The sequence below is a fragment of the Erythrobacter sp. genome (assembly GCF_035194505.1).
GTDB lineage: Bacteria > Pseudomonadota > Alphaproteobacteria > Sphingomonadales > Sphingomonadaceae > Erythrobacter.
This window is the reverse complement of record NZ_CP136573.1, coordinates 2,483,202-2,540,237: the sequence shown is the minus strand read 5'-3', so window position 1 is coordinate 2,540,237 and position 57,036 is coordinate 2,483,202. Positions and strand designations below refer to the sequence as shown.

Genomic DNA, 57,036 nt, shown 5'->3' with positions numbered 1-57,036 from the left:
CGCGTCGCCCAGCAGGCGCGAATAGCCGCCGACGCCGAACACGCTCCACCCGCCGTCGAGCGCATTGCCGCTGAGGTCGTAGTTGAGGATCGCCAGCGTGCCGATGCGGTTCAATCCGCCCTCGGCGGTGAAGGTGGGCAGGCCGCTCGCCAGCCGCTGCGCGGGCGTGACCGAGAAATAGTAATCAGCAAAGCTGTCATCGACGAATTCGATGCCGGTCTGCACCTGCAACACGAAGGCCTTGCCGAGCGGGCTGGCGTAGCTGATCTGCGGCTCGATCACCGTGCCCTCATGCGCGCCCAGCACGTCGCGGCGGGCCTGGATGCCGATGCTGAGCGTATCGAGCGGCTTGAACACGCCGGGGAAGGACACCGCGGCATTGAGCCCGACTTCGAGCGCTGCATCGAGCTTGCCCGCGGCCTCGACCACATTGTCGCCGACGTCGAGATTGCGGTCATTGCGGAAGCGGACAGTGGGGCCAAAGGCGAGACGGGTCTTGCGCTTGCCGAGCGTGGGCTTGGCCGAGAGCACGTCGAGCGTGATGCCGGCGCCATTGGGCCGGATGCCGACCCCGCCGACGCGCCCCACCACCAGCGGCAGGGGGAAGGCGATATAATTGTCCGAACCCGCATAGCTCGGCACCAGCCCGGCGCCGAGGCCGATGGTCGCCCAGGTCTCGTCATAGACCGGCTTGGTGAAGGCCAGCGAAACCGGCGCGGCGGGCGGCGGCGCGGGCTGTTCGGCAGCGGCTTCGGTATCGGTGCCAGCGTCCGCTTCGCTCGTATTCGCGTGGGCGGGGACGACAGCCAGCGTCAGCAGAGCCAGCGGGCCGAGCGAGGCAAGGGGGGCGGAGAGAGGCTTCATCGGGCAATCCTTTCGGGGGGTCAGGATTCGGGAGAGGACGGATGGGGGGCATCCGACAGCGCCCTCTATTGGCTTCGCGTGATGTTGCAACATCCTTCAAACCTGCGAAGATTGGCCGCACCGCCCTCCGCCGCTCCCCTTTGCCCCTGCCCTTTGCCCATGCCCTTTGGATTGCCCATTTTGCACGCCTGCCCTAGGGCAGAAACAGATGGCTGATTCCCCGCAAGATAACCCCGCGCAAGGTTCCGCACCGCATGACGTCATCATCGTCGGCGGCGGGCTGGCGGGCGGGCTGATCGCGCTGGCGCTGCACCGCCATGCGCCGGGCTGCCGTTTCCTCGTGATCGAGGCCGGGCGCACGCTTGGGGGGCATCACCGCTGGAGCTGGTTCGAAACCGATATCGCCGCCTCTGCGCGCCCGCTGATGGCGGGCTTCGCCCTCAATGGCTGGGACGCGGGCTATGACATCGCCTTTCCCGGCCTCGCCCGCACCCTGCCGACCGCCTATCGCTCGCTCGCCAGCGCCGAATTCCACCGCGCGCTGACGGAGGAACTGCCGCCCGAAAGCGTGATGCTGGAGGCCAAGGCGGCCCACCTCGATGCCGGCGGCGTCACGCTGGCTGACGGCACGCGGATTGCGGCCAAACGCGTGATCGACTGCCGCCCGTTCCGCTCGTCAAAGCATCTGGGCGGCGGCTGGCAGGTGTTCCTCGGCCAGCATTTCCGCTGCGAACAGCCCCATGGCCTGACCCGCCCGGTCATCATGGATGCCAGCGTCGATCAGATCGCGCCCTATGGCAACGAGCCGGCCTACCGCTTCGTCTATGTCCTGCCGCTCTCGCCCACAGAGGTCTTCGTCGAGGACACCTACTACGCCGATCAGCCCAAGATGGACGCCGATGTGCTGAAGGGCCGCGTCGCCGAATATGCCCATCGCAACGGCTGGAAGGGCGAAGTGATCGATCAGGAGGCGGGGATCCTGCCCGTGATCTCGGGCGGGGATTTTGGCGCGGCGCTGAGCGAAATCGCCATTCCCGGCGTCGCGCTGGCGGGCGCACGCGGGGGCTTTTCGCACCCGCTCACCAGCTACACCCTGCCCTTCGCCGCCGAAAACGCGCTGGCGATTGCCCGCCTCATCGCCACCCGTCCCGATTGTTCGGGGGCAGAACTCGCTGCCTTCTGCAATCGCCGCGCCAAGCGGCACTGGCGCGCCACGGCCTATTACCGGATGCTCAGCCGGATGCTGTTCGAGGCTGCCGAACCGGGCAAGCGGGTGGTGGTGTTCGAGCATTTCTACGCCTTGAAGGGCCAGCTGGTGGAGCGCTTCTACGCGGGCCGCTCCACCTGGCCCGATCGCCTGCGCATCCTTACCGGCAAGCCGCCCGTAGCTATCCCGCGCGCCATCCGGGCGCTGTTTTCCTCCGGGAAGCCATTCGACACCAAGCCTTTGAACATGGAGACCCCGGCATGAACGCCGATGCGAAGCTCAACCTTACGCCTGCCAAGGGCGTCGACCCTGCACTGGCGCAGCGCTATGAAGGCCGCACCGCCTGCGTGATCGGATCGGGCTTCGGCGGCATGGCGCTTGCCATCCGGCTGCAATCCGCCGGGATCGCCACCACCGTGATCGAAAGCCGCGACAAGCCGGGCGGGCGCGCCTATTTCTGGGAGAAGGACGGCTTCACCTTCGACGCAGGGCCGACGGTGATCACCGATCCGCCGTGCCTTGAAGAGCTCTGGGCGCTCACCGGCCACGACATTTCCGAAGATGTCGAGTTGATGAAGGTCATGCCCTTCTACCGCCTCAACTGGCCCGACGGCACCAACTTCGACTATTCGAACGACGAAGAGCAGCTCAACGCCGAGATCGCCAAACTGAACCCCGCCGACGTCGCGGGCTATGCACGCTTCCTCGAGTATTCGCAGCGCGTCTACGAGGAAGGCTATCTCAAGCTCGGCACTGTGCCCTTCCTCGATTTCAAGTCGATGCTGAAGGCCGCCCCGGCCCTGATCAAGGAACAGGCGTGGCGGAGCGTATACGGGATGGTCTCCAGCTATGTGCAGTCCGAAAAGCTGCGCGAGGCGCTGTCGTTCCACACGCTGCTGGTCGGCGGCAATCCGATGAACACCTCCTCGATCTATGCCCTGATCCACAAGCTGGAGAAGGACGGCGGCGTGTGGTGGGCGCGCGGCGGCACCAACCGCTTGATCGCGGGCATGGTGCGCCATTTCGAGCGGCTGGGCGGCACGATGCGCGTCGGTGATCCGGTGGTGCAGGTACACACGCTGGGCACCAAGGCGACCGAGGTCGAGACCAAGAGCGGCTTCCGCCAGCGCTATGATGCGGTCGCTTCCAACGCCGACATCATGCATTCCTACAAGGATCTGCTGTCGGGCAGCGAGCGCGGCAAGCAGATGGCAAAGTCGCTGAACCGCAAGAGCTATTCGCCCTCGCTCTTCGTGGTGCATTTCGGGCTGGAGGGCACCTGGCCGGGCATCCCGCACCACATGATCCTGTTCGCCAAGCGCTACAAGGGCCTGCTCGACGACATCTACAAGAACGGCGTGGTGCCGGAAGATTTCGCGATCTACCTCCACCACCCGACTGTCACCGATCCGGACATGGCGCCCGAAGGCAAGAGCACCTTCTACGCGCTTGTTCCGGTGAGCCACATGGGCAAGATGCCGCTCGACTGGGACGAGGTCGGCCCCCGCCTCGAAAAGATGATCCTCGACGAGCTGGAACGCCGCCTGATCCCCGACATCCACAGCCGGATCGTCACCAAGTTCAGCTATGCGCCCAAGGACTTCAAGGCCGATCTCAACGCCCACATGGGCAGCGCCTTCAGCCTCGAACCCGTGCTGTGGCAGAGCGCCTGGCTGCGCGGCCACAACCGCGATGACGTGATCGACAACTACTACCTCGTCGGCGCCGGCACCCACCCGGGCGCAGGCATCCCCGGCGTGGTCGGCAGCGCCAAGGCAACCGCCGGGCTGATGCTGGAGGATCTGGCGAAGGTGGGGACACAGTGATCGGGTCGCTGCTGCTGCTGCTTGCTGGCGGGGCGCTGGAGCTCGGCCCCTCGCCGCTCGCCGCGCCCGGGCATGCCCACCGCTGGGCCAAGGCTCACGAAGACCCGAATATCATCGGCTGGATCGACGAGGCGTGGCGTTCGGAAACCGAGATTGGCGGCAAGCGCTTCAAGCAGGTGCTGCTGCGCACCGAAGTCAAGCTGGAAGCCCCGATGGTGTTCGATACAATCGCTGTCGTCGATTGCGCCAGCAAGGAGATCGGGATGGAACAGGTGGTGACGCTCCAGCCAAGCGGCGAACCCGGGACGACGTTCGATGAAATCGAGCTGCGGGCCGCCGAGCTCGAAACCGATAATGGCGATCGCCGCATCATCGCGTTCGCCTGCGGCGCTGGAGACACGCGCCGATGAAACGTCTCGCCGTCTATTGCGGATCGGCCTCGCCCGAGGACCCGCGCTATCTCAGCCTCGCCCATGATGTCGGCGCGGAACTGGCCGCGCGCGGCATCGGCCTCGTCTATGGCGGGGGCAAGCTCGGGCTGATGGGCGCGGTTGCCAAGGGCGCGAAGGACGCGGGCGGCGAGGTGATCGGGATCATCCCCGAACATCTGGTGAAGGCCGAGGTCGCCAACCATGATTGCGATGAACTCGTCACCGTCAGCGGGATGCACGAGAGGAAGCAGCGCTTCACCGACCTCTCCGACGGCTTCGTCACCATCCCCGGAGGGGTCGGCACGATGGACGAGTTGTGGGAGGCGATGAGCTGGTCGCAGCTGGGCTATCACTCCAAGCCCGTCGGCCTGCTCAATGCTTTCGGCTTCTACGATCACCTGCTCGCCTTCAACGCGACCATGGCCGAAGTCGGCTTCGTACGGCCCGCGCACCAGAACATTCTGATCGCGGCGGAAAGCATCGCCGATCTGCTCGAAAAGATGGCGGCCTATGAGCCCCACACTCCGATCTTCCGCATGAAGGCCGAGGAGCTGTAGGCTCGCGCGATGGCGGTGGATCCGGCAACCCGCGCCGCACTGGTCGAGCATGCACGGCTGTCGATCAAGAAGGGCTCGCAGAGCTTTTCCGCCGCCGCACGCCTGTTCGACCGCGAAACCCGCGAGCGGGCGTGGCTGCTCTATGCCTGGTGCCGCCGGGCGGATGACATTGCCGATAATCAGGAGATGGGCGGCGAGCTGGGCGACCAGTCGGACCTCGCCGAGCGCCTCGCGCACATCCGCCGCCTGACCGCGCTGGCCTTCGCAGGCGAGCCGACCGGCGATCCGGCCTTTGATGCACTCGGCGTGGTCGCCAGCGAAGTGGGCCTCACCCCGCAGATGGCCGAGGATGTGATCGAAGGCTTCCAGCTGGACGCTGAGGACTGGCGCCCGCGCACCGAGGCCGACATGCTTCGCTATTGCTACCATGTGGCCGGCGCGGTGGGCGTGATGATGGCGGTGGTGATGGGGGTCGATCCCAAGGATCAGGAAACGCTCGACCGCGCCAATGATCTGGGCCTTGCCTTCCAGCTTTCCAACATCGCGCGCGACATCGTGGAGGATGACGGGGCGGGGCGCTGCTACCTGCCGCAGGAATGGCTGGCGGAAGAGGATATCGAGCCCGGCCAGCACACCAAGCCGCACCACCGCAAGGAGCTCGCCGAAATGGCTGCGCGGCTGGTGGCCCTGGTCGAAAAGCACGAGGCGGCAGCGCGTGTGGGCGCCGCCCGCCTGCCCTTCCGCAGCCGCTGGGCGGTGCTCTCTGCCGCGCGCATCTATGGCGCGATCGGACGCAAGGTGAGGAAGCGCGGACCCGAGGCGTGGAACAGCCGCACCTATGTGCCCCGCAGCGAGAAGGCGCTCTACGGCGTGCGGGCATTCCTCTCGGCGGTCATCAACCGCGAGAAGGTGCCCCAAGGCGGCATCCACTGGGGGATCGCGGATTACCGGCCACGGTGAACCAAATCCGTTCGCCTCGAGCGCAGTCGAGAGGCCGCGCGAGGTGTCTCGACTGCGCTCGACACGAACGGAGGGCGGGGCTAATCCGGCAGGCATGAAAGCCATTTCCGCACTTGCCGCGCTGCTTGCCGCGGCGCCTGTCGCTGCCAAAACTGCGCCCGAGCGCACGCCCGTCGCGGCAGAGGCCATCGCTGCCGCCGACGCCTTCTTCGCCGCGCTGCGCAGCGACGACAAGACCGCGCTCGCCCGCCAGATGGATGGTGCGGGGATGATCACCATCCATGACCGGATGGAACCGGCGGCGCCCGAAGTGGTGTTCGTGCCGGTCGCCAAGCATCTCGAAAACTGGCTCAAGTCACCGCCGGGCCTCGATGAGCGGATGATCTACACCGCCGTGCTGGTCGATGGCGACATGGCGCAGGTGTGGGGGCCGTATCGCTTCATGGCGGGCGGCAAGACCACCCATTGCGGGATCAACTCGCTGAGCCTTGTAAAAACCGAAAGCGGATGGAAGGTCGCCAACACCAGCTTCACGATGGAACTGCCCGAACGCTGCACTGCCCTCGGCGCGCCGGAGGCACCCGCGCAATGATCACCAAGCTCCTGATCGCCAATCGCGGCGAGATCGCCTGCCGCATCATGCGCACGGCGCGCGCCATGGGGATTGCCACGGTCGCGGTCTATTCCGATGCCGATGCCAAGGCGCTGCATGTGCGCAGCGCCGACGAGAGCGTGCATATCGGCCCCTCCCCCGCTGCCGAAAGCTATCTGGTCGGCGCAAAGATCATCGCGGCCGCCCAGCAGACCGGCGCGGATGCGATCCATCCGGGTTATGGCTTCCTCTCGGAGAACGCCGACTTCGCGCAGGCGGTGCTGGACGCGGGCATCATCTGGGTAGGCCCCAAGCCTGCAAGCATCCGCGCGATGGGGCTGAAGGACGCGGCCAAGGCGCGGATGATCGAGGCGGGCGTTCCCGTCACCCCCGGCTATCTCGGCGCGGACCAGTCTCTCGAGCGGCTCACCACGGAGGCCGAGGCCATTGGCTACCCCGTCCTCATCAAGGCGGTCGCGGGCGGCGGCGGCAAGGGGATGCGCAAGGTCGACGCCCCCGCCGATTTCGCCTCAGCGCTGGAATCCTGCCGCCGCGAGGCCAAGGCCAGTTTCGGCAATGACGAGGTTCTGCTCGAAAAGTGGATCACCTCGCCCCGCCATATCGAGGTGCAGGTGTTCGGCGATGCCCAAGGCAACGTCGTCCACCTGTTCGAGCGCGACTGTTCCTTGCAGCGCCGCCACCAGAAGGTGATCGAGGAAGCCCCCGCCCCCGGCATGGACGCCGCCACCCGCGAAGCCATCTGCGCCGCCGCCGTGCGCGCCGCGAAAGCGGTCGATTACGAGGGCGCAGGCACGATCGAATTCATCGCCGATGCCAGCGAAGGCCTGCGCGCCGACCGCATCTTCTTCATGGAGATGAACACCCGCCTGCAAGTCGAACACCCCGTCACCGAGGAGATCACCGGGGTCGATCTGGTCGAATGGCAATTGCGCGTCGCAAGCGGCGAACCGCTGCCCAAGCGGCAGGACGAGCTGTCGATCAACGGCCATGCGATTGAGGCGCGGCTCTATGCGGAGGATCCGGCGAAGGGGTTTTTGCCGAGCACGGGCAAGATCGAGTTGATGAACCTTGGGCGTTTTTCGTCTTTCTACGAGGACGAAAACCTGCGCATCGACACCGGCGTGGAACCTAAGGACGTCGTCCATCCTTATTATGATCCGATGATCGCAAAGGTCATCGCGATTGGGGCAGACCGTGACGAGGCGATCGAGCGTCTTTCCAATGCCATGGCGCATTCGCTGGTGTGGCCAGTCAAGACCAACGCGGCGTTCATCGTCAAGGCGCTCGATCATGACGCTTTCAGGGACGGGAACATCACCACAGGTTTCATCGAACGCTATGCCGAGGACCTTGCCCCCGAAGCCAAACCGCACCCCGATTTGGTCGCGCTCGCGGCTCGCAAGCTGCGGGACGAGATTCCATTGGGCGCCGCCCACACCAAAGGCTTCATCGGGCTGTGGGACGTGCCCTCAGGTATTCGCCTGAATGCGGCTGAAGTTCAGAAGATTGCCATCAGCGCAGACGGCGAGCGCTACGAGGTTGAATTATCGCTCTTGCCGAAGGGCGAGGATTTCGAGTTCCAACAGGAGTTTTTGCACACGCTCGAAGGCCTGTTTACGGTCGAAGAAGGAAGGACGTGGCGGTTTGCACTCTATCGCAATGACGGCACCGGCCAAGCCTCCGCCGCAGACGGCGCGATCATCGCACCCATGCCGGGCAAGGTCATCGCGGTCGATGTCAGCGAGGGCCAAGCCGTCACTGCCGGGCAGCGGCTGCTGGTGCTCGAGGCGATGAAGATGGAACACGCCCTCACCGCGCCCTTCGACGGGGTGGTCGAGGGGTTGACTGTGAGCGCAGGCGCGCAGGTGCAGGTTGATGCGGTGTTGGCGAAGGTGGTGCCAGCGGCTTCGGAATAATTCCTCCCCGTTCGCCCTGAGCTTGTCGAAGCCCTGCACTTTCTTCTAGCGTTAGCCCCAAAGAAGAAGGACAGCCCTTCGACAAGCTCAGGGCGAACGGGGAGTGGGTTGTGAGCTGGCAAAAGGAACTCGAAGAACTGCGCGCCCGCGAGGCTCTCGCCGAGCAGATGGGCGGCGCGGACAAGGTTGCCCGCCAGCACGGGCGCGGGAAGATGGACGCCCGCGCGCGGCTGGCGGCGCTCTGCGACGAGGGCTCCTTCCGCGAGATCGGCAAGATTGCAGGTTCCGCGAAATATGATGCCAATGGCGACCTCGCCAGCGTAACCCCCGCCCCCTTCCTCTTCGGCAAGGCGCTGATCAACGGCCGCCCCGTGGTCGCCACAGCCGACGATTTCACCATCCGCGGCGGCGCGGCGGATGCGGGGATTGCGCGAAAAATGGTGCAGGCCGAGATGATGGCGCACCAGTTGAAGATGCCGATCATCCGCATGATCGACGGCACCGGCGGTGGCGGTTCGGTCAAGACGCTCGAACAGATCGGCGCGACCTATATCCCGGCGGTGCCCGGCTGGGGCGATGTGGTGACCAACCTCGACACCGTGCCAGTGGTGGCGCTGGCGCTGGGGCCGACGGCGGGCCTCGGCGCGGCGCGCACGGTCGCCAGCCACTATTCGATCATGGTCAAAGGCCTCTCGCAGATCTTCGCCGCCGGCCCTGCCGTGGTCGACGGGCTGGGCGAGGCCTACAAGGGCGGCGCGGCCAATCACGAAGAAGCCAAGGAAGCGCTCGGCGGATCGGCGATCCACACCCGCAACGGGGTGGTGGATGACGAGGTGGCGAGCGAGGCCGAGGCCTTCGCCCGCGCGCGGCATTTCCTCAGCTTCATGCCCGAATATGTCGGCCAGCCTGCCCGCCGCGCCGAGTGCCACGACCCCGCCGACCGGCGCGAGGAAGCATTGCTATCCCTCGTTCCGCATGATGCGAAACAGGTCTATGCGATGCGCCGCTGCATGGAGATGCTGTTCGATACCGGCACGGTGTTCGAAATCGGCAAGCACTGGGGCCGCGCCGCGATCACCGCCTTTGCGCGGCTCGATGGCTGGCCGGTCTGCGTCGTGGCGAGCGATCCCTCCTATCTCGGCGGGTCATGGGAAGCCAAGACCTCCGAGAAGGTCGAACGCTTCGTGCGCCTCGCCGACCAGTTCCGCCTGCCCATCGTCCATCTCGTTGACAACCCCGGCTTCATGATCGGTCGCGAGGCAGAGATGGCAGGGACGATCCGCTACGGGGTGAACGCGATGAACGCGATCTACCGCGCCACCGTGCCGCTGGCGAGCATCGTGCTGCGCCGCGCCTATGGGATTGCGGGCAGCGCGATGAGCAATGCCGAGCGGTATCAATACCGCTATTGCTGGCCGAGCGGCGACTGGGGGAGCCTGCCGATCGCGGGGGGCCTTGAGGTCGCCTACAAGTCGGAGCTGGAGGCCGCCGAGGACCCGCAAGCCTTGCTGGAGGAGATCCGCGCAAGGCTCGCCAAGGTCACCTCGCCCTTCCGCTCGGCCGAGCGCTTCAACGTCGAGGACATCATCGACCCGCGCGACACGCGGCCGCTGCTTTGCGAGTTTGCGGGGCTGGCTTGGCGACGGTTGGGGGCATCTTGATGTTCCGCACCCCATCCGGGGTGCGAAATCCTCGCTCATGCGACCTGAAGGTCGCGTCGCCGCGGGCGGCCAGTCGGCCTTGCGGTCGCTAACGCGACCGATATCAGCGCGAAAGTTCCGCGTCGCTCGGCCCGAACAGCTTGCCCTTCTCGCTCCACAGCACCAGCACCAGGCAGACAAGTCCGCTCGCCAGCAGGGCCAGCGCGAGGGGCCGCGCCGTGCCGTCAAAGGCATAACCGATCGCCCCGCCAAGCAGCGCCGCGGTGGTCATGCGCACGAAGCCGTGGGCAGAGCTCGCCGCGCCTGCGATGGCAAAGAAGGGGTTCATCGCGATCGCGCCGAAATTGCTGCCGATGAAGCCGAGCAAGGCCATGTTGATCGCCATCAGCGGGACGAAGTGCCACAGGTGCTCCTCTGGCTGGAAGGCGAACATCACCTGACAGGCGCTGACGATGATGAAGCCGAACAGCGCCGCGTGGCTCACCCGCCTTGCGCCGAACCGCTCGACAATCCGCGAGTTCGACCAGCTCGCCAGCGCCATCGACCCGGCGCAGATCGCGAAGACCAGCGGGAAGATGTCGCCCGCGCCGAAGGTCTCGGTGATCAGCTGCTGCGAGGAATTGATGAAGCCGAACAGCGCGCCGAACACCAGCGCCGAGCCGATAACGTAGCCCGCCACGCTCGGCAGCACGAGCGCGCGGCCCATGTTGGCGAGAATGATACGCGGCATGATCGGCTGGCGGTTTTCGTCCGAAAGGCTTTCCGGCAGACGCAGATGCACCCACAGACCCACCGCCACGCCCAGCACCGCCATGAAGCCGAAGATCGCCCGCCAGCTGCCCACTTGCAGGATCGCCTCGCCCACGGTCGGCGCGACGGCGGGCACCATCAGGAAGATCACGAAGATGAGGCTCATCATGCGCGCCATCTTGTCGCCGCCCACCCGGTCGCGGATGATCGCGGGCGGCAGGGCGACGATCCCTGCGGCAAAGAAGCCCTGGCACCCGCGCACCGCGATCAGCGCGTCATAGGTCGGCGCCAGCGCGCTCATCACCGAGAGCACGATATAGACCGCGATCGAACCCAGCAGGATCGGCCGCCGTCCGAAACGGTCGGCCAGCGCGCCGGGCACCAGCGCGCCCATGCCAGCGGTGAGGAGATAGACCCCGATCACGAATTGCCGGTCATTCCCGCTCACCGACAGATCGGCTGCCAGCGCATCGAGGGCGGGCAGGATCGCGTCGATCCCGAAGGCGTTCAGCGCCATCAGCAGCGCCATCATCCACATCAGCTCACGCTCGCCCAAGGCCTTGCGGGCGGGCGATGCAGCAGGGGAAGAAGGGGCAAGCTGGGTGGCCATCGGGCGGCCATTGCCAAGGGGTTCGCCCGAAGACCACTGTTCTTTTCGCATGTGCACAAAATGGCACGGCAGGTGATTGGTTCCAGCAACAGTTCCTTCGCGCGCGCCAAGGTTCTATTTGTGTGCGCATGGCAAGCGAAGCGCCTTCCCGCGACGATGACGGGGCCGCAGCTCCCGCAGGGGAATTGGGGCTGAGGAAGATCATCCATGTCGACATGGATGCCTTCTTCGCCAGCGTCGAACAGCGCGACAATCCCGAGCTTCGGGGCAAACCGGTGGCGGTTGGCGGCGCGGGTGGACGCGGGGTGGTGGCCGCCGCCAGCTACGAGGCGCGAAAGTTCGGGGTGAGAAGCGCCATGCCCTCGGTCACTGCGCAGCGGCTGTGCCCCGATCTCGTCTTCGTGCGCCCGCGCTTTGACGCTTACAAGGAAGCCAGCCGCCAGATCCGCCGGGTGTTCGAGCATTACACCCCCATCATCGAGCCGCTGAGCCTCGACGAGGCCTACCTCGACGTTACCGATGACCGGCTCGGCATCGGCAGCGCCACACGCATCGCCACGCTGATCCGGCAGGAGATCCGCGCCAAGACGAAGCTCACCGCAAGCGCGGGGGTGAGCTACAACAAGTTCCTCGCCAAGCTTGCGAGCGATCAGAACAAGCCCGATGGCATGTGCATCATCCGCCCGGGTGAAGGCGCGCAGTTCGTGGCGGGGCTGCCGATCCGGCGGTTCCACGGGGTCGGCCCGAAGGCGGAAGCGAAGATGCAGAAGCTCGGCATCGCGACGGGCGCAGACCTCGCGGCCAAGGACATCGCCTTCCTGCGTGCGCATTTCGGCAGCATGGCGGACTATCTGTTCCGCGCCGCAAGGGGCATCGATCTGCGCCCCGTGGCGGCGCATCGGATCCGCAAGTCGGTCGGCGGGGAGCGGACCTTCTCGGAGGACATCGGCAGCGGCGCGGCTTTGCGCGAGACGCTCGCCAATATCATCGACATCGTGTGGGAGCGGATCGAGGCCTCGGGCGCCAAGGGCCGCACGGTGACGCTCAAGATGAAGTTCACCGATTTCCAGATCATGACCCGCGCCGCATCGGTGCCGCACTGGGTCAGCGGGAAGGAAGAATTCGCCAGCCTTGCAAGCGGGTTGCTGGAGGCGGAATTGCCCCTGCGCGGGCCGATCCGGCTGATGGGGCTGACGCTCTCGGGGCTGGAAGGGGCGGAGGACGAGAAACCACCAAGGGACGAGGCGCAGTTGCGGTTACTCTAAATCACCCAGTCTCCCGCGCCCGCCAGGCCGCGATCCTTGCGCGGGTGGTCTCGCCCAGTGGTTCGGGCAGGGAGTGGGTCGGGAAGAAGCGCGCCTCGATCACCTCGCGGCCATCGGGGCGAGGGTGAGCGTCGCAGATCCCGGCAAAGACATGGGCCGTGTGGGGCGAGCCCGAGAGCACCTCTTCCAGCGTCGCGATCGCGGTGATGCGGGACAGGGTGAGGCCGAGCTCCTCGCGCACCTCGCGCCTTGCGGCCGCCTCGGGATCCTCGCCGCGCGCCAGGCCGCCGCCCGGCAGCGCCCAGACCGCAGGGCCGTAGGAATGCTTCAGCAGCAGCACATCGCCCGCGATATTGGTGATGACGATGCTCACCCCCGCAATCGGCACCTTGCGCCAGCGCCGCCAGCGGTGCCGCACGATATGCGCCAGCGGCAGAAGGGCGCGGTGCAGCGGTGCGGGCAGGAATGCGGGCATCAGGTGAAGACTGTCACCGGAATGCCGCGCGCACCAGCCGCCTTGAGCAGGCGTGCGACGGGCAGATCATGGTCCCCCCGCATCGCCGCCTCGAACACCGCGCGCTTGTCCTCGCCCCGGATCACGAACATCAGTTCGGAGGTATCAAGCAGGCTCGGCAGCGTCAGGGTGATGCGGTCAAACGGCGCGTGGGGCGGCAGCGGATCGGGGGTGAGACGGCGCACCGCCTGAGGATCGTCCACCTGCGGATCGGTGTTGGGAAACAGCGAGGCGATATGCCCGTCCTCGCCCATGCCGAGCCACACGAGGTCGAAATGCGGCACGCCCATGTCCTCGGAGAGCGCCACGACATGCGCGCCCGCAGGCGCAAACAGCGCGCGGATCTTGCCGGTGTTCGAAGCGTCATGATCCTCGGGCACGATGCGATCATCATTGGGCCATGCGATCAGGCGGGCAAAATCGAGCGCGCGGGTGAGAAGCTCGGCGAAGATCGGGAACGGCGTCGATCCGCCGGGAACCGAGATCACCACGGCGCGGTGACGCGGGTCCTTGTCGGTCAGCGCCTCCCGGGCAAGCGCGACGGAAAGCGTGCGTTCGAGCCAGTCGGCAATGGCGGCATTGTCTGCGCCTTCGATGATGGTGATGTTCTGCATTTCCGGCAGGATAGCAAACCCCCGCCCTCCGGCAATGGCTTGCACATGTGGATAGCTATGCGCCGTAACGCGCGCCCAGGCCGGTGATGATCGCCGCGACCAGCAGGCCAGCGGCGAGCACGCGGCGGATGATCGGCAGCGGCCAGCGCGCCAGCCCCTCGCCTCCTAGCGTCCAGCCGAGCGCAATCGCACCCGCACCGCCCAGCGCCCCACCCAGCGCCGCGGTGGCCGGAAGGCTCGCCTGCGCTGCAAGAGCAAACACCGCAAAGCGCGCCGCATCGCCCACCTGCCGCGCCGCCAGCACAATCGCGAAGGCCCCCAGCGAGCGGGTCGGCTCCTGCGGCGCGGCGCTCTTTACCGGCCACGTGAGTTCCGCCGCCGCCAGCGCCAGCGCGAAGGCGACCAGCATCTGCGCGGCGCGCGCGGGCAATTGCGCGGCAAAGCCTGCTCCCACCCACGCCATCACCCCTGCCAGCAGCGCAGCCGAGGCCATGGCCGTCAGCAGCAGCGGAAGGCTTTGCCCCAGCGCATCGGAGAAACGCGCCACCAGCCACTGGTCGCGCCCGCCCAGCGAGGCTGCGAAGACCAGCAGCAGCGCGAAAAGGAAGCTCGCCATACGCGCGCCGTCAGTGCCGTCGGCGCGTCAGGCCACCCACGGCCCGGTGATCGCCACGGTCGCGGTCGGCGCGTAGATATTGACGAACAGCACCTTGCCATCGGGCGAGAAGCACCCGCCGGCGAGTTCCGTCTGCGCCTTGAGCCGCGCCACATCATAGGCGCGGCCTTCAGGGGTGATCCCGCGGATGTGGTTGTCGACCACATCGGTATACTGGTCCTCGCACACGATCAGGTGGCCGGAGGGGGCAACGGTGAGGTTGTCGCCATAATTGAACTGCGCGGTGCTCTCGCTTTCGAAGAACAGCTCGACCATGTCAGGCTTGCCCGCATTGCCGGGGGTGAGCTTCAGGATCTGGCCCAATTGCTTGGCCCCGCCGCTGGTGCAGCAGGCGAAGACCTCGGCCTTGCCGCGCTTCACGCCCATGTGCAGCCCCTCGCCCCGCGCCACCAGCGCCGCGCCCTTGGCCACGGCCCGCTGGCGCAGATCGTCCTTGGGCGCTTCGACATCGTCAAGATCGACCCATGATACGCGGAAAGGCTTGCCCACCGGCATGGCGGGGGAATTCCAGTTGCGGGTATCGGCCAGCCCCTCGATCACCATCGCCTGAAGGCGGCCACCCTCGGCCATCTTGCCGGGCACCTTGGGGATGAAACGATAGAGCACCGAATCGTCGCGGTCCTCGGTCTGGTAGACGATGCCCGTAGCCGGATCGACGCAGGCGGCTTCGTGATTGAAGCGCCCCATCGCTGTCAGCGGCACGGGATCAACCAGCCCGCGCGCGCTGGCAGGCACTTCGAACACCCAGCCGTGGTTCTTCTCGAGCCCGTCGCCATAGCGCTGGCCGGGGCCGGTGGGGGCTTCCTCGCAGGTCAGCCAGGTGCCCCACGGCGTAACCCCGCCCGAACAATTGCGGATCGTCCCGCCAAGGCTGCGGAACTGGCGCTTGACCTTGAGGCTGGCGGCATCGAGCACGATGGTGGTGGTGCCGCCCGGCACGAACACGCCATTGCGCTTGCCAAAGCCCTTGGCGATCGGCCCGCCCGCGCCATGCGTGGGCTGCAATTCATGATTGCGCACCAGCGCGATTTCCCCGTTCCCGAGATCGAAGCAGCCCATCCCGTCGGCGCGGTCAGGCACGGTGCCGCCATCGTCCATCGCATCGCCAAGGCGCGAGAGGACGCGGTAGGAAAAGCCCTCAGGCAGATCGAGCAGCCCCGCCGGATCGGGCTTCAGAGCGCCATAGCCCGCAAAGCTGCCCCTCGTGGCTCCGCGCGCGGCGGGGCTGCCCCCGTTGGTCATGCAGCCACTTGCGGCAAGCGCGGCAAAGGCGGTGGCGGTGGCGCCGAGGAAGCGGCGGCGGTCCTGCGTGATCATGGTCATGGCTCTCTGGTTACCGCCCCGCGCTGAGTGCAGCAAGGATATCGTCCCAGCGCGCATATTTGAAATTCTGCGCCTGCGGAGCGTTCATCCCGTCCTGCGCGATGAACAGGCCTCCCGGAAAATCCGGCCCGAAGTCGCGGTTGTCGAGTTCGATCCCGTCGGTTTCCTCGACGCTGCCGAAGGTGCCTGCCGCGATGCGGAAACGGCCAGCGGGCGTCATGTCGGGCAGGCGGAACACGGCATAGGCATTGTCGCCTTGGCTGGAGGCTACGAGATAGCCGCCGTCCTCCCCCTCGGGCGCAATGGCGAGGCCCTCGACATCGGCGACCAGCACCTTGTTGTCGATCGGGGCAACCAGCCTGCGGTTTTCCGCCCCACCTTCGAACCGCCCATACATCGCCCAGATCCCGACATCCTCCTCGCCGATATAGAGCATGCCGGAGCGGCGATCGTAGATGCAGCCTTCGGTCTGGGTCGGCACCTTGTTCAAAAGCTCGGTCTGGTCGGCCAGCGTTCCGCCGATGAATTGGAGCCCGGTGCGGTAGATCGCCCCGCTCTTGAAGGCGCTGTAGACCGTGAACGAGCCATCATCCTCGACCGTCCCGCCGCACACGCCGTAACCCTCGCCCGCGCCCACGGCGACGCGGGTGACAAAGGCGAGTGTGCCGGTCGCGGTGTCGAGCCGGGCGATGAATAGCTGACCGGTGGCAAGGTTGCTGCGGTCGCTGGCGATGGCCAGCACCGTGCCGTCCGGCAGTTCGACCAGATCGACATTGTTGAGCCCCGGCGCCGGCAAAAAGCTCTTCTGCGCGCCCTTCAGATCATAGACGTAAAGCCCGCCCTTCTTATCCGTGCCGACCACGAGGCTGGCGGCGGGATTGGCGGGGTCGCGCCAGATCGCCGGATCGTCCGCCGCATCCTCGCGCGCCGTGCCGACCGGCGGGGTCTGGGCGGCGGCGGTGACGGTGACTGCCGGATCGCCCATGATCGCAGGCGGGACGGTGGCGCAGGCGCTCGCCAGACCCGACGCGAGCAGGGCAAAAGCGGCGAAGGGGCGGATCGTCATGGCAGGTCTTTCTGTAATTCTATCCTCGCCTGCGCCTAGGCTTGCGGAATGACAGATTTGGGACGGCGCAGCAAAATCACTCCGGGGCAAATGCTGCAATTGAACAGCTAGCGCGCTGCCGCCGAACCGCCTAGCCAGAGGCAAAAGCACATAGGGAGAGAGGACCCATGAAGATTGAACCGGGCATGGCCGCCGTGGTCACCGGCGGGGCGAGCGGGCTGGGCAAGGCCAGCGCTGCCGCCTTTGCCGCAGCAGGCATGAAGGTCGCCATTTTCGACATCAATGACGAGGCCGGCGAGGCGCAAGCCAAGGACATCGGCGGCACCTTCCACCATGTCGACATCATGGACGAGGCCAGCGTCGAGGCCGGCTTTGCCGCCGCGCGTGCCGCCCACGGGCAGGAGCGCGTGACGCTGCACTGCGCGATGGCCAGCCGGCGCGGCAAGACGCTGGGCTGGGACAAGGAAAGCGGCGGCTACAAGCGCCTCTCCACCGAGGACTATGCCTTCGGGGCCGAGGGCATCCTCGTCGCCAGTTACCGCGTCGCCAGCATCTCGGCGCTGGGCATGGCCAATGCCGATCCGGTGAACGCGGATGGCGAGCGTGGGAGCATCATCCTCACCGCCAGCGTCGCGGCGCAGGACGGGCAGGTGGGCCAGGTGATCTACGGCTCGTGCAAGGCGGGGGTGAACGGCCTCGTCCTCCCCATGGCGCGCGATCTGATGGACCTCGGCATCCGTGTGAACTCGGTCATGCCGGGCATCTTCGCCACGCCGCTGATGCTGGGGATGAAGGACAGGAACCCGCCGATGTGGGCGCAGCTCAATGCGAGCGTTCCCTTCCCCAAGCGCCTCGGAGAGCCGGAGGAATTCGCTTCGCTGGTGCTGGAGATCGCGCGCAACAGCTACATCAACGGCCACCAGTTCCGCCTCGACGGGGCGATCCGGATGCCTCCCAAATAATCGCTCGCGGCTAGTCGGCTGCGCCAACGCCTCCGCGGGGGCGGCCTACCGGCCGGCGGGCGCCTAAGGATATTGGCGCCCTTGCGGACCCTTCGGGCCCGAACCAGTGCTTCTCAGGAGAGGTTGAATGGCTACCCAGACCAACGAATACCCGACCAAGGCCTATGGCGCGACCGCGCCCGACAGCGGCGTCGGGCCGATGCAGATCACCCGGCGGGGCCTGCGCCATGACGATGTGCTGATCGAGATCACCCACTGCGGCATCTGCCATTCCGATCTGCACTCGGCCCGCAACGATTGGGGCGGCACAGTCTATCCGATCGTGCCTGGGCACGAGATCGTCGGCATCGTCAGCGCGGTCGGCGAGAGCGTCACCCGCCACAAGGTCGGCGACCGCGTGGCGATCGGCTGCATGGTCGATGGCTGTATGGAATGCCGCCACTGCGAGGCCGACCTCGAACAATATTGCCTCAGCGGCGGGATGACCGGCACCTATAACGGCAAGGACCGGCGCGACGGATCGCCAACCTATGGCGGCTATTCCGAACGGATCGTGGCCAGAGAAGAGTTCGTGCTCAAGGTGCCCGACAGCCTGCCGATGGCCGAAGCCGCGCCGCTGCTGTGCGCCGGGATCACCACCTATTCGCCGCTGCGCACCTGGAAAGTCGGCCCGGGCAGCAAGGTCGCAGTCGCCGGGCTTGGCGGGCTCGGGCACATGGGGGTGAAGCTCGCCGCGGCGATGGGCGCTGAGGTGACCGTGCTGTCCCGCTCGGAAAGCAAGCGCGCCGACGCCGAGAAACTGGGCGCCCATGCCTTCCTCAACACCGATGACAAGGAGGCGATGAAGGCGGCGCGCGGCACTTTCGACATGGTGCTGAACACCATCCCCGTGCGCCATGATGTCACGCCCTACCTCCACCTGTTGCGGATCGACGGGGTGCAGGTGCTGGTCGGCATGATCGACATGATGCCCGAAATGCACAGCGGCGTGTTCCTCGGTCGCAAGGTGCTAACCGGCAGCGGCATCGGCGGGATCGCCGAAACGCAGGAGATGCTCGATTTCTGCGCCGCAAAGAACATCCTGCCCGAGATCGAGATCATCCGCATGCAGGACATCGCCGCAGCCTATGACCGGATGGAGGCGAGCGACATCAAGTACCGCTTCGTCATCGACATGGAGAGCCTGCGCAGCGGGGAGTGACGGCTGGCGGCGCCCGGCACGCCCCTCCGGATCACTCCTGAGGGGCATCCCGCGGCCACCCCCCGCAAACGACGGATTTCGCCGCTGAGCATTTGTGTGCATGTGATGCAAGTTTGACACGCAATAACCGAATATTCGAGCGGCCTGTCACATAACCTTTGTGCGCTTGCACAATAGGCGTATGGTTTGTCTGTCCAGTGACGGGAACCAGATTCGCGCCCGGCGGCCGCTTTTGAAAGTGGCGCAGGCACGGATAACAGGACCTGCACGGCACGCAGGCGGAACGATCCAATCCTCTTCATGGAGCGTTCCTTATGACTATCCGTTTCGCCTCGGCGCTTTCCGCCGTCGCTCTCCTGGCCACTTTCTCGGCTCCGGCCTTTGCCGCAGAAGCTGACGAAACCGGTCCGGCCATCCAGCAGGATACCGAAGAGACCGCCGCCACGCTTCGCGCGATCGAGCCGGTCGACCTTGATACCGCTTCCAAGGCGCAGGACGAGGCGGAAGACACGCCCGCCTGGACCGTCTCGGGCGCTGCCACCCTCACCTCGGACTATCGCTTCCGCGGCGTTTCGCAGTCGGACGAGAGCATGGCCGTGCAGGGCGGCATCACGCTGAGCCACGAAAGCGGCTTCTATGTCGGCACCTGGGCCTCGAACCTTTCGGGCTGGGGCACCTTCGGCGGCGCCAACATGGAGCTTGACCTGATCGCCGGCTACAAGTTCGGCGTGGGCGAAGGCACGCTCGACACCGGCATCACCTGGTACATGTATCCGAGCGGCGCGGACGAAACCGACTTCGCCGAACTCTACGCCAAGCTTTCGGGCACGGTTGGCGGCCTCGGCCTCACCGCGGGCGTCGCCTATGCGCCCAAGCAGGAAGCGCTGGGCAACTGGTTCCCCGTCGGCGCTCCGGCCAATCCGGGCGACAAGGAAGACAACCTCTACCTCTCGGGCGATGCGGCCTATGCCGTCGATGGCGCACCGATCACGCTGAAGGCCCACATCGGCTATTCGGACGGCAACCCCGGCCTTGGCCCCAACGGCACCAGCGTCGCGCCGACCGGCACCTATTTCGACTGGTCGCTGGGTGCGGACATCGTGCCGATCTCGGGCATCACGCTGTCGGTCTCCTATGTCGATACCGACATCTCGGAAGCCGAAGCCAACCTCATCCGTCCGAACTTCGCCACGCTGGCGGGCAATTCGATCTCGGATGCGACCGTGGTGTTCTCGATCACCGCATCGTTCTGATCGGGCGAACATGAAAAAGGGGGGCGTCCGGCACCATGCCGGGCGCCCTCTTCTATTTGGCACCTTTGCTTTGCGCGCCGCTTTCCCATAGCCTCTCGCCCGAGAGAAGAATCGGGATCGGGAGAGCCCTTCATGTTGCGCAAATCATGTCTTCTGGCCGGCAGCCTTGCCGCGCTGGTCCTTGTTCCTGCGGTGGCCGAGGCCAAGCCCCGCTTCGACGCGCGGATCACCCGCACCACTTACGGCATTCCGCATATCGAAGCGCGCGACTGGCGCGGCGTGGGTTACGGGGTCGCCTATGCCTATGCCGAGGACAACCTGTGCCTGCTGGCCGAGGAATTCGCGACCGTGGCGGGTGAACGCTCGCTCCACTTCGGGCCGGAAGCCAAGGCGACGCTGGGCTTCGAGCAGGTCGATAATCTCTCGTCCGATGTGTTCTTCCGCGCGGTGATCGATCTGCCGGCCCTGCGCGATGGCGCCAAGGGCATGAGTGCGCGGGCGCAGGATCTGATGGCGGGCTATGTCGCGGGCTATAACCGCTTTCTGAGGGACGCCGGGGCCGATGGCATCCCTGCCGAATGTCGCGGCAAGGCGTGGGTGCGGCCCATCACCGCCGACGACATGCTGCGCCTCAATGAAAAGCAGATGCTGCTTGCCAGTTCATTGAACCTTGCTCCTGCAATCGCCAATGCCGCCCCGCCGGGCAGCGCTGCGCCCAAGGTGTCGATCAACCTGCCCAACCCGCGCGAACTGGGGATGGGCAGCAATGGCTGGGCCTTCGGCGGCGATGTGACTGCCGGCGGGCGCGGCATGGTGATCGGCAATCCGCACTTTCCGTGGAAGGGCCCCAATCGCTTCTGGCAGATGCACGTCAAGGGGCCCAAGGGCTACGAGGTGATGGGCGTGGGCCTGGCGGGCACGCCGATGCCGACGCTGGGCTTCAACAAGGACATCGCCTGGACCCACACCGTCACCGAGGCGCGGCACTTCACGCTCTACCAGCTGGCGCTCGATCCGGCTGATCCGACCCGCTACATGGTCGACGGCAAGTCCGAGGCGATGAACGCCCAGACCGTGACCGTGCCGATGCCGCAAGGCACGCCAGCGGTCACCCGCACGCTCTGGTCCACCCGCTTCGGCCCGGTCTTCATCGTGCCGGGCCGCGGCATTGCCTGGACCAGGCAGAGCGCCTTCGCGCTCAAGGATGCCAATCGCGGCAACCAGCGCGGGGTCGATACCTGGCTCCGCATCGGCGAGGCGAGGAATGTGGGCGAGGTGAAGGCCGCTGTGACCGAGACGCTCGGTATCCCGTGGGTCAACACCATCGCCGCCGACCGCCATGGCGACGCGCTCCATGCCGATGTCACCGCGGTGCCCAACGTCTCGGCCGCCAAGGCCAAGACCTGCGCCACCCCGATCGCGGGGCTGTTCGCCGAATTCGCGATCCTGCTCGACGGCAGCAAATCGTCCTGCGACTGGGATGTGGCCGAAGGCACCCCGGTCCCCGGACTGATGCCCGCGAAGGATCAGGCCGCCACGACCGTGAAGACCTGGCTCACCAATTCCAACGACAGCTACTGGATCAGCAACCCGGCGATGCCGCACCGCGAGCTGTCGCCGATCCTTGGTGAATATGGCACCGCGCGCACGTTGCGCACCCGCTCCAACTTTACCGAGACCGCGGCGACGCTGGCGGCGGGCAAGATGGATCACGAGCGCGCGAAGGCGATGGCCTTTGCCAACAAGAGCCTCGCGGCAGATCTCGCCATGCCCGAATTGCTGACCCTGTGCGCCAAGGCCGAAGGCGCAGCAGCGCGCGGCTGCGCGGCGCTGGCCAAGTGGGACCGGCGGTTCGAGGCCGACAGTCGCGGCGCACGCCTGTTCCGCGCCTTCTGGCCGCAGGCCGAGCGGATCAAGGGACTGTGGGCGGTGCCGTTCGACGCGGCGCAGCCCGTCACCACCCCGCGTGACCTCGCCACCGAGGGCGAGACGGGTGCCAAGCTGCTCGAAGCCCTCGCCGCGACCGTCTCCGCGATGGAGCAGGCGGGCCAGGCGCTCGATGCGCGCTGGGGGGACGAACAGCTGGTGATGGCCGGCAACGCGGCGATCCCGATCCACGGCGGCCCGGGCGGGCTCGGCATCCTCAACATGCAGGAATCCGATCGCGAGCCGAACGGCAAGCTCGTGCCGCGCCATGGGACCAGCTACATCCAGATCGTCACCTTCGACGATACCGGACCCGTGGCGGACGCGATCCTGAGCTATTCGCAGTCGACCGATCCGGCCTCGCCCCATGCCGCCGACCAGACCCGCGCCTATGCGGCCAAGCAGTGGCACCGCCTGCCGTTCGGCGCCAAGGCCATCAGGGCGCAGACCATCGCCAAGCCCAAGCGGATCAGGGAATAGACCCCGGCAGCCGCCGCAGCGATTACAGCGTCGCGGCGGCTTCCAGAATCGCGCGGCGGATGCTCATGTAGGTGGCGCAGCGGCACAGGTTGCCGCTCATCGCATCGTCGATTGCGGCATCATCGGGCGAAGGGTTCTCCGTCAGCAGGGCGGCGGCGGCCATGATCTGCCCCGCCTGACAATAGCCGCACTGGGGCACGTCATTGGCGATCCACGCCTTGCGGATCGCCTCGGCAGCATCGCCCGCGACGCCTTCGATCGTCGTGATCTCGGTGCCTTCGAGCGCATCATGCGGGGTGATGCAGGCGCGGGTGGGCGAGCCGTCGACATGGACGGTGCAGGCCCCGCATTGCGCGACGCCGCAGCCGAACTTGGTGCCGGTCAGCCCGAGATGATCGCGCAGCACCCACAGGAGCGGCGTGCCGGGCGCGGCGTCGACGCTCTGCTTTTTCCCGTTGATGGTGAGGGTAATGGCCATGGTCTATCCCTTCTTCTGCACGGGCGGCTGCGTGGGCAGCTTGAGCTTGCTGCCCTCCGGCCCGATCAGGGGCAGGCTGCGTAGGCGGTGTCCGGTGGCGGCGAAGATCGCATTGGCGAGCGCCGGGGCGGCAGGCGGGGTCGCCGGTTCACCCACCCCGCCGGGGAGCGCGGCGGATGTGATGATCTCGACCGCGAATTCGCGCGGTGCCTCGTTCATGCGCAGCAGCCGCCAGCTCGGGAAATTGTCCTGCACCACCGCGCCGTTCTTCGCCGTGATCTGCCCGTAGAGCGCGTTCGAGAGGCCGTAGATCGTCCCGCCCTCCATCTGCGCGCGCACGTGGCGCGGGTTGACGACGGTGCCCGCATCCACCGCCAGCCAGACACCGGGAATGGTGATCGAGCCATCGGCCTTCACCGCGACTTCAACGACGGTTGCGATATAGCTCAGGAACGAACGGTGGACCGCAATGCCGAGGCCGTGGCCCTTGGGCAGCTTGCGCCCCCACTTGGCCATCGCGGCAGCTTTCTCGACCACCTGCCTCAGGCGGCCGGTGTCGATCGGATATTCGGCGAGTTCCGCCCCGTAATTGCCATAGGTCGCGCCTTCGGCCTCGGGATCGATGGTGCGCGGCGGCCCGATCAGTTCGAGCAGATAGTCCTTCTGGTCGCGCCCCGCGGCATGGGCGCATTCGGCAGCGAAGCTCTGCACCGCGAAGGCGTGGTAGATATTGGCGACCGAGCGCAGCCAGCCGATGCGGACCTGCCCCTTGGCATTGCCGGATTCGACCCTGAGATTGGGGGTGACGAAGGGCACATCGCTTGCCCCCATGCCCATTTCGCCATCGCTTGGCTCGCTGACGGTATTGTCGAAGGTGGAACTGATCGGCGGGAAGACCGTGCGGTGCAGCCACGCGGTGCACTTGCCGGTCTTGTCGAGCCCCGCCTCGCAATATTGCGCGCTCGCCGTGTGGTAATAGCCGTGGCGGATATCGTCCTCGCGGGTCCAGGTGACCTTGACCGGCTTGCCCACCTCGCGCGCGATCAACGCGGCCTCGATCACGAAATCGGGCTTGGACTTGCGCCCGAAGGCACCGCCAAGCCATGTCGGCGTGACCTTGATCTTGGTCTTGTCGATCCCCAGTGCCTCGGCGAGGGTATCGCGGGTGCTCTGCGGATCCTGCACGCAGGCCCAGCATTCGAGCTTGTCGCCATCCCATTCGGCGGTCGCGCTCGGCGGCTCCATCGGGGTCTGGCCGAGGTGCGGGGCGTAATATTCAGCCGAAATCCGCTTGTCCGCCGCTGCGAGCGCCGCAGCCACATCCCCGCGCGCGCGGCGCACCTTGCCGGGGCGTTTGGCGGTGGCCTGCATCTGCTTGGCGAAGCTTTCCGAATCGTAACCCGCATTGGGGCCACCCTGCCATGTGATCTCCAGCGCACGGCGGCCTTCAATGGCCGCCCATGTGTCGCGCGCCACCACGGCAACCCCGCCCAGCGGCTGGAACAGCGCAGGGGGCTTGGCATCAGGCAGACGCACGGTCCGCAGCACGCCCGGCACCGCCAGCGCCTTGGCATCATTGACGCTGCCCAATTTGCCGAACAGCTGCGGCGGGCGGGCGACCACGGCATGGACCATGCCGGGACGCTTCACATCGATCCCGTAGGTGCTGTCGCCCGTGACGATGCGCGGCACGGTCAGCGAGGGGATTTCCGCGCTGATATAGCGCCATTCCTTGGGGGTCTTCAGCTTGATCTGCGGCTCGGCAGGAATTGCCAGCTTGCCCGCCAGTTCGGCGAGATTGCCGTAGGACAGGGTGTCGCTGTTCTGCGTGTTGCTGACCAGCCCGGCTTCCGCCGAACATTGCTCGACCGGCAGCTTCCAGTAGAGCGCGGCCGCTGCCACCAGCATCTGCCGCATCGCCGCGCCTGCCACGCGCAGGCGGTGGAAATTGAACCGCACCGAGCGCGAGCCGTCGGTGTTCTGGTCGCCATAGCGCTCGTGCCCTTCGGCCTGCACGATCTGCACCTTGTCCCACTCGGCCTCGAGCTCGTCGGCGACGATCTGCGCCATCGCGGTCCAGGTCTGCTGGCCCATTTCCGAACGGTGGCAGGTGATCTTGACTGTCCCGTCGCGCTCGATCGCGATCCACAGGGCCGGGGTCGCATCCCCGCCCTTCACGCCGGTCAGCGGGCTGGGGCCGGGGTCCTTGAGGTTGAAGGCATCGGCGTCGATGTCGGGCTCGACATAGCTGGAGCACCCCGCCAGCGTCACGCCGAGGACGAACAGCCCCGTCCCGCCCATGAAGCCGCGGCGGCTGAGATTGACGAGCGGGCTCGCCTCGCCTGCCCCGTCAGGTGCCTTGCGGGCAGGAATGATGCCAAGATCGCGGATAAGCATCGCCGGAAGTTCCCCTTCAGCCGGTCACCGAAAACGCGTCCGGCGCAGCAATCTTGGGCCACATCCGGCTCACTGGCAACAGCGATCGGTCAAATGCCCCAGCCCCGTCACGCGGCCCGCTTTCGCAGCGAGAGCTTGCGCAGAAGCCCCGGCGTGCCGCCGAACCCTGCGCATGACCGCCTCCGGAACGGGGGACTTCTGCGGCTTTTCAAGAGAGTGGAGCGGGTGAAGGGAATCGAACCCTCGTCGTAAGCTTGGGAAGCTTCTGCTCTACCATTGAGCTACACCCGCATCTGGTGCGCGGCGCGCTTGCCATGATTGGCGCGGGCGCGTCAACTGCTTCGTGGTGGCTTGCGGACGATCTTGAGGTCGGCCCAGACGGGCAGGTGATCCGAAGCCGTGCTCGCCAGCGGGGTGCGGTGGACGCCGCAGGCCTCCAGCGTCAGGCTTGCGCAATGCATGATCCGGTCAAGCTCGCCAACCGGCGCGCGGGCATGGAAACTCGGCCCGCAATCGAGCACCGCAAAGTGGCGGGAAAATTCGCGCAGGGTGCCCGATGTGCGCCGCCATTCGTTGAGATCCCCCATTAGCACCGTCGCCCGCTCGGCACGCGCCTTGGCCGCCAGCTCGGCAATCACCCGCGCCTGCCGCAGCCGCCACAGGCCCGACAGATCGAGATGCATCCCGAACACGCTCACCGGCCCCAGCCTTGTGGCGATGGTGGCGGTCACCACCCCGCGCGGTTCGAGATAGGGGATGTGGATGATGTCGTGCGAGAGCACCTCCATCCCGCGCCGCACGAGGATGGCATTGCCGTGCCACCCCATCGAATCCCCTTGCACATCCAGCGGCACAGCAACGTAATCGCTGTGATGTTCGAGCAGCACCGGCGGCAGCACCGAGGCGCGGCTGCCGAAGCGGCGATCGGCCTCTTGCAGGCAGATGATATCGGCGTCGATCTCGGCCAGCACCTTGCAGATGCGCAGCGGATTGCGGGTGCGATCCGTGCCCACACCCTTGCGGATATTGTAGCTTGCCAGCCGGATGCGGGCCGGGCCGGAGGGGCGAAGAGGTCGGTTCATGGTGGGCAGACTGGGCCAGCTTCACGCCTTGCGCAAGGCACGGCGGGGCTTCATGGTGGCCCTGAGACTTTCGCGGGGGCACGGCAATGGATTGGCGAGGACAGATCATCGCAGGCGCAGCGGCCCTGGTCGCCGCGGCAAGCCCGCTCGCGGCCAAACCTGCCGCAGCCCCCCTTGCGCTGAGCGAGACCGAGGTCGCCTCCCCGGCTATCCCTGCGATCCTCACCCCGCGCGAGCGCGCCGCGGTCGAAAACCGCATCCTGGCCGAGCGGCTCGATACCATCATCCCGGCCATCATGCGCGCCGAGGGCGTGGACCTGTGGCTGCTGGTCGCGCGCGAATATTTCGAGGAGCCGGTGGTCGCCACCATGCTCGATGCCGAGAACATGCATGCGCGGCGGCGGACGATCCTGATCTTCTTCGATCCGGGCAATGGCAAGCCCATCGAGCGGCTCACGGTCAGCCGCTACGGCCTTGGCGGCCTGTTCGCGCCCGCGTGGAACCCCGCCGATCAGCCCGACCAATGGGCCGCGGTCGCGCAGATCATTGCCGCGCGCGATCCGAAACGCATCGCGATCAATTCCTCCGACCTCTATCAATTCGCCGACGGCATGACGCTGAGCCAGTACGAGCGCTTCATGGCCGCCCTGCCCGCCCCGCTGCAATCGCGCGTGGTAACGGGCGAGGGGTTGGCGATCCGCTGGCTCGAAACCCGCACCCCGGCCGAAATGGCGCTTTATCCCAGCGTGGTGCGCATCGCCCATGCGGTGATCGGCGAGGCGTTTTCGCGGAAGGTCATCACGCCCGGCGTCACCACGGCAGAACAGGTGCAGTGGTGGTATCGCGACCGACTGATGCAGCTGGGCCTCGATCCGTGGTTCCACCCTTCCGTGGCGATCCAGCGGCAGGGGCGTAGCGGCATGATCGAGGGCGAGGAAGTGATCCAGCCGGGCGATCTGCTGTGGACCGATTTCGGCATCACCTATCTGCGGCTCAACACCGATACCCAGCACCTTGCCTATGTGCTGAAGCCGGGCGAGACCGAAGCGCCAGCAGGCCTCAGGGCTGGCCTGGCAAACTCGAACCGCGTGCAGGATTTCCTCACCCGCGCCTTCAAGGTCGGGCGGTCAGGGAACGAAGCTCTGGCCATCGCCCGCGCCGATGCGATTGCGGCGGGGCTCGATCCGTCGATCTATTCGCACCCGATCGGCTATCACGGCCACGGCGCGGGGCCTGCAATCGGTTTCTGGGACAATCAGAACGCCGATCCGCGCGGTGGCGGCCCGATCCGGGCGAACACCGCCTGGTCAATCGAGCTCACCTCCTATGCCACGGTGCCCGAATGGGGCGGCCAGAAGGTCGACTTCCGCACCGAGGAGGACGCCTTCTTCGACGGCAAGACCGTGCGCTATATCGACGGGCGGCAGACCGAGATCACGCTGATCCCTTCGGATTAGCGCCGGCTCGACGATCCGGTTCCCCGCGCGCGGGTCTTCAACCGGTACACGTCGGTCATCGCGGTGATGTAGAGATCGGACAGCTCCGGTCCGCCCCATGCAAGGTTGGTGGCGCGGTTTGGGGTGGCGAGCCGCTCCAGCACAAGCCCGCGCGCCGGATCGACAACGCAGATGCCGCCGGGGCAGGTGACATAGACCAGCCCCTCGCGGTCGACCCGCACGCCGTCAACCCGGCCAGGCTTGCTGTCGTCGGTCACGTCCACCACCAGCCGCTTGCCCGAGGCGGTGCCTTCCGCCGCAAGGTCATAGGCCCAGACCGTTTGCGTCGCGGTGTCGCCGACATAGAGCACCTTTTCGTCGGGCGAGAGCGCGAGGCCGTTGGGGCGGGAATGCGCATCGTCGATCAGCACCATGCGTCCGCTCGCCTCATGAAGCGCGAAGACGCCCGAGAAGGCCAGCTCGGCCGCGCGCAGGCCGAGGCCGTAGGGCGGGTCGGTGAACAGGATCAGCCCGTCACTGCGCACCACGACGTCATTGGGGCTGTTGAGGTGCTTGCCCTCATAGGCCTCCACAATCACCTGCCGCCCGGCCTCGCTTGTCCAGCGGGTGAGCGCACCGCTGCCATGCTCGGCATTAAGCAGGCGGCCGGCGCGATCAAAGGTGTGGCCGTTGGCGTTCATGCTGGGCGCATAGAGCAGCTTGGCGCCGGGCTCCCCCGGAGTGTGGGCATGGACCGCATCGCCCGGAATGTCGCTGAAGATCAGCCGCCCGCCGTCCCACGCAGGCCCCTCGGTGAAGGTGTAGCCGGTTGCGACCAGTTCGAGGCTCTCGGCTATGATGCGCGGCTCGGCGACCACGAGAGTCCCGGTCGCGCTCGCCTCGCTGCCGTCCTGTGCGGGTGCGGCGCTCGCCAGCAAGGCTGCTGCCGCAATGCCAATTCCCATCCATGGCCTGCCCATTTCACGCCCCTTCGCTCGTTTCGCCCTGCCGCGACAGTGCCCCGCCGCGTAGCGGGATGCCAGCACTTTTGAGGGGAGCCGCACCCCTTGCATGGAGGCCACGCGGGGGGCATTGGGGACACCAGACAGGAGACCCCCGAAATGCGTCAGATCGACCACTTCATCGTCGGCGATACGCCCCCCGCCACCCGCAAGCACGCCATCTGGAACCCCTCGACCGGCGAAGTGCAGGCCGAAGTCGCGCTGGGTGATGCGGCGCTGCTCGCGCGTGCGGTGGATACCGCCAAGCGCGTCCAGCCCGCCTGGGCCGCCACCAACCCGCAGCGCCGCGCGCGGGTGATGTTCGCCTTCAAGGAACTGGTCGAGGCGAACATGCAGTCGCTGGCCGAAATGCTCTCTTCCGAGCACGGCAAGACCGTGCCGGACGCCAAGGGCGATGTGCAGCGCGGGCTGGAAGTGATCGAATATGCCTGCGGCCTGCCGCAGATCATGAAGGGCGAATATACCCATGGCGCAGGCCCGGGGATCGACGTCTATTCGGTGCGCCAGCCATTGGGCATCGGCGCTGGCATCACCCCGTTCAACTTCCCGGCGATGATCCCGATGTGGATGTTCGGCATGGCCTGCGCTGCGGGCAATGCCTTTATCCTCAAGCCTTCGGAACGCGATCCTTCCGTGCCGGTGCGGCTCGCCGAGCTCTTCCTTGAAGCGGGTGCGCCCGAAGGCCTGCTGCAAGTCGTCCACGGCGACAAGGAAATGGTCGATGCGATCATCGATCACCCCGATATCGCCGCGATCAGCTTCGTCGGCTCCTCCGACATCGCGCAGTACATCTACGCGCGCGGCTCGGCCAACAACAAGCGCGTGCAGGCCTTTGGCGGCGCGAAGAACCACGGGATCGTGCTGCCCGATGCCGATCTCGATCAGGTCGTCACCGACTTGACCGGCGCGGCCTTCGGCTCGGCGGGCGAGCGCTGCATGGCGCTGCCCGTGGTGGTGCCGGTGGGCGAGGAAACCGCTGAACGCCTCAAGGAAAAGCTCTTGAAGTCGATCGCGGGCCTGCGGATCGGTGTCTCCAACGATCCCGACGCGGATTACGGCCCCGTCGTCACGCCCGAGCACAAGGCGCGGATCGAACAGTGGATCACCACCGCCGAGCAGGAAGGCGCGGAGATCGTCGTCGACGGGCGCGGCTTCTCGCTTCAGGGCCACGAGAACGGCTTCTTCGTCGGCCCGACCCTGATCGATCACGTCACCCCGCAGATGAAGTCCTATCAGGAGGAAATCTTCGGCCCCGTGCTCCAGATCGTGCGCGCCAAGGATTTCGAGGAAGCCGTGCGCCTGCCCAGCGAACACCAGTATGGCAATGGCGTCGCCATCTTCACCCGCAACGGCCACGCCGCACGCGAATTCGCCGCGCGGGTCAATGTCGGGATGGTCGGCATCAACGTGCCGATCCCGGTGCCGGTCGCCTACCATAGCTTCGGCGGGTGGAAGCGTTCGGGCTTCGGCGACATCGACCAATACGGCACCGAGGGCCTCCGGTTCTGGACCAAGAACAAGAAGATCACCCAGCGCTGGCCCGATGGCTCGCAGGACGGGTCGAACGCCTTCGTCATCCCGACGATGGGGTGATCGAGCAACGGGCGGGGTAAGCCCGTAAGGGGCGGGCCGAGGCGCGCGCCCATCGGCCTGCCGCGTTTGTTGCACAAGGCTCACCATCCGCGCTTGGCATTTGCGCGGCAATCCGGCTAAGCGTCGCCGCGCTATGGCAACAGATATCAAGGCGACCGCACTGGTGATGGCGGGCAAGCGTTCGGGCGTGCTCGATCCGCTGGCAGAGCGCGCGGGCGTGTCCCAGAAGGCGGTGGTGCCGGTCAACGGCGTGCCGATGATCGAGCGGGTGGTGGCGCAGGTCGCCGCCTGTCCGCATGTCGGCGAAATCCGCGTCGTCGCGCATGACGAGGGCGAGATTGCGGGCCTGCCTGCCGTCGCCGCGCTGATCGCTGAAGGCCGCCTCACCATGATCGAGGGCCGCTTCAACATCGTCGATTCCGTCTTCGCCGGGGCCGAGGGTGCGGACTTCCCGCTGCTGATCACCACGGCGGATAACTGCCTGCTCACCCCCGAAGGCTATTCCGAATTCATCGCCAAGTGCCTTGCCGAGGACGCGGGCGGCGCAGCTGCGCTGGCGCGGCGCGAGGATGTGCAGGCAGCCGATCCCATCGGCCAGAAGCGCTTCTACGAATTCCGCGACGGTGGCTATTCCAACTGCAACACCTACTGGCTCGGCAGCGCGAGCGCGCTCAAAGCCGCCGAGATCATGCGCGAGGGCGGGCAGTTCATCAAATACCCGCGCCGCATCATCAAGGCCTTCGGGCTGATCAACCTTATCCGCTTCCGCATGGGCTGGGGCTCGAAGGAAAAGCTGTTCGCGCAGATCTCGCGCCGCTTCGGCTTCAAGCTGGTGCCGGTGGTGCTGTCTGACGGGCACTTCGCCATCGACGTCGACAACGAGCGCACCTTCAACGTGACCGAGAAGATCCTCAAGTCACGCGAAGGCGACCGCACGGGGGCTGCGGCCTGACACGGCCTGCTGCGCGATGAAACGCCTGTTCTCCAACATGGGCTGGCTGCTCGGCGGGCGCGGCTTCAATGCGGTATTGAGCCTCGTCTATCTGGCGCTCGCCACCCGCGCGCTGGGGACGGTGGGCTTCGGCCATTTCGCGCTGATCGTGGCGCTGGGGCAGGCGATCACCGGCCTTGCCAATTTCCAGACCTGGCAATTCATCGTGCGCTGGGGCGCGAATGGCGACGGCGGCTCGGTCGATCCCGACAAGGCGCGCGAGGCGACCGGCTTTGCCATCGCGCTCGACATGGTCTCGGTGGTGCTGGGCCTCGCACTGGCGGGAGCGGTGATCATCAGCGCGCCCTACTGGCTGGAGGTGCCGCGCGAGATGCTGTGGCTGACCTTCGGCTATTGCGCGATCAGCCTTGCGGCGATCCGCACCACGCCCACGGGCATCCTGCGCCTGCATTTCCAGTATGCCCGCGCCGCCGGGGCCGAGGCGGTGCAGCCGCTGATCCGCGCCATCGGCTCGGTCATCGCCTTCTTCGTCATGCCCACAGTGACCGGCTTCATCATCGCCTATGCCGCCGCTGAAATCGCGGTGGCGATTGCCTTGTGGCTGGTGGCGGTGCGGGTGCAGCCGGTGAGCTGGAGCGCGGTCAGCCTCAAGGCCCTGCCCTCGCACACCAAGGATGCCTGGCGCTTCGTCGTCTCGACCAATCTTTCGGGCAGCCTTTCGATTGCAGGCAAGCAGGTGATGATCCTGATGGTCGGCACCTTTGGCGGTGCGGCGCTGGCGGGCGGTTTCCGTGTCGCGAGCCAGCTGGGGCAGGCGCTCGTCAGCCTCGCGCAGACTGTCAGCAAGGCGATCCTTCCCGAGCTGGTCCACAGCCGCAAGAACGCGCTCGAAATCGCACGGCGCATGGCCAATATCGCGGCGGTGGGCGGGGTGATCGCGGTGGTGACCGCGCTGGTGTTCGGCCGGATGGGCCTGCAACTGATCGCGGGCGAAGGCTTCGGCGTGTTCTACTGGGCGATGGTGATCCTCGCCATCGCAGGCGCGGTGGAACTGGTCGGGGCGAGCCTTGAATCCCTGCTCGTCTCCTCGGGCAAGGCCCATGTCGCCTTCATCGTGCGCGCTGTGCCGACGGTGCTGGCGCTGCTGCTGCTCGACACCGCAATCGACTGGAACGGCGCCAAGGGCGCGGCCTTTGCGCTGCTGGGATCAAGCAGCCTCGCGGTGATCGGCTTCTACGTCGCGATCCTCAACCTCGGCCAGATCCGGCTGGTGATGGATCCGGAAGAGGATGCGGGCGAGGGGGACAAGAAGCCCGCCTCGCCCTCCGGTTCCTAGCCCTCGAAAGCCAGTTTCGGCTTCCTCGCTGCTGCCGTCTCGTCCAGTCGGCGGCGGGGCGCATAGTAGGGCGCCTGCTTCAGCGCCTCGTCGCCTGCCAGCGCCCGCTCCGCCACCGCGCGGAAGGCGGTGATGAACTGGTCGATCGCCGCCTTGCTCTCGGTCTCGGTCGGCTCGACCAGCATCGCGCCGTGGACCACCAGCGGGAAATAGACCGTCATCGGGTGATAGCCCTCGTCGATCAGGCCCTTGGCAACATCGAGGGTCGAGAGGCCATTGGTGAAGTCCTTGTCGCCGAACAGCGCCTCGTGCATGCACGGGCCGCTGGCGCCGAAGGGCGCGTGGAGGATGTCCTCCATGCTGCGCAGGATGTAATTGGCGTTGAGCACCGCATCCTCGGCCACCTGCTTCAGGCCATCGGCCCCGTGGCTGAGCATGTAGGTAAGCGCGCGGGTGAACATCCCCATCTGCCCGTGGAAGGCGGTCATCCGGCCGAAGCTCGGCCCGCGCTCCTCGCGGTTTTCTTCCTCGACGAGGTAGAAGGTCCCGGCATCATCCTTGCGCACGAAGGGCAGCGGGGCGAAGGGCGCGAGGGCCTCCGACAGAACCACCGGCCCTGAACCCGGACCACCGCCGCCATGCGGGGTGGAGAAGGTCTTGTGCAGGTTGATGTGCATCGCATCGACGCCGAGATCGCCCGGGCGCACCTTGCCGACGATTGCGTTGAAATTGGCCCCGTCGCAATAGACATAGCCGCCGATGGCGTGGACCGCGTCCGCGATTTCGCGGAAGTCCTTCTCGAACAGGCCGCAGGTGTTGGGATTGGTGATCATCACCGCCGCCACATCGGGGCCGAGACGGGCCTTCAGCGCCGCCACATCGACACGGCCTTCCGGCGTCGCGGGGATATCCTCGACGCGGTAGTTGGCAAAGGCCGCCGTGGCGGGGTTGGTGCCGTGGGCGCTTTCCGGCACCAGCACGACTTCGCGCGCGTCACCGCGGGCCTCGTGTGCGGCGCGGATCGCGAGGATCCCGCACAGCTCGCCATGTGCGCCGGCCTTGGGGCTCATGGCGACCGCCGGCATCCCGGTCAGCGTGCACAGCCAGCCGCCCAGCTGGTGGATCACCTCCAGCGCGCCCTGCACCGCGTTCTGCGGGGCGAGCGGGTGGATGTCGGCGAAGCCGGGCAGGCGGGCCATCTTCTCGTTGAGGCGCGGGTTGTGCTTCATGGTGCACGAGCCGAGCGGGAAGAAGCCGAGATCGATGCCGTAATTCTGGCGCGACAGGCGGGTGTAGTGGCGCACGGTCTCAGGCTCGGTCAGACCGACAAGACCGATCGCTTCCGAACGCCCAAGCCCGCCGAGGCGCGTGGGCGCGGCCGGATCGACCGGCGGCAGATCGACACCGGTCACATCCGGACGACCGATTTCGAACAGCAGCGGCTCTTCGAGCATCAGCGCGCGGTTGCCGGTGGTGGTGGCGGGGCCGCCGAGAAAGCCGCTCTCTGCGACCTGCATTTCGGGCTTCCAGCCGGACTTGTTGGGGGCGTTCATTGGGCGCTCTCCTTGATGCTGGCCTCAAGCTCGAAGGCGAGGCGCTCGATATCGTCTTCAGTGGTGGTCTCGGTCACGGCGACGAGCAGCGCGTGCTCCAGCGCCTCGACACCCGGGTAAAGCCGCCCGAGCGATACGCCGCCGAGCACGCCGCGGTCCGCCAGATCGCGCACGATCTCGCGCGCGGGCTTGCCGCCGAGCATCACGGTGAACTCGTTGAAGAAGGCGGTGTTGAGCACCTCCACGCCCGGCACCTTGGCGAGGCGATCGGCAGCAAGGCAGGCGAGGCGGTGGTTCTCTGCGGCGAGTTCGCGCAGGCCCCGCTCGCCGAGCAGGGTCATGTGCACGGTGAAGGCCAGCGCGCACAGGCCGGAATTGGTGCAGATGTTGCTGGTCGCCTTCTCGCGGCGGATGTGCTGCTCGCGGGTCGAGAGCGTCAGCACGAAGCCGCGCTTGCCCTCGGCGTCGGTCGTCTCGCCGCACAGACGGCCCGGCATCTGGCGCACGTGCTTGGGATCGCGCACGGCAAACAGGCCCAAGTAAGGCCCGCCGAATTGCAGGCCCACGCCCAGCGACTGGCCCTCGCCCACCACGATATCCGCGCCCATTTCGCCAGGGCTCTTGATCGCGCCCAGGGCCACCGGCTCGGTGTTGACCACCACCAGCAGCGCGCCCTTGGCGTGGGCGGCTTCGGCCACGGGGCCAAGATCGCTGATGCGGCCGAGGATGTCGGGATACTGCACCACGACGCAGGCGGTCTCCTCGTCGATGCGGGCGATAAGGCCGTCGAGATCAGGCTCGGGCGTGATCGCGGGCATCGCGTCGGCGATGGTGTCACCGGTGAAGTGCGCCATGGTCTTCACGACCTGCGCGTAGTGCGGGTGCAGCGCGCCCGAGAGCACCGCACGCTTGCGGCGGGTCACACGGGTCGCCATTGCCACGGCTTCCCAACACGCGGTCGAGCCGTCGTAGAGCGAGGCATTGGCCACCGCGCAGCCATAGAGGCGGGCGACCTGCGTCTGGAACTCGAACAGCATCTGCAGCGTGCCCTGCGCGATTTCCGGCTGGTAGGGCGTGTAGGCAGTCAGGAACTCGCCGCGCTGGATGATGGTGTCGACGCTCGCCGGAACGTGGTGGCGATAGGCGCCCGCGCCGAGGAAGAAGGGCGCATCCCCCGCCGCCAGGTTCTTCGCCGCCAGCGCCTTCATGTGGCGTTCGACCGCCATTTCGCTGGCGTGCATCGGCAGGCCGCGGATCGGGCCGTCGAGGCGGGCGACTTCGGGCACATCGACGAACAGATCGTCGATGTTCGCAGCGCCGATTTTCGCCAGCATCGCCTGCCGGTCGGTGTCGGTGAGAGGAAGGTAGCGCATGGGAGGGAGGTTTCCGTGGCTGGTGGGTTGGAGGGTCAGGCGCTCAATTGCGCAAGGTCGGCAAGGGTTCCGGCAAAGCGCGCGGGGCCCGTGTGGGTGGTACGCATCCAGGGGGCGAGCCAGATGCGGAAGCCCGCCGCGCGCACGCGGTGGCAGAAGGCATAGTCATCGGACAGCAGATGCCCGCTCTCGGGGTCGATCATGGCCGTGAACAGCGCGGTGATGCGCTCGGCCACGAGCCCGCTGTCGCGGTCAAGCTGATCGGGCACGTAGGCCAGCTCGGGATGGCGCTGTACCAGCGTCTCGATCACATCGCGCCGGATCATCATCAGGCCGGTGCCGGCGCGGGTGAGTTCGATCGGCTCGCCCAGCGGGAACTGGCCCGCAGGGTCCGCAAGGTCGAGCGCAAAGACGCCCGAATAGCGCTCCAGCATCGCCGGGTTCTGATCGCCCAGCCCCTTGGCCGCCGCCGAGGCGACAAGGCCCCAGTTGGTGCGCCGCTTGGGGCACGGCGCGCCCAGCACGGCCAGGCGATCATCCGCCACCATCCGCGCCGCGCAATCGATCAGCTCTTCCGGCACAAAGCCGATATCGCCGTCGATGAACACGAGGTGCGTCGCATCCGATTGCAGGAAGGCCGCCGCCAGCGCATTCCTCGCCCGGTCGATCACGGCATTGCTGCTGAGCCAGGCGAAGGCGCAGGCATAGCCCGCCCGCTCCGCCGCGCCCGCCAGCCCGATCACACTGCGCAAGTAATCCGCCTGCGCCCCGTCATAAAGCGGGGTCGCAACCATCAGGCGCACAGGAACGGGCGGCGGGGCAGAGGTCATAGGCTGTCGATGAAGGCCTTGTAGGCGGGCTCGTCCATCAGCCCTTCGAGCTGACCAGCATCGGCGATGGTCATCTTGAAGAACCAGCCCTCGCCTTCGGGCGCGGTGTTGACCAGCGCGGGGTCTTCTTCGAGCGCGCCGTTGGTTTCGGTCACTTCGCCGTCGATCGGCGCATAGACGTCCGACGCGGCCTTGACGCTCTCGACCACGGCCGCGTCCTTGCCCTTGGCAACTGCGGTGCCGACGGCGGGCAGTTCCACGAACACGATGTCGCCCAGCTGGCCCTGCGCGTAATCGGTGATGCCGACCGTGGCGATATCGCCGTCAACGTCGATCCATTCATGTTCGTCAGTGAAATAGCGCATGGGTCAGCTCCCTCTGAAATAGCGGTGGGGGACAAAAGGCGTGGATGAAACGGTGGCGGCGAGGCGCTTGCCCCGCACCTCGACTTCGAGCGCGGTGCCATTGGCGGCATATTCGCTCGCGACGTAAGCCATGGCGATGGGCGCGCCGAGCGTGGGCGAGAAGCCGCCGCTGGTGACGGTGCCGATCTTCTGATCGCCGGCGAAGACTTCCGCGCCTTCGCGGGCAGGCAGGCGGCCTTCGAGGCACAAGCCAACCCACTTGCGGGCCGTGCCTTCAGCGATCTCGCGGTTGATCCGCTCCGCACCGGGGAAGCCCCCTTCGGTGCGGCGGCGCTTGTTGATGCCAAACAGAAGACCGGCCTCGATCGGCGAAGTCTCAGGGCTGAGGTCGTGGCCGTAAAGCGGCAGGCCTGCCTCCAGCCGCAGCGAATCCCGCGCACCAAGGCCGATGGGCTTCACTTCCGGTTCGCCGCAGAGCAGATCGGCGATCTCGGCAGCAGCGGCGGCGGGGAGCGAGATTTCGAACCCGTCCTCGCCGGTATAGCCCGCGCGCGCGATGGTGACATCATGGCCCGCCAGCTTGAAGGGCGAAAACTTCATGAAGGTCAGCGCCTCAACCCCCGGCACATGGCGCGCGAGCGCGTCCACCGCCTTGGGGCCTTGCAGCGCGATGAGCGCCTGTTCGTCGAGGTGATTGAGCGTGATATCGTCGGGCAGAGCCTCGCGCAGCGTGCCGATATCGTCCCACTTGGTCGCGCCGTTGACGACGAGATATAGCGCCTCGGGCCAGCGCGAGACCATCAGGTCGTCAAGCACCCCGCCCTCCTCGTCCAGCAGCAGCGAATAGCGTTGCTGGCCGACCTTGAGCGTCGAAAGGTCAATCGGCAGAACGGCTTCGACCGCCGCGTCAAGGTCGGGGCCGGACAGCAGCAGCTGGCCCATGTGGCTGACGTCGAACAGCCCGGCACTCTCGCGCGTCCAGTTGTGCTCGGCAACGATGCCTTCGTACTGGATCGGCATTTCATAGCCCGCAAACGGCACCATCCGGGCGCCGCGGGCGCGGTGCCAGGCGTCGAGCGGCAGGGCTTCGAGCGCGATGTCTTCCAGCTGGTCGTCGGTATCGTGGTCAGTCACTTGGTCAGTCCCCGGCAGAATACGGCAGTCCGACGATGCGCGCGCGCACCGCCACGATCCTGCCCCCTCTGTCGGGTGACCTGAGAGACTGAACCCGCCGCACCCCCACGTGGCGAACGGGCCTTACCCCTTCGGTGGCTGCGGACAGGCGCCCGCAGCGCTTTCCAGAGTGTCATGCAGCCGAGCGGTCCGGTGGCCTGAGAGTTTCCGGGGCGGTTGCTCCTTCGGCGCCTTTGCTTGCCCCAAAAGGGCTCGCATCGGGCTCTCCCGCTCGCCTGCCCGCACGAGAATCGCTTCCCGGGCGGAAGACGTGCCCGCCCTGCCCATATTGCTGCAGCGCGTCAATCAGGCGGACACCGGTTTGCCGTGTGAAAAACGCATTTGCGTGAGGGTCTGCGGCTCAATAGACACGCCCTCGGGATGAATCTGACCGAAATCTATCTGATCGCGCTGACGATCATCTTCGCCGTGCCGTGGCTGGTGTGGCGCGTGCTGCGCACCGATTACTGGGCGCCGCTCGTCGTCGTGCAGATCGTCGGCGGGATCCTGCTGGGGCCTGGCGTGCTGGGCGCGGCCTTCCCCGATTACTATGCCTTCGTGTTCAAACCCGATGTCATCATCGCGCTGAACGGCGTCGCGTGGTGGGCGGTGATGCTGTTCGTCTTCGTCGCCGGGATCGAGCTCGATCTGAGCCAGGCGTGGAAGCATCGCGGCGAGACGGGCGTGACCGCCGGCCTCGCGCTCGGGGTGCCGCTCCTCGCGGGCAGTCTCGCGGCGGCGCTGATCCTGCAATATCCCGGCTGGCGCGGACCGGAGGGGGCCTATTGGCAGGCGCTGCTCGGCATCGGCATGGCCTGCGCGGTCACCGCGCTGCCTATCCTCGTGCTGCTGATGGAGAAGCTCGGCATCCTGCGCGAGCCGCTCGGCCAGCGCATCCTGCGCTATGCCAGCCTGGATGATATCGCGATCTGGGGCGTGCTGGCGCTCATCCTGCTCGATTGGGAGCGGATCGGGCGGCAGGCGGTATTCCTCGTCGGCTTTACGCTGGCGGCCTGGGCGGTGCGCTGGCTGATGAAGCGCCTTGACGAGAATGACCGCTGGGCGGTGGGCCTGATCTGGCTGGCCGTGTGCGGCCTTGCTGGCGACTGGTCGGGGCTGCACTTCATGGTCGGCGCGTTTCTGGCGGGCGTGGTGCTCGACGCGAAGTGGTTCGGCCACGAGGCAATGGACCGCTTCCGCAATGTCGTGCTGCTGACGATCATGCCGGTGTTCTTCCTCTCCACGGGCCTTCGCACCCAGTGGGAAGGCGGCGGGCTGATCGTGTTCGGCGCGGCGGCGCTGCTGCTGGTGGCGGCGGTGGGCGGCAAGCTGCTGGGCGTGCATATCGCAGGCAAGCTGCTTGGCTGGAGCCGCACCGAGGCGAGCCTGATCGGCTGGCTGCTGCAAACCAAGGCGCTGATCATGATCATCTTCGCCAACATCCTGCTCGACAAGCAGGTGATCACGCCGACGACCTTCACCGCGCTGTTGCTGATGGCGGTGGGCAGCACGATGCTGACCAAGCCTTTCGCCACGCCGCTGATCGCCAAGCTGGGCGAACGGGTGAAGGCGGAGGCTTAGGGTTTCCCCACCATCTCCAGCGCCCGCGCCATCAGTTCTTTCTCGCGCGGGGTGAAGTTGCCGGTGTCCTCGCCGCCTGCCGGGGGCGGAGCCTCGGTGGTGACATAGACGAAGCCGAGCGAGGTCTGCACGTCGAACCACAGGCCGGAGAGCAGCCCATAGGCCTCGCCCGGGTGGCCCACCCACGGCCCGCCGCGGCCGAACAGCGTGTCGTCGCACGCGCCCTCGCCCATCTCGATCGCCTGCACCGCGAGGCCATAGTGGCAGAACAGTTCCGACGCGCCGGTCGCGCCTTCGAAGGCGGAAAAGGCGAGGCGGTCGAAGGTCTTTTCGCTCAGCAGCCCGGAATCCGGCCCGAGGAGCAGCGCCTGACCGATCTTCGCGAGATCCACCATCCCGATCCGCACGCCGCCCTGAGGCGAGAAGATCGAAGCATTGGTGCCCGGCACATAGGCATCGAGATTGCACGCCTGCCCCTCGGCCAGGGGAATCGTGCAGGCGGGCGGGAGCCGGTCCGGCCCGTCCGCCGCAACCTCGCCGGTGTGGCGGTAGAGCGTGACGACGCGCGCCTCCAGCTCGGGGCCGCAGCCGATCCAGTTGAGGCAGGCCTTCACGCCAAGCGGCTTGAAGATCAGCCGCTCCACCAGCCGGTCATAGCGTTCGCCGCTCGCCGCCTCGAGCACGGTGGCCACAAGGGGCGACCCGAGGTTGGCATATTCGAAGGCCGCCTCGCCCGGCTTTGCCACGTCGCGCCATGATGCGGGATCGGCGAGCTTGGCCTCAAGACTCTCGCCCAAGGGGATGGAATAGCCGCCCTTGTCGCTCAATCCAGCGCGGTGCGACAGCAGGTGCGCCAGCGTCACCGGCGCGTCGGGGTGAAAGGGCGAGCGCAGTTTCCACCCGAGATAGTCCGAAACATCGCGGTCGAGATCGAGTTTGCCCTCGTCCACCAGCTTCAGCGCGGCAAGGCCCATGACGAGCTTGGAGATCGACGCGATCCGCACCGGATCATTGGCCTCGAGTTTGCGCCCGGTTTCCTTGTTCGCCAGCCCCTCGACGATCAGCGGGCGAATGGTCTCGCGATCAAAGCCCACCACCACTGTGGCAGGCGGCGGGGCGGCGAGGGCAGCGGCGGGGAAAGCGAAAGCTGCGAGAGCGGCGAGAAGCGAGCGGATCATGGCCCCCATCATCGCCGCTATCCCCGCAGCGTCAATCGAGATTCGGACGCAGCCAGCGCTCCGCCGTCGCCAGATCGACATCGCGGCGCGCCGCATAGTCTTCCAGCTGGTCGCGGCCCACGCGGGCAACGCCGAAATACTCGGCCTGGGGGTGGCCGAAATAGAAGCCGCTCACCGCCGCCGTCGGCCACATGGCGAAGCTTTCGGTGAGGGTCAGGCCGGTGTTCTTCGGCGCATCGAGCAGATCGAACAGGATCGGCTTCAGCGAGTGATCGGGGCAGGCGGGGTAGCCCGGCGCGGGGCGGATGCCGCGATATTGCTCGCGGATCAGCGCGGCGTTGTCGAGCTGCTCGCCCGCCGCGTAGCCCCACAAGGTGGTGCGCACATGCTGGTGCAGGGCTTCGGCAAAGGCCTCGGCAAAGCGGTCAGCGAGCGCCTTCAGCAGAATGTCCGAATAGTCGTCCTTGTCGGCAAGGAAGCGCGCCGAATGCGGCTCGATCCCGTGGATGCCGACGGCAAAGCCGCCGATCCAGTCGCCCGCCGGATCAATAAAATCGGCAAGGCACATATTGGCGCGATCACGCGATTTCTTCACCTGCTGGCGCAGCATGGGCAGGCGTACCGGTGCCCCACCACCGTTCGTGTCGAGCGCAGTCGAGACACCTGCGCCAAGCCTCTCGACTTCGCTCGAGGCGAACGGGGCAAGGACGATATCATCCCCGTCGCGCCCGCAAGGCCACAGGCCGGCAACGCCGCGCGCGGTCAGCCACTTTTCGGCAATCAGCTGATCGAGCATCGCATTGGCATCGGCAAACAATTGCGTCGCGGTTTCGCCCACCACCTCGTCGGTGAGGATCGCCGGGTAATTGCCGTGCAGCTCCCAGGCGCGGAAGAAGGGGGTCCAGTCGATAAAGCTGCGCAGGTGCTCAAGGCTCCAGTCGTCAAACACATGGAGACCCGGCTGCGCAGGTGCGGCGGGCTTGTCCGCAAGGTCGATCTGGAAGGCATTGGCGCGCGCATCGGCGAGGCTGAGCAGCTCGCTCTGCCCCTTGCCCGCGCGCGCATCGCGCACAGCCACATATTCGCCCGCCACATCCGCGACGTAATCATCGCGCTGGGTGTCGGAGAGCAGCTTCGACGCCACACCCACCGCGCGGCTCGCATCGAGCACATGGATCACCGGGCCATCATAGGCCGGATCAATCTTCAGCGCGGTGTGCACCTTGCTGGTGGTCGCCCCGCCGATCAGCAGCGGCATGGTCATGCCGGCGCGCTGCATTTCCTCGGCCACCGTCACCATCTCGTCCAGTGAGGGGGTGATCAGGCCCGATAGGCCGATCATGTCGGCCTTGTTGTCATTCGCGGAGGCAAGGATCGTCGGCCAGGGCACCATCACGCCGAGGTCGATCACCTCGTAGCCGTTGCACTGGAGCACCACGCCGACGATGTTCTTGCCGATGTCGTGCACATCGCCCTTCACCGTCGCCATGATGATCTTGCCTTTGGCCTTGCGTTCCGCCTCGGGCAGCAAGTCCTTCTCGGCCTCGATGAAGGGGATGAGGTGGGCGACCGCCTTTTTCATCACGCGGGCGGACTTCACCACCTGCGGGAGGAACATCTTGCCCGAACCGAACAGGTCGCCGACCACGTTCATGCCGTCCATCAGCGGGCCTTCGATCACTTCGATCGGACGATTGGCCTGCTGGCGCGCTTCCTCGGTATCCTCGACGATGTGCGCGTCGATGCCCTTGACCAGCGCGTGTTCGAGCCGCTTGGTCACCGGCCAGCCGCGCCATTCCTCGGCTTCCTTTTCAGCCTTCGCGTCCTTGCCCTTGAAGCTTTCGGCCAGCGTGATGAGGCGCTCGGTCGCGTCCGCATCGCGGTTGAGGATCACATCCTCGCAGGCATCGCGCAGCGCGGGGTCGATCTGGTCATAGACGTCGAGCTGGCCGGCATTGACGATCGCCATGTCGAGCCCGGCGGGGATCGCGTGGTAGAGGAACACCGAATGCATCGCGCGGCGCACGGGTTCGTTGCCGCGGAAGCTGAAGGAGAGGTTCGACAGCCCGCCCGAGTAATGGGCGTGCGGGCAGAGTTCGCGCAGCTCGCGCACTGCCTCGATGAAGTCGACGCCGTAGTTGTTGTGCTCCTCGATCCCGGTCGCGACCGCGAAGATGTTGGGATCGAAGATGATGTCTTCGGGCGGGAAGCCCTCCTTGACGAGCAGGTCATAGGCGCGCTTGCAGATTTCCACCTTGCGCTGTTTCGTGTCCGCCTGCCCGGTCTCGTCAAAGGCCATGACGACCACCGCCGCGCCGTAATCCATGCAGATGCGCGCATGATGCAGGAAGGCTTCCTCGCCCTCCTTCATGCTGATGGAGTTCACGATCGGCTTGCCCGAGACGCACTTGAGGCCCGCCTCGATCACTTCGAATTTCGAGCTGTCGATCATCACCGGCACGCGGGCAATGTCCGGCTCGGCGGCGATCAGCTTCAGGAAGGTCGTCATCGCGTGGACTGCATCGAGCAGGCCCTCGTCCATGTTGACGTCGATCACCTGCGCGCCGTTTTCGACCTGCTGGCGCGCCACGTCCACCGCAGCGGTGTAATCGCCCGCCATGATGAGCTTCTTGAACGCCGCCGATCCGGTGACATTGGTGCGCTCGCCGATATTGATGAAACGCGCGGAGGAGGGGGTCTGGGTCATTTCACTATGTCCGTTCGCCTCGAGCGAAGTCGAGAGGCTGGTGCGTGCGTGTCTCGACTGCGCTCGACACGAACGGGGAATGGGCCTGTTCTAGGCGGCGATAAACGCCTCAAGCCCGGCGAGCTTCATCGCCGGTTCGGGGTGCGGCACCACGCGCGGCTCGCTGCTTGCCACCGCCTTGGCAATCGCGGCGATGTGCGCGGGCGAGGAGCCGCAGCAGCCGCCGAGGATGTTGACCTGTCCGTGATCGGCCCAGTCCTTGACCAGCCCTGCGGTGGTGTCCGGCAGCTCGTCATATTCGCCCAGTTCATTGGGAAGGCCCGCGTTGGGATAGATCAGCAGCAGCGTGTCCGCGATCTGCGAGAGCACCTTCACATGCGGGCGCAATTGCTCCGCACCGAAGCTGCAATTGAGGCCGATGGTGACCGGCTTGGCGTGGCGCACCGCGTACCAGAAGGCCTCAACCGTATGGCCCGACAGGTTGCGGCCCGAAAGATCGGTGAGGGTCATCGAGATCATCAGCGGAATCTCGCGGCCCAACTCGCGCTCCAGCTGCTTGGCCGCCATGATGCCCGCCTTGGCGTTCAGGGTGTCGAACACGGTTTCGATCAGGATGAAGTCCACCCCGCCCTCGATCAGCGCGGCGGCCTGTTCCTTGTAGACCGCGACGAGTTCATCGAAGGTGATCTCGCGGTAGCCCGGGTCTTCGACATCGGGGCTGAGCGACAGCGTCTTGTTGGTCGGCCCGATCGCGCCGGCGACAAAGCGCGGGCGGCCATCCTTCGCCGCATATTCATCCGCCAGCGCGCGGGCGATCTTGCCCGACGCGAGGTTGATATCGCGCACCAGACCTTCGGCGGCGTAATCGGCCTGCGAAATGCGGTTGGCCGAGAAGGTGTTGGTGGAGACCACGTCCGATCCCGCATCGAGATAGGCGCGGGTGATGTCCCCGATCACATCCGGGCGGGTGAGCGCGAGGATGTCGTTATTGCCCTTCTGGTCAGCCGGCAGGCCGAGGTCGCCGGCATAGTCTTCCTCGGTCAGCTTCCGCAGCTGGATCTGCGTCCCGAAGGCACCGTCGAAGATCAGCACGCGGTCCTTGGCGGCGGCGAGCAGGTGTTCACGCGCACTCATGCGACATCTCCGACAGGGCGCTTCCCGAGCAGATGGCAGATCGCATAGGCGAGCTCGGGGCGATTGAGGGTGTAGAAGTGGAAGTCGCGCACTCCGCCCGCATAGAGGCGGCGGCACAGTTCGGCGGCGACCGTCGCGGCGACCAGCTGGCGCGCGGCGGGCTGTTCGTCGAGGCCTTCGAACAGCCCGTCCATCCACGCCGGGATCGCGGCCCCGCAGGCGCTCGCGAACTTCCTCGCCTGCGCCACGTTGGTGACCGGCAGGATACCCGGCAGGATCGGCGCGTCTATCCCCGCCGCCGCGCACTTGTCACGGAAGGCGAAGAAGGTTTCGGCCGAGAAGAAGAACTGGCTGATCGCGCGGGTGGCCCCGGCATCGAGCTTGCGCTTGAGATTGTCGATATCCGCCGCAGCGCTGGCCGCATCGGGGTGGGTTTCGGGATAGGCAGCGACCGAGATTTCGAAGTCGGCAATCTCTTTCAGCCCCGCGACCAGTTCGGCGGCGCTGGCATAGCCTTCAGGATGCGGGGTGAAGGGCGCGCCGGGCTCGCCCGCATCGCCGCGCAGGGCGACGATATGGCGCACGCCCGCTTCCCAATATTGTTCGGCCACCTCGCGGATTTCGGCCTTGGATGCGGCCACGCAGGTGAGGTGCGCGGCGGCCGGAAGCCCCGCTTCGGCGATGATCCGCGCCACCGTCGCATGGGTGCGCTCGCGGGTCGATCCGCCTGCGCCATAGGTCACCGAGACAAAGCTCGGCCCCAGGGGCTTCAGCTGCGTCACCGCGTCCCACAGCTGGGCTTCCATCTTCTCGCTCTTGGGCGGGAAGAATTCGAAACTCACCGCAACATCGCCCGGCAGGCCCGAGAACAGGGGCGTGTCGGTGGCGGTGCGATATTCGTGGAGTTGATCAAGCGTCGGGGTCATGGGGTCGTTTCCAGAGCAGCAGTCTTGGGGGATGCGGCAGCGCGGCGCTTGGCGGTCCAGATCTTCACCACGATCTCGCCGCCGTCGAGGGCTGTGGGGGGATTGGCGGCAAAGCCGGCGGCCTTGAGCAGATCGGCCATCTGGCGATCGGTGAAGCCCAATCGCGCGTGCTGGTGGCGGGTGCGCAGTTCCTCGTGATCGTGGCTCGCGAAATCGACAATCGCGATGCGCCCGCCCGCGCGCGTCACCCGCGCCGCTTCGGCCAGCGCCACGCCCGGATCCTGCGCGAAGTGCAGCACCTGATGCAGCACCACGGTGTCGAAACTGGCGTCAGGGAAGGGCAGATCGGCGAAATCGCCCTGCACCAGCTCGATCCGCGCGGCGGGCAGGTGCTGGAGCTTGGCCCGCGCCACCCGCAGCATTTCAAGATTGCGATCAAGCGCCACGACCCGCTCGGCCTTTTCGGCAAACAGTTCCGCCATGCGGCCCGTGCCGGTGCCGATATCGAGCAGGTGGCCAAGCGGCGCGGCGGCCAGCGCTTGCGCAAGGTACCGCTCGACTTCGGCATCGGGGCTGTGGAGCGCGCGCAATTCGTCCCACTCGCCGGCATGACGGGCGAAGTAATGCTCCGCCGCGCTTTCGCGTGCCTGCCGGATCGCGGCGAGCTTGCGCCGGTCAGCCTCGCACAGGGCGGCGAAAGCGGGCTCTTCGGCCTCGGCGGTGACGAGCAGGTGCTGGATCGCCTCGACCACGGCCCCGCGTGCCTCGCTCTGGCGCAGGAACACCCAGCTGCCCTCGCGCCGACGCTCCGCCAGCCCCGCATCGCACAGGATGCCGACATGGCGCGAAACCCGGGGCTGGCTCTGGCCGAGCACCTGCGCCAGCTCGCCCACGGCCAGCTCCATCGTGCCCAGCAGCCGCGCAATGCGCAGGCGGGTGGGATCGGCAAGCGCCTTGAAGATGTCCTCGATCAGCATGGTGAGCAGAACATATAAAGATATTTTTATATCTGTAAATCGTCTGTCTGAGGACGAGCCCTTATAGCGCGATCCGCGCTGCGCCCGGCCCCGGGGCAAAGCGCATGGTCGCTGCCGGCACGTCAGCGCGCGCATTATAGCCTGCCACGGCCTCGTCAATCACCGGCAGCGCTGCGGCATCGCTGACCGCGACAAGGCAGCCGCCAAAGCCTGCCCCCGTCAACCGCACCCCGCCACGCTCGCCCAGAGCCGCCTGCACCGCCCCCGCCAGCGCATCAAGCGCAGGGAGCGAGACAGCGAAATCCTGCGCCAGCGAGCGGTGCCCTTCGGCGAGCAGCCGCGCAATCGCCGCCGTATCGCCCGCGCCCAGCGCCGCGGCGACCGCCTCCACCCGCGCAATCTCGGCCACCACATGGCGGGCGCGCAGGAACAGCACCTCGTCGAGGCCTGCCCGCCCCGCCGCCAGCGCCCCGGGGGTCAGATCGCGCAAACTCGCGACGCCATAATGCCGCGCCGCCGCCTCGCATTCGGAACGGCGCTGGTTGAAGGCGCTCTCCGTCAGGCTGCGCCGCAACCCCGAATCGATCACGGTGATGGCAAGGCCCGCATGGAGCGGCACGGCGCGGGTCTCCAGCGTGCGGCAATCGAGCAGCAGCGCCGATCCCGTGGTGCTGGCCGCCGAGGCCATCTGGTCCATGATCCCGCAGGCGCATCCGGCAAAGTGGTTCTCGGCAGCCTGGGCAATCAGCGCCAGCGTGGCGGGGGGCAGATCATGCCCCGCATGGGCCGAGAGCGCCAGCGCGCTCGCCACGCCGAAGGATGCCGAGGAGGACAGCCCTGCGCCAATCGGCACATCGCCCGCCACCGCCATGCGCGCGGGCGCCAGCGGATGCCCGCCCTCGCGGATGAAATGCGCCACCCCGCGCACGTGATTGGCCCATTCGTGCTCGCAAGGCGCAATCGGGGCGGCGGGATCGAAGCTGTCGCGCGCGCCCATGTCGAGCGCAGCGGTCTCGATCAGACCCTCGGGGCTCTCGCCAATCGCCACGATGGTCTCGCGGTCGATGGCGCAGGGCAGCACCAGCCCGTCATTGTAATCGACATGCTCGCCGATCAGATTGACCCGTCCGGGCGCGGCGTAGAGCGCTTGCGGGGCCTCGCCATAGGCGGCGCGGTAGCCTGCGATCACGCGGGCAATCAGAGCCTCGCGGCGGTTCATGCGCGGCTCCGGTAATGCACGTCGCCGTCCACCGCGCGCAGCATTTCGGCGGCGCGTTCGGGCGTGAGATCGCGCTGCGGCTCGGCCAGCATCTCGTAACCGACCATGAACTTGCGCACGCTCGCCGAGCGCAGCAGCGGCGGGTAGAAATGGGCGTGAAGCTGCCAGTGCTCGCTCGGCCCCGCCACAAAGGGCGCCTGATGCCAGCCCATCGAATAGGGAAAGCTGGTCTCGAACAGATTGTCGTAGCGGGTGGTGAGCGCCTTGAGGATCGCCGCGAGGCTGGCGCGCTGGCCATCATCCAGTTCCGGCAGGCGCTGGACGGCAAAGCGCGGCAGCAGCAGCGTCTCGAACGGCCAGGCCGCCCAGAAGGGCACCAGTGCCAGCCAGTCGTCATTGGCCTCGACCACGCGCGCGCCGCCTGCCTCGCGCTCCGCCACATCAAGCAGCAGCGGGCGGCCATGTTCGGCAAGGTAAGCGCGCTGCTGCGCGTCCTCGGTGGCCAATTCCTGCGGGATGTGGCCCGTCGCCCAGATCTGCCCGTGGGGGTGCGGATTGGAGCAGCCCATTTGTCCGCCCTTGTTCTCGAACACCTGCACCGACGCGAAACGCGCGCCCAGAGCGGCGCTCTCGCTTGCCCAAGTGTCGATCACGGCGCGCAATTGCTCAGGGCTGAGTTCAGGGAGCGACTTGCCGTGATCGGGCGAAAAGCAGATCACCCGGCACGCGCCCGCCGAGGCCTCGGCGCGCAGCAGGGGATCATCGCTGCCCGCTGCCGCCGCGTCCTCGGCCAGCGCGGGAAAATCATTGTCGAATACGAAGACACCGTCGTAATCGGGGTTGGTCTCGCCCCCGACGCGGGTGTTGCCGGGACACAGGTAGCAGCCCGGATCATATGACGGCGGAGGCGGGTCTGGCGGGCTGACCTCGCCCTGCCACGGCCGCCCCATTCGCTGCGGCGAGACCTGCACCCAGCTTGCGGTCAGCGGATTGAAGCGGCGGTGGGGGCGGGTCAGATCAAGGCTCATCACGCCCCTCGGCCAGCTGCGCGAAGACCTTGCGCGGCGCGAACTGCGCCCGCCCGCCCAGCACGAAGCGGTTGACCGCCAGTGCCGCAATCACGCTCGTCACCAGCGTCACCACCATGAAGTCGATATAGTGCAGACCGATCAGCCCCGCCGGCTGCCACACGAAGGTGTAGAGCGCATAGAGCGCAAAGCCCCACAGCACGCCGACGATGGCCGCGCGGCTGGCAACGCCGGTGAACAAAAGCCCGACCACGAAAGCCGAAAGGATCGGCATCGAGGAGAGGCCGTTCAACTGCTGGAGCAGGTTGATGATGCTCTGCGCGCTCTGGAACACCGGCACCAGCGCGATCGATGCGATCGTGAGCAGCGCGGTAACGATGGAGGAGAGGCGCCGGTGATCGGCCACCTTGCCGACGAACTTCTCGTGGAAGTCGACCGCATAAAGCCCGACGGCGGCGTTCATCACGGCGGCGGTATGCGCGATCACCGCAGCGGCAATCGCGGCGGCGAACACGCCTGACAGCCACGGCGGCAACACCTCGCCCACCAGCCGGCCGTAAGCCGCATCATTGATGTCGCCGAACAGCTGATAGGCGACCACGCCCGGGATCACGACAATCGCGGGGATGATGAGGATGCGGATGGTGGCGGCGGCCAGCACGCCCTTCTGCGCCTCACGAACAGTGGGCGCGGCCATCGCCTTCTGGGTGATCGGCTGGTTGGTCGACCAGTAGTAGATCTGGATGAAGATCATGCCGGTGAACAGGGTGTGGAACGGGATCGGGCTGTCCGCCGCGCCCACCATGGTCAGCCGCTCGGCCGGGACGCCGCGCGCCATGTCCCAATCGACCGCATTCAATGCGAGGATCACGATCAGCACCGCAATGGCGAGCACGCCGACCCCCGAATAGGTCTCCATCACCGCCACCGCGCGCAATCCGCCCGCCATGGTATAGGCGGCCGCGATCACTCCGAGGAAAGCCGCGAGCACCAGCAGCGGCAGATCGATCCCCGCGGTCTTCAGAAACAGCGCGCCCGAATAGAGCCCGGCGGGGAGGTAAATCAGCACCATCCCGAACAGGAACAGCGCCGAGACCAGCGTGCGGATCCCGCCCCCGCCATAACGCAGCTCGAGCAGCTCGGTGACGGTCGTCACCCGCGCACGGTAATAGATCGGCACGAAGACGAAGGCGAGGATCAGCAGGCCGACAAAGCCGCTGATCTCCCACCAGGCGAGCAGCAGCATCTGGTTGCCGTTCATCCCCACCAGCTGATCGGTCGACAGGTTGGTGAGCGTGATCGCCCCCGCGACGAACAGCCACGACAGCTTGCCCCCTGCGAGATAGACGTCCTTCTTCGAGCCGTCATGCGTCTCGCGCCGGAGCGTTGCCCATGTCGCCAGCGCGATGGCCACGGTGATGCCAAGGCACACCGCGATCTGGATTAGACTGGCCTCGGTCATTCTCGCGCTTTCCCCTCTCGTTATGCGCGGTTACAGCGCATTGACGGATGCCGGGCAAGCCTCAGGGCGCCATTCATCACCGGCAGGGGAGAGCGCGGTTGGACTATGTGCGGCTGGATGGCGAGGCGCTGACGCTGGTCATCGCGCTGGAGAAGGGAGGCGCGGCGGACTGCGTCTACCTCGGAGCGCGCCTGCCCGATGGCGATGATCTCGCGATGCTGGCAAGCGCCACCGCGCGCGGTCGGCACGAAAGCCAGCCCGACATCCCGCCCCGCCCCGGCCTGCTGCCCGAAAGGAAGGGCGGATGGAGCGGGACTCCGGCGCTCGATTTGCGGCGCGATGGCCGCGCCCTCCCCACCGATTGCCGTGTCAGCGATTGGGATTGCGCCGGACAGACGCTCGGGGTCCGCTTGGCCGACCCGCTTTCCGGCGTGGAGGCAAGGCTCGTCTGGCAAATCGGCGCGGGCGATGTGCTCACCTCCCGCCTCACCCTCACCAACACCGGCCCTGCTCCGCTGGCGGTGGAGGCCCTCGCCGCGCTCGCCCTTCCGGTGCCGCGCCGCTTTGCCGAGCTGACCAGCTTTGCGGGCCGCTGGGCGGGCGAGATGCAGGAGCACCGGCGCCCCATCGCGCCGGACGGGCTGATGCGCCGCACCGCAATCGGCAAGCAGGGCTTTGGTGGGGGCAACTGGCTGCTGCTCCATTCTGGCGAGGAGGTGCTCGGCGCGCATCTCGCATGGAGCGGCGACCACTGGCTTGCGCTCGCGCCCGACAAGCAGGGTGCAGGCGACGGGCGGGCGCTGCTGCTGATGGGCGCTGAGTTGCAAGCGGGAGAGGCGGTGCTGGCCCCCGGCGAGAGCATCACCACGCCTGCCGCCCATCTCGCCCTTGGCGCAGACCGCTCCGCGCTCGCGCAGGCCTTCCACGCCTATGCCCGCGCCGAAGTGCTGCCTGCCCGCGCCGCATGGGCACCGCGCAAGGTTCACCTCAATTCGTGGGAGGCGCTCGCCTTCGACCTCTCCGAGGACAAGCTCGTCGCACTCGCAGAGAACGCCGCGAGCCTCGGCATCGAACGCTTCGTGCTCGACGATGGCTGGTTCGGCGGCAGGCGCAACGATCAGACCAGCCTCGGCGACTGGTTCGTCTCGCCCGATGTGTTCCCGAACGGCCTCGCCCCGCTGATCGCCCGCGTCCACGCGCTGGGCATGGATTTCGGCCTGTGGGTCGAGCCGGAGATGATCTCGCCCGACAGCGACCTCACCCGCGCCCATCCCGACTGGTGCCTGCACCACGAAGCCCGCGAGAGGCCCACGATGCGCGGGCAACTGGCGCTCGACATGGCGCGCCCCGAAGTGCGCGATTACCTGTTCACCCGCCTCGATGCGCTGCTCGGCGAACACCCCATCGCCTACCTCAAGTGGGACCATAACCGCGACCTCTTCCCCTCGGCCCCCGGGCAGGCCGAGGGCTTCTACGCCCTCGTTGATCGCCTTCGCGCTGCACATCCGCAGGTCGAGATCGAAAGCTGTTCGAGCGGCGGCGGGCGGATCGACTTCGGTGTTCTCGCCCGCACCCACCGCGTCTGGCCCAGCGACAATAACGACACCATCGAGCGCCTGCGCATCATCCCCGCGTGGTCGCAATTCCTGCCCTTGGAAGTGCTCGGCAGCCATGTCGGCCCCTCGCCCAATCCGATCACCGGACGGCGGCTGGCGATGGACTTCCGCGCCAAGGTCGCGGTGTTCGGCCACATGGGCGTGGAGGCCGATCCCGCCCGCATGAGCGACAAGGAGCGCGAGGCCCTCGCCGCGCATATCGCGCTCTACAAGGCATGGCGCTCCGTGCTGCACCAGGGCGCATTGCACCGCCTCGCCCATCCCGATCCGAATGTCACCGCGATGATGGTGGCACATGAGGGCAAGGCGCTGGCGCTCGCCGCGCAGGCCGGTTTCTCGCCAGTGTTCGATGCTGCGCCCGTCCGGCTCGCGGGTCTTGACGCGCAAGCGCGTTACCGCGTGACCCTGCCCGAACCATGGCCGCCGCGGGCAAGGCACTATCTGGCCAATGCCGACGGGTGGCGCGAAGGCCTCGTCCTCTCAGGCACCGCGCTGATGACGCAGGGCCTTGCGCTGCCCCTCACCCATCCCGAAACCGCGTGGATCATCGTGCTGGAGAAAATCGCGTGAAACTCGGCTGCTGCTACTATCCCGAACACTGGCCGGAGGACTTCTGGGCCGAGGATGCGCGGCGGATGGCCGCGATGGGGCTCAGCCTCGTGCGGATCGGCGAATTCGCGTGGAGCCGGATCGAGCCCGAACCCGGACACTATGACTGGGGCTGGATGGACCGCGCCATCGACACGCTCCACGCCGCCGGTCTGAAAGTGATCCTCGGCACGCCGACCGCCACCCCGCCCAAATGGCTGGTGGACACCATGCCCGATATGGTCGCCATCGACGAACAAGGGCGCCCCCGCGGCTTCGGCTCGCGCCGCCACTATTGCTTCAGCCACGAAGGCTACCGCGCGGAAAGCCGCCGGATCACCGCCGCGCTGGCCGAAAGATACGGCCAGCACCCCGCGCTCGCCATGTGGCAGACCGACAACGAGTACGGCTGCCATGACACGGTGCTGAGCTTATCCCACGCCGCCGCATCAGCCTTTCGCGGCTGGCTGGCAGCGCGCTACGAAACCCCGCAGGCGCTCAACGCCGCCTGGGGCAATGTCTTCTGGAGCATGGAATATCGCTCCTTCGCCGAGGTCGATCCGCCGCACCTCACTGTCACCGAAGCGAACCCCGCGCATTGGCTCGATTACCGCCGCTTTGCCTCCGACCAAGTGGCAAGCTTCAACCGCGAACAGGTGGATATCCTGCGCGCGCATTCGCCCGGCACGCCGATCACCCACAACTTCATGGGCTTCTTCACCGAGTTCGATCACCATGATGTCGGCCGCGATATCGATGTGGCGACGTGGGATTCCTATCCGCTCGGCTTCCTCGAACAATTCTGGTTCTCGGACGCGGAGAAGGCCGCCTATCTCCGCCAAGGCCATCCCGATATCGCCGCCTTCCACCATGATCTCTATCGCGGGTGCTCGAACGGGCGCTGGGGGGTGATGGAGCAGCAGCCCGGCCCGGTGAACTGGGCGCGCTTCAACCCCGCACCGCTGCCCGGAATGGTCGCCCTGTGGACGCTGGAGGCCTGCGCGCACGGGGCAGAGCTGACCAGCTATTTCCGCTGGCGGCAGGCACCTTTCGCACAGGAGCAGATGCACGCGGGGCTGCTGCGGCCCGACAGCTCCGAGGCCGAGGCGGCGGACGAAGTGCGCGCCGCAGCGGCGGTGCTGGAGGCGATCGGCCCGCAGCAGGCCCCGCGCGCGCCGGTCGCGCTGGTGTTCTCCTACGAGGCTGCATGGGTGATCGGCATCCAGCCGCAGGGGCAAAGCTTCCGCTATCTCGAACTGGTGTTCGAGGCCTATTCTGCCCTGCGCCAGCGCGGGCTTGATGTCGATATCGTCGCGCCTTCGGCGGACCTTGCAGGCTACAAGCTGGTGGTTGTGCCGAGTTTGCCGATCGTTCCCGATGGGTTTGCGGCGAAGCTGGCGGCGCTCACGTGCCCTGTGCTGATCGGGCCGCGCTCTGGCAGCAAGACCGAAAGCTTCGCGATCCCCGAAGGCCTCGCCCCCGGCGCGCTCAGCGAGGTGCTTGGCGTGACCGTAACCCGCGTCGAGAGCTTGCGCGGCGGGGTGGCCGAGGCGGCGGACGGCTTTGAAGTCACCCGCTGGCGCGAAGATGTGGCGGGCGAGGCGTCGGCGGAGCTCGCCGACAACGCGGGCCGGACAGTCGTTTCCTACAGAAACGGGGTCCGCTATTGCGCGATCTGGCCCGATCGCGCGCTGCTGCGGCTGCTGGTGGAGCGCATGGCGGGCGAAGCAGGATTGGAATTGCTGGATTTGCCCGAAGGGATTCGGGTGCGACGCACACAAACCCATGTTTTCACGTTCAATTACGGCGCAAACCCAACTTTCGTGCCGCATCTAGGGGCCAGTTTGCCCCCCGCTAGCCACCATTTGACCCCGACTTAGCACGCAGTTGGCACCCGGATGACCCCCGCTTAGACGCCGCCAGACCCCTCCATCAGGGCGCGATAATGGGCCTCCAGCGTGTCGGTCCCGAACTCGGGCGTGAGGTCCGGATTGTAGGATCGGGTTTCGGGATCGAGCACCAGCATCGATTCGGTCGCATAATAGTGGGCGATGCGGGCATATTCGGATTTCTCGGCGAACCAGCCGGAAAAGGGCGCGCCAATCCCCAGCACCCGCTGCGCAATGATGAATATCCGCGGGGAAATGGACTTGAGCCGCGGCTGCTTGCCCGCAAGGCGGAACAGCAATTCGCCCTGCTCCCTCAAGGATATCGCCGGCCCCGGCCCGCCAATCGGAAGGATGCGGCCGAGCGCATCCGGGTTGGCGATTGAGCCCGTGATGAAACGCGCCAGATCGGCGTCGGAAATCGGCTTGCAGCGGGTGAGATTGCCGTCCCCGAAAATGAGGAAAGGCTTGCCCGCCTGCACCCTTTTTACCTGCCCCGACAAGGACTTGAAGAAGGCGGTAGGGCGGATGATGGTATAGCCGATCCCGCTTGCGGCAAGGGCGGCTTCGAAGGCAAGCTTGGCATGCTGGAAGGCGAGGCTAGGCTTCTGCACGCAGATCGCGGAGAGCAGGATGAACTGCCCCGCCCCCGCCGCCTTGGCCGCATCGAGTAGCGCGAGATTGGCCGCGTAATCGACCGCCTGCGCATCCTTGGGCGAACCCGAACGCGAGGCGATGCAGGAGATCACGACGTCAGGCTTCGCCTCCACAATCAGCGCCGTCAGCGCAGGCCCGTCCGCCAGTGCAGCGCGGGGAACGGTGGTGACACGGTGCCCCTCGGCCTCCAACTGGCGCAGCACCGCCGAACCGATCGTCCCGCTCGCCCCGGCAAGCAGGACAGCGGTTGGCAAGGCGGCACGCGGCCCGTGCGTTGGCACTCTCTCCAGAGCCATGAGGTCAGGAGCGGTCGGTGCGGAGGTTCTGCCGTTTCGGCCGTTGTCTGTGCCGGCGACGATTTGCGATCGAAGCGTCAGCCACCAGCAGTACTGGCAATCGCTGCAACCAGCGCCAGCACCCCTCCGCTCAGACCAACCAAGGCCGCAAACCTGAGATCGGTGCTGGGGCCGCCGATGGCCGTGCCCGGAGGGGGGCCGTCAAACATGGTCGCCGCCCAGGGCGCCAGGGGCCGGGCCGCTTCGGCCGTTGGCGTCGCCGCTGCGCGGAACTGTCCCAGCCTGTCGAAATGGTCGGCAAGAAGGTAATATGCCGTCACCCGGTGACGCGAGGTGGTGTCGCTCATCCGCTGGCCAACTGCGGCAATGGCGGAGTCGAGCACGGCGTCAGGATCGGTCAGGCCGAGCGTCTTCTTGCAGAAACCTTCGCGCACGCGGCGCGTCTCGGCCGGATTGCCGAACGACACGAGCGACGCGTCGCGGGTTTTGAGCGCTACCATAGAATGGTGCACGATCCCGGCGATCGCGCCGTTATCGGCACCGGGAACATACCGCTTGACGTCATCCGCCCAGTCGACGGCAGGAGCTTCATTGGACATATGGACCTTCCTCGCTCCGTTCAGGAGCCTCTAGTTGCCGATCCCGGCGCTGTCCTAACAGAGGTTGGGTGCAAGCCCAAATCTTTCTCGCACCTCCACCTTGATTCTGTATCGCCAGAGACCGGGATGGGCCCCGTTGGAACTCTCGAAAGGTCGGCAAGGAAGCCGCTCGTGCCACAAACCAACGCGCTCCTGCGTCCTGTCGATCATGCGGCGCTGAGCGGTCACCTCGGCCTGGCACATGGCGTTCGAGGTTGAAGCTGCAGAACAGTGCCTCCTGCGTCACCGGATCGACCAGCGCCCCTCGGGAAGGCCTGATCACTGGCAACTTTTCTTGACATTGCAATATGTTCAACAAAGTTGACGTTTGCCCTGTAAAATGCAACATTCACTCTGCATCGGGCCGCTCACGCGACTCGATGCCTATGGCCGTATTCGCTATTTCTTGATGCGGTTCATGGAGAATTCCACATCCACGCTAGTTGCATCCCAAGGGAACAAGGCTGGGGTCATTACCAAGTTTCCGCGAATGCCGTAACCGATCAAGGAGGTTCGCCACATGACAGGTGATGACACAAAGGTTTACCCCACAGGGCTGACGGAAGCGCAGGCCCTGGAAATCAACGACGGGCTGAAATGGGGGACGCGGATTTACTTCGGCATCGCCCTCAGCGCGCACGTGCTGGCGTTCGTTTTGACGCCGTGGCTCAAGTAAGGGAGGACAGACGATGAAAGAAGGTCGGATTTTCCTTTATGTGAGCCCGAACGTGATCATTCCGATCATGTTTCTGGTTCTGGTGCTGACTGCGCTCGGCGTCCATTACTCCATTCTCACGAACACCACGTGGTTCGGCGATTTCTTCCAAGGAAGCGCCACCGAGGCTGTTGAGATGGCGACGGAAACCGAAGCTGCGGCG

General features: G+C 66.6%; 48 protein-coding genes, 1 tRNA gene and 1 riboswitch (2 of these 50 running past the window's edge). Of the genes, 22 read left to right on the top strand and 27 right to left on the bottom strand.

The features are described 5' to 3' along the window. Window positions 1-864: the 5' portion of a MipA/OmpV family protein gene (locus tag RSE14_RS12470; protein WP_324074146.1), read on the bottom strand. Its footprint begins 78 nt before the window's first position; the window shows 864 of its 942 coding nt (coding positions 1-864); its start codon is at window positions 862-864; its stop codon lies off the left edge, out of view. A gap of 208 nt (window positions 865-1,072) precedes the next feature. Here RSE14_RS12470 and crtY point away from each other — a divergent pair, with 208 nt between their 5' ends. The 8 genes from crtY (at window position 1,073) to RSE14_RS12430 (ending at window position 10,035) form a co-directional block, all read left to right on the top strand. Next, entirely contained in the window at window positions 1,073-2,335 is a 1,263-nt protein-coding gene (gene crtY, locus RSE14_RS12465) for a lycopene beta-cyclase CrtY (RefSeq protein ID WP_324074145.1), read from the top strand. Continuing rightward, window positions 2,332-3,897, top strand: coding sequence for a phytoene desaturase (locus RSE14_RS12460; RefSeq protein ID WP_324074144.1), 1,566 nt, complete (start codon window positions 2,332-2,334; stop codon window positions 3,895-3,897). The genes crtY and RSE14_RS12460 overlap by 4 nt, the downstream gene beginning before the upstream one ends. Further along, the gene (locus tag RSE14_RS12455; protein ID WP_324074142.1) at window positions 3,894-4,307 is read left to right on the top strand and encodes a hypothetical protein; all 414 of its coding nucleotides are present in this window, start codon (window positions 3,894-3,896) and stop codon (window positions 4,305-4,307) included. Before RSE14_RS12460 ends, RSE14_RS12455 begins: the two co-directional genes overlap by 4 nt. Then, entirely contained in the window at window positions 4,304-4,885 is a 582-nt protein-coding gene (locus RSE14_RS12450) for an LOG family protein (protein WP_324074139.1), read from the top strand. Before RSE14_RS12455 ends, RSE14_RS12450 begins: the two co-directional genes overlap by 4 nt. Before the next feature lie 9 nt (window positions 4,886-4,894). Continuing rightward, window positions 4,895-5,845 (top strand): phytoene/squalene synthase family protein, encoded by a 951-nt coding sequence (locus RSE14_RS12445; protein ID WP_324074137.1) that lies wholly within the window; start codon window positions 4,895-4,897, stop codon window positions 5,843-5,845. A 94-nt stretch (window positions 5,846-5,939) separates the two neighbouring features. Continuing rightward, window positions 5,940-6,437 (top strand): hypothetical protein, encoded by a 498-nt coding sequence (locus RSE14_RS12440; RefSeq protein WP_324074136.1) that lies wholly within the window; start codon window positions 5,940-5,942, stop codon window positions 6,435-6,437. Continuing rightward, window positions 6,434-8,374 (top strand): acetyl/propionyl/methylcrotonyl-CoA carboxylase subunit alpha, encoded by a 1,941-nt coding sequence (locus RSE14_RS12435; protein WP_324074134.1) that lies wholly within the window; start codon window positions 6,434-6,436, stop codon window positions 8,372-8,374. The genes RSE14_RS12440 and RSE14_RS12435 overlap by 4 nt, the downstream gene beginning before the upstream one ends. A gap of 110 nt (window positions 8,375-8,484) precedes the next feature. After that, window positions 8,485-10,035, top strand: a complete 1,551-nt coding sequence (locus tag RSE14_RS12430) for an acyl-CoA carboxylase subunit beta (protein WP_324074132.1) — start codon at window positions 8,485-8,487, stop codon at window positions 10,033-10,035. A 103-nt stretch (window positions 10,036-10,138) separates the two neighbouring features. On the opposite strand, the gene RSE14_RS12425 is transcribed toward RSE14_RS12430, so the two are convergent. Beyond that, window positions 10,139-11,395: a multidrug effflux MFS transporter gene (locus RSE14_RS12425; protein ID WP_324074130.1), complete on the bottom strand. Its 1,257-nt coding sequence runs from the start codon at window positions 11,393-11,395 to the stop codon at window positions 10,139-10,141. Window positions 11,396-11,523: 128 nt separating this feature from the next. Here RSE14_RS12425 and dinB point away from each other — a divergent pair, with 128 nt between their 5' ends. Further along, on the top strand, window positions 11,524-12,660 hold the full coding sequence (gene dinB / locus RSE14_RS12420) for a DNA polymerase IV (RefSeq protein WP_324074127.1): 1,137 nt from the start codon (window positions 11,524-11,526) through the stop codon (window positions 12,658-12,660). 1 nt (window position 12,661) lies between these two features. Here the strand turns inward: dinB and RSE14_RS12415 are convergent, their stop codons facing one another. The 5 genes from RSE14_RS12415 to RSE14_RS12395 are packed head-to-tail and all read right to left on the bottom strand — an operon-like array spanning window position 12,662 to window position 16,853. Continuing rightward, window positions 12,662-13,135: an NUDIX hydrolase gene (locus tag RSE14_RS12415; RefSeq protein ID WP_324074125.1), complete on the bottom strand. Its 474-nt coding sequence runs from the start codon at window positions 13,133-13,135 to the stop codon at window positions 12,662-12,664. After that, window positions 13,135-13,788 (bottom strand): 6-phosphogluconolactonase, encoded by a 654-nt coding sequence (locus RSE14_RS12410; protein ID WP_324074123.1) that lies wholly within the window; start codon window positions 13,786-13,788, stop codon window positions 13,135-13,137. Before RSE14_RS12410 ends, RSE14_RS12415 begins: the two co-directional genes overlap by 1 nt. Before the next feature lie 55 nt (window positions 13,789-13,843). Continuing rightward, a complete protein-coding gene (locus tag RSE14_RS12405; RefSeq protein WP_324074122.1) occupies window positions 13,844-14,404 on the bottom strand; it encodes a hypothetical protein in 561 nt (186 codons plus the stop codon). Between the two features lie 27 nt (window positions 14,405-14,431). Beyond that, on the bottom strand, window positions 14,432-15,787 hold the full coding sequence (locus tag RSE14_RS12400) for an alkaline phosphatase PhoX (RefSeq protein WP_324074117.1): 1,356 nt from the start codon (window positions 15,785-15,787) through the stop codon (window positions 14,432-14,434). Between the two features lie 10 nt (window positions 15,788-15,797). After that, window positions 15,798-16,853, bottom strand: coding sequence for a phytase (locus RSE14_RS12395; RefSeq protein WP_324074116.1), 1,056 nt, complete (start codon window positions 16,851-16,853; stop codon window positions 15,798-15,800). 167 nt (window positions 16,854-17,020) lie between these two features. Here RSE14_RS12395 and RSE14_RS12390 point away from each other — a divergent pair, with 167 nt between their 5' ends. From RSE14_RS12390 to RSE14_RS12375, 4 genes are all read left to right on the top strand, one after another. Then, complete coding sequence (locus RSE14_RS12390) at window positions 17,021-17,815, top strand: SDR family oxidoreductase (RefSeq protein ID WP_324074114.1); 795 nt, start codon at window positions 17,021-17,023, stop codon at window positions 17,813-17,815. A 127-nt stretch (window positions 17,816-17,942) separates the two neighbouring features. After that, window positions 17,943-19,016, top strand: coding sequence for an NAD(P)-dependent alcohol dehydrogenase (locus tag RSE14_RS12385; RefSeq protein ID WP_324074112.1), 1,074 nt, complete (start codon window positions 17,943-17,945; stop codon window positions 19,014-19,016). 314 nt (window positions 19,017-19,330) lie between these two features. Further along, the gene (locus tag RSE14_RS12380; RefSeq protein WP_324074111.1) at window positions 19,331-20,269 is read left to right on the top strand and encodes a TorF family putative porin; all 939 of its coding nucleotides are present in this window, start codon (window positions 19,331-19,333) and stop codon (window positions 20,267-20,269) included. A gap of 132 nt (window positions 20,270-20,401) precedes the next feature. After that, on the top strand, window positions 20,402-22,675 hold the full coding sequence (locus RSE14_RS12375) for a penicillin acylase family protein (RefSeq protein ID WP_324074109.1): 2,274 nt from the start codon (window positions 20,402-20,404) through the stop codon (window positions 22,673-22,675). 22 nt (window positions 22,676-22,697) lie between these two features. Here the strand turns inward: RSE14_RS12375 and RSE14_RS12370 are convergent, their stop codons facing one another. From RSE14_RS12370 to RSE14_RS12355, 4 genes are all read right to left on the bottom strand, one after another. Continuing rightward, a complete protein-coding gene (locus RSE14_RS12370; RefSeq protein WP_324074107.1) occupies window positions 22,698-23,153 on the bottom strand; it encodes a (2Fe-2S)-binding protein in 456 nt (151 codons plus the stop codon). 3 nt (window positions 23,154-23,156) lie between these two features. After that, window positions 23,157-25,550 carry a xanthine dehydrogenase family protein molybdopterin-binding subunit gene (locus tag RSE14_RS12365; RefSeq protein WP_324074105.1) on the bottom strand — a complete coding sequence of 798 codons (2,394 nt, stop codon included), beginning with the start codon at window positions 25,548-25,550 and terminating at the stop codon, window positions 23,157-23,159. Between the two features lie 217 nt (window positions 25,551-25,767). Further along, window positions 25,768-25,841: transfer RNA gene (locus RSE14_RS12360), tRNA-Gly, on the bottom strand. 41 nt (window positions 25,842-25,882) lie between these two features. Then, a complete protein-coding gene (locus RSE14_RS12355) occupies window positions 25,883-26,632 on the bottom strand; it encodes an endonuclease/exonuclease/phosphatase family protein (protein WP_324074104.1) in 750 nt (249 codons plus the stop codon). A gap of 86 nt (window positions 26,633-26,718) precedes the next feature. Between RSE14_RS12355 and RSE14_RS12350 the strand changes: the two genes are divergently transcribed. Beyond that, window positions 26,719-28,089 carry a M24 family metallopeptidase gene (locus RSE14_RS12350; protein WP_324074102.1) on the top strand — a complete coding sequence of 457 codons (1,371 nt, stop codon included), beginning with the start codon at window positions 26,719-26,721 and terminating at the stop codon, window positions 28,087-28,089. On the opposite strand, the gene RSE14_RS12345 is transcribed toward RSE14_RS12350, so the two are convergent. Then, on the bottom strand, window positions 28,086-29,033 hold the full coding sequence (locus tag RSE14_RS12345) for an SMP-30/gluconolactonase/LRE family protein (RefSeq protein ID WP_324074100.1): 948 nt from the start codon (window positions 29,031-29,033) through the stop codon (window positions 28,086-28,088). The two genes, RSE14_RS12350 and RSE14_RS12345, sit on opposite strands and share 4 nt — an antisense overlap. 156 nt (window positions 29,034-29,189) lie before the next feature. On the opposite strand from RSE14_RS12345, the gene RSE14_RS12340 reads away from it, so the two are divergent. The 3 genes from RSE14_RS12340 to RSE14_RS12330 all read left to right on the top strand — a co-directional run bounded on the left by RSE14_RS12340 (window position 29,190) and on the right by RSE14_RS12330 (window position 32,971). Next, on the top strand, window positions 29,190-30,683 hold the full coding sequence (locus RSE14_RS12340) for a CoA-acylating methylmalonate-semialdehyde dehydrogenase (RefSeq protein WP_324074098.1): 1,494 nt from the start codon (window positions 29,190-29,192) through the stop codon (window positions 30,681-30,683). Window positions 30,684-30,816: 133 nt separating this feature from the next. Continuing rightward, window positions 30,817-31,635: an NTP transferase domain-containing protein gene (locus RSE14_RS12335; RefSeq protein WP_324074095.1), complete on the top strand. Its 819-nt coding sequence runs from the start codon at window positions 30,817-30,819 to the stop codon at window positions 31,633-31,635. Window positions 31,636-31,651: 16 nt separating this feature from the next. Continuing rightward, entirely contained in the window at window positions 31,652-32,971 is a 1,320-nt protein-coding gene (locus tag RSE14_RS12330) for a lipopolysaccharide biosynthesis protein (protein WP_324074093.1), read from the top strand. Here the strand turns inward: RSE14_RS12330 and gcvPB are convergent. Genes gcvPB through gcvT form a run of 5 tightly spaced genes read right to left on the bottom strand, consistent with a single transcriptional unit; the run spans window position 32,968 to window position 38,226 of the window. After that, window positions 32,968-34,524, bottom strand: a complete 1,557-nt coding sequence (gcvPB, locus tag RSE14_RS12325; RefSeq protein WP_324074091.1) for an aminomethyl-transferring glycine dehydrogenase subunit GcvPB — start codon at window positions 34,522-34,524, stop codon at window positions 32,968-32,970. The genes RSE14_RS12330 and gcvPB overlap by 4 nt on opposite strands. After that, the gene (gene gcvPA, locus RSE14_RS12320) at window positions 34,521-35,897 is read right to left on the bottom strand and encodes an aminomethyl-transferring glycine dehydrogenase subunit GcvPA (RefSeq protein ID WP_324074090.1); all 1,377 of its coding nucleotides are present in this window, start codon (window positions 35,895-35,897) and stop codon (window positions 34,521-34,523) included. The genes gcvPB and gcvPA overlap by 4 nt, the downstream gene beginning before the upstream one ends. A 35-nt stretch (window positions 35,898-35,932) precedes the next feature. Further along, window positions 35,933-36,727, bottom strand: a complete 795-nt coding sequence (locus tag RSE14_RS12315; protein ID WP_324074088.1) for a hypothetical protein — start codon at window positions 36,725-36,727, stop codon at window positions 35,933-35,935. Beyond that, the gene (gcvH, locus tag RSE14_RS12310; protein WP_324074086.1) at window positions 36,724-37,092 is read right to left on the bottom strand and encodes a glycine cleavage system protein GcvH; all 369 of its coding nucleotides are present in this window, start codon (window positions 37,090-37,092) and stop codon (window positions 36,724-36,726) included. Before gcvH ends, RSE14_RS12315 begins: the two co-directional genes overlap by 4 nt. 3 nt (window positions 37,093-37,095) lie before the next feature. Next, a complete protein-coding gene (gcvT, locus tag RSE14_RS12305; RefSeq protein ID WP_324074084.1) occupies window positions 37,096-38,226 on the bottom strand; it encodes a glycine cleavage system aminomethyltransferase GcvT in 1,131 nt (376 codons plus the stop codon). A gap of 175 nt (window positions 38,227-38,401) precedes the next feature. After that, window positions 38,402-38,506, bottom strand: a riboswitch (glycine riboswitch). A 140-nt stretch (window positions 38,507-38,646) separates the two neighbouring features. On the opposite strand from gcvT, the gene RSE14_RS12300 reads away from it, so the two are divergent. Continuing rightward, window positions 38,647-39,846, top strand: coding sequence for a cation:proton antiporter (locus RSE14_RS12300; RefSeq protein ID WP_324074082.1), 1,200 nt, complete (start codon window positions 38,647-38,649; stop codon window positions 39,844-39,846). On the opposite strand, the gene RSE14_RS12295 is transcribed toward RSE14_RS12300, so the two are convergent. The 8 genes from RSE14_RS12295 to RSE14_RS12260 form a co-directional block, all read right to left on the bottom strand. Further along, window positions 39,843-41,024, bottom strand: a complete 1,182-nt coding sequence (locus RSE14_RS12295; RefSeq protein WP_324074080.1) for a serine hydrolase domain-containing protein — start codon at window positions 41,022-41,024, stop codon at window positions 39,843-39,845. The two genes, RSE14_RS12300 and RSE14_RS12295, sit on opposite strands and share 4 nt — an antisense overlap. A gap of 31 nt (window positions 41,025-41,055) precedes the next feature. Further along, window positions 41,056-43,731 (bottom strand): methionine synthase, encoded by a 2,676-nt coding sequence (gene metH, locus RSE14_RS12290; RefSeq protein ID WP_416379350.1) that lies wholly within the window; start codon window positions 43,729-43,731, stop codon window positions 41,056-41,058. A gap of 90 nt (window positions 43,732-43,821) precedes the next feature. Continuing rightward, window positions 43,822-44,865 carry a homocysteine S-methyltransferase family protein gene (locus RSE14_RS12285; protein ID WP_324074078.1) on the bottom strand — a complete coding sequence of 348 codons (1,044 nt, stop codon included), beginning with the start codon at window positions 44,863-44,865 and terminating at the stop codon, window positions 43,822-43,824. After that, window positions 44,862-45,791: a methylenetetrahydrofolate reductase [NAD(P)H] gene (metF, locus tag RSE14_RS12280; protein ID WP_324074076.1), complete on the bottom strand. Its 930-nt coding sequence runs from the start codon at window positions 45,789-45,791 to the stop codon at window positions 44,862-44,864. The genes RSE14_RS12285 and metF overlap by 4 nt, the downstream gene beginning before the upstream one ends. Beyond that, a complete protein-coding gene (locus RSE14_RS12275) occupies window positions 45,788-46,768 on the bottom strand; it encodes an ArsR/SmtB family transcription factor (protein ID WP_324074074.1) in 981 nt (326 codons plus the stop codon). The genes metF and RSE14_RS12275 overlap by 4 nt, the downstream gene beginning before the upstream one ends. A gap of 61 nt (window positions 46,769-46,829) precedes the next feature. Beyond that, window positions 46,830-47,987 carry a galactokinase gene (gene galK / locus RSE14_RS12270; RefSeq protein ID WP_324074071.1) on the bottom strand — a complete coding sequence of 386 codons (1,158 nt, stop codon included), beginning with the start codon at window positions 47,985-47,987 and terminating at the stop codon, window positions 46,830-46,832. Continuing rightward, window positions 47,984-49,015, bottom strand: a complete 1,032-nt coding sequence (locus tag RSE14_RS12265; RefSeq protein ID WP_324074069.1) for a UDP-glucose--hexose-1-phosphate uridylyltransferase — start codon at window positions 49,013-49,015, stop codon at window positions 47,984-47,986. Before RSE14_RS12265 ends, galK begins: the two co-directional genes overlap by 4 nt. Then, window positions 49,005-50,477 (bottom strand): sodium:solute symporter family transporter, encoded by a 1,473-nt coding sequence (locus RSE14_RS12260; protein WP_324074067.1) that lies wholly within the window; start codon window positions 50,475-50,477, stop codon window positions 49,005-49,007. Before RSE14_RS12260 ends, RSE14_RS12265 begins: the two co-directional genes overlap by 11 nt. A 107-nt stretch (window positions 50,478-50,584) precedes the next feature. Here RSE14_RS12260 and RSE14_RS12255 point away from each other — a divergent pair, with 107 nt between their 5' ends. Together RSE14_RS12255 and RSE14_RS12250 are read left to right on the top strand one after the other, a co-directional pair. Continuing rightward, window positions 50,585-52,663, top strand: coding sequence for an alpha-galactosidase (locus tag RSE14_RS12255; RefSeq protein WP_324076917.1), 2,079 nt, complete (start codon window positions 50,585-50,587; stop codon window positions 52,661-52,663). Next, window positions 52,660-54,561 carry a beta-galactosidase gene (locus RSE14_RS12250; RefSeq protein WP_324074065.1) on the top strand — a complete coding sequence of 634 codons (1,902 nt, stop codon included), beginning with the start codon at window positions 52,660-52,662 and terminating at the stop codon, window positions 54,559-54,561. The genes RSE14_RS12255 and RSE14_RS12250 overlap by 4 nt, the downstream gene beginning before the upstream one ends. A gap of 29 nt (window positions 54,562-54,590) precedes the next feature. On the opposite strand, the gene RSE14_RS12245 is transcribed toward RSE14_RS12250, so the two are convergent. After that, window positions 54,591-55,478, bottom strand: coding sequence for an NAD(P)H-binding protein (locus RSE14_RS12245; protein WP_324074063.1), 888 nt, complete (start codon window positions 55,476-55,478; stop codon window positions 54,591-54,593). A 119-nt stretch (window positions 55,479-55,597) separates the two neighbouring features. Beyond that, the gene (locus RSE14_RS12240) at window positions 55,598-56,119 is read right to left on the bottom strand and encodes a DUF2853 family protein (protein ID WP_324074061.1); all 522 of its coding nucleotides are present in this window, start codon (window positions 56,117-56,119) and stop codon (window positions 55,598-55,600) included. A 559-nt stretch (window positions 56,120-56,678) separates the two neighbouring features. Between RSE14_RS12240 and RSE14_RS12235 the strand changes: the two genes are divergently transcribed. Together RSE14_RS12235 and RSE14_RS12230 are read left to right on the top strand one after the other, a co-directional pair. After that, the gene (locus tag RSE14_RS12235) at window positions 56,679-56,834 is read left to right on the top strand and encodes a light-harvesting protein (RefSeq protein ID WP_324074059.1); all 156 of its coding nucleotides are present in this window, start codon (window positions 56,679-56,681) and stop codon (window positions 56,832-56,834) included. Between the two features lie 13 nt (window positions 56,835-56,847). After that, window positions 56,848-57,036: the 5' portion of a light-harvesting protein gene (locus RSE14_RS12230; protein ID WP_324074056.1), read on the top strand. The gene runs 75 nt beyond the window's last position; the window shows 189 of its 264 coding nt (coding positions 1-189); it begins with the start codon at window positions 56,848-56,850; its stop codon lies off the right edge, out of view.

Bases quoted from the DNA above. Each gene is read 5' to 3' on its own strand.
- crtY (WP_324074145.1), top strand. From the start codon at position 1,073: ATGGCTGATTCCCCGCAAGATAACCCCGCGCAAGGTTCCGCACCGCAT.
- RSE14_RS12460 (WP_324074144.1), top strand. From the start codon at position 2,332: ATGAACGCCGATGCGAAGCTCAACCTTACGCCTGCCAAGGGCGTCGAC.
- RSE14_RS12450 (WP_324074139.1), top strand. From the start codon at position 4,304: ATGAAACGTCTCGCCGTCTATTGCGGATCGGCCTCGCCCGAGGACCCG.
- RSE14_RS12445 (WP_324074137.1), top strand. From the start codon at position 4,895: ATGGCGGTGGATCCGGCAACCCGCGCCGCACTGGTCGAGCATGCACGG.
- RSE14_RS12440 (WP_324074136.1), top strand. From the start codon at position 5,940: ATGAAAGCCATTTCCGCACTTGCCGCGCTGCTTGCCGCGGCGCCTGTC.
- RSE14_RS12435 (WP_324074134.1), top strand. From the start codon at position 6,434: ATGATCACCAAGCTCCTGATCGCCAATCGCGGCGAGATCGCCTGCCGC.
- RSE14_RS12425 (WP_324074130.1), bottom strand. From the start codon at position 11,395: ATGGCCACCCAGCTTGCCCCTTCTTCCCCTGCTGCATCGCCCGCCCGC.
- dinB (WP_324074127.1), top strand. From the start codon at position 11,524: ATGGCAAGCGAAGCGCCTTCCCGCGACGATGACGGGGCCGCAGCTCCC.
- RSE14_RS12415 (WP_324074125.1), bottom strand. From the start codon at position 13,135: ATGCCCGCATTCCTGCCCGCACCGCTGCACCGCGCCCTTCTGCCGCTG.
- RSE14_RS12410 (WP_324074123.1), bottom strand. From the start codon at position 13,788: ATGCAGAACATCACCATCATCGAAGGCGCAGACAATGCCGCCATTGCC.
- RSE14_RS12405 (WP_324074122.1), bottom strand. From the start codon at position 14,404: ATGGCGAGCTTCCTTTTCGCGCTGCTGCTGGTCTTCGCAGCCTCGCTG.
- RSE14_RS12400 (WP_324074117.1), bottom strand. From the start codon at position 15,787: ATGACCATGATCACGCAGGACCGCCGCCGCTTCCTCGGCGCCACCGCC.
- RSE14_RS12395 (WP_324074116.1), bottom strand. From the start codon at position 16,853: ATGACGATCCGCCCCTTCGCCGCTTTTGCCCTGCTCGCGTCGGGTCTG.
- RSE14_RS12390 (WP_324074114.1), top strand. From the start codon at position 17,021: ATGAAGATTGAACCGGGCATGGCCGCCGTGGTCACCGGCGGGGCGAGC.
- RSE14_RS12385 (WP_324074112.1), top strand. From the start codon at position 17,943: ATGGCTACCCAGACCAACGAATACCCGACCAAGGCCTATGGCGCGACC.
- RSE14_RS12380 (WP_324074111.1), top strand. From the start codon at position 19,331: ATGACTATCCGTTTCGCCTCGGCGCTTTCCGCCGTCGCTCTCCTGGCC.
- RSE14_RS12375 (WP_324074109.1), top strand. From the start codon at position 20,402: ATGTTGCGCAAATCATGTCTTCTGGCCGGCAGCCTTGCCGCGCTGGTC.
- RSE14_RS12370 (WP_324074107.1), bottom strand. From the start codon at position 23,153: ATGGCCATTACCCTCACCATCAACGGGAAAAAGCAGAGCGTCGACGCC.
- RSE14_RS12365 (WP_324074105.1), bottom strand. From the start codon at position 25,550: ATGCTTATCCGCGATCTTGGCATCATTCCTGCCCGCAAGGCACCTGAC.
- RSE14_RS12355 (WP_324074104.1), bottom strand. From the start codon at position 26,632: ATGAACCGACCTCTTCGCCCCTCCGGCCCGGCCCGCATCCGGCTGGCA.
- RSE14_RS12350 (WP_324074102.1), top strand. From the start codon at position 26,719: ATGGATTGGCGAGGACAGATCATCGCAGGCGCAGCGGCCCTGGTCGCC.
- RSE14_RS12345 (WP_324074100.1), bottom strand. From the start codon at position 29,033: ATGGGAATTGGCATTGCGGCAGCAGCCTTGCTGGCGAGCGCCGCACCC.
- RSE14_RS12340 (WP_324074098.1), top strand. From the start codon at position 29,190: ATGCGTCAGATCGACCACTTCATCGTCGGCGATACGCCCCCCGCCACC.
- RSE14_RS12335 (WP_324074095.1), top strand. From the start codon at position 30,817: ATGGCAACAGATATCAAGGCGACCGCACTGGTGATGGCGGGCAAGCGT.
- RSE14_RS12330 (WP_324074093.1), top strand. From the start codon at position 31,652: ATGAAACGCCTGTTCTCCAACATGGGCTGGCTGCTCGGCGGGCGCGGC.
- gcvPB (WP_324074091.1), bottom strand. From the start codon at position 34,524: ATGAACGCCCCCAACAAGTCCGGCTGGAAGCCCGAAATGCAGGTCGCA.
- gcvPA (WP_324074090.1), bottom strand. From the start codon at position 35,897: ATGCGCTACCTTCCTCTCACCGACACCGACCGGCAGGCGATGCTGGCG.
- RSE14_RS12315 (WP_324074088.1), bottom strand. From the start codon at position 36,727: ATGACCTCTGCCCCGCCGCCCGTTCCTGTGCGCCTGATGGTTGCGACC.
- gcvH (WP_324074086.1), bottom strand. From the start codon at position 37,092: ATGCGCTATTTCACTGACGAACATGAATGGATCGACGTTGACGGCGAT.
- RSE14_RS12300 (WP_324074082.1), top strand. From the start codon at position 38,647: ATGAATCTGACCGAAATCTATCTGATCGCGCTGACGATCATCTTCGCC.
- RSE14_RS12295 (WP_324074080.1), bottom strand. From the start codon at position 41,024: ATGATCCGCTCGCTTCTCGCCGCTCTCGCAGCTTTCGCTTTCCCCGCC.
- metH (WP_416379350.1), bottom strand. From the start codon at position 43,731: ATGACCCAGACCCCCTCCTCCGCGCGTTTCATCAATATCGGCGAGCGC.
- RSE14_RS12285 (WP_324074078.1), bottom strand. From the start codon at position 44,865: ATGAGTGCGCGTGAACACCTGCTCGCCGCCGCCAAGGACCGCGTGCTG.
- metF (WP_324074076.1), bottom strand. From the start codon at position 45,791: ATGACCCCGACGCTTGATCAACTCCACGAATATCGCACCGCCACCGAC.
- RSE14_RS12275 (WP_324074074.1), bottom strand. From the start codon at position 46,768: ATGCTGATCGAGGACATCTTCAAGGCGCTTGCCGATCCCACCCGCCTG.
- galK (WP_324074071.1), bottom strand. From the start codon at position 47,987: ATGAACCGCCGCGAGGCTCTGATTGCCCGCGTGATCGCAGGCTACCGC.
- RSE14_RS12265 (WP_324074069.1), bottom strand. From the start codon at position 49,015: ATGAGCCTTGATCTGACCCGCCCCCACCGCCGCTTCAATCCGCTGACC.
- RSE14_RS12260 (WP_324074067.1), bottom strand. From the start codon at position 50,477: ATGACCGAGGCCAGTCTAATCCAGATCGCGGTGTGCCTTGGCATCACC.
- RSE14_RS12240 (WP_324074061.1), bottom strand. From the start codon at position 56,119: ATGTCCAATGAAGCTCCTGCCGTCGACTGGGCGGATGACGTCAAGCGG.
- RSE14_RS12235 (WP_324074059.1), top strand. From the start codon at position 56,679: ATGACAGGTGATGACACAAAGGTTTACCCCACAGGGCTGACGGAAGCG.